The following is a 56,807-nucleotide window of genomic DNA, read 5'->3' as shown; positions in this document are numbered from 1 at the left end:
GTGCCCGTGCTCCATTGGGCAATGCTTTCGGTGTGCTTTACGGTTGCCGCGCCATGCGTCAGGTTCCACCAGAGATTGGGCGCAACGACGATGGCGCCAATGATGGCTGCGATGACGACGTCCCGCCAGGCGATCCGCGCCGAGCGCAGCGTCAGCATGGCAATGCCCACTCCCGGCAACAGGAAGAGCACGGAGTATTTCGTCATGAAGGCAAGGCCGAGGCTGATGCCGAGGATCAGCGCTTCGGAAATGGACGAGCGCCTGGTCAAGCCGATGAAGGCCCAGATGGCGATCGTGATAAACAGGATCTGGATCGTGTCGGTCGACACCAGCACGGCCGAAAGCGAGGCAGCCGGCAGGGTGATGAAGATCACGCCGGCCCAGGGAGCGATCTCGCGCCCTGTCTCGTCATCGAACAGCCGCCGTGTCGTGCAGATCAGCATAAGTGCCGTCGCGAGATGGAAAAGCGGTGCGGACAGGCGGATCCAGAAGGTCGAGTCCGATCCCGAGATCGTATTGAAGAAGCGGATGACCCAGGCGATCATCGGCGGCTTGGAATAATAGCCGAAATCCAGGTTCTGGCCCCAGAACCAGTATTGCGCCTCGTCGACGAAGAGGTCGGTCCTGTTGGCGAGCAGCATGAGCACACGCCAGAGCGTCACGCCGAAGATGATTGCAAGCGCCACTCCCAGCGAAAGTTTCTGGGTGTTTGTTGGGGATTGGGTCGTATCGGACATTAACGGATGGATCTCGGTGCCGGGTCTTGAGGCTTAATACGGAACTATTAAGCCCAATGCTAGCTACCGCCGGGCGAGAAAGATGGCGGGGTGCTGCCGTGCCCTGGCCTCGAAAAGCCTCGACATCCGTCCCGATTCGGGATGGTTAAAGGACGCGGGAAGCGGCGCTGCCGCGTGCCCCTTCGAGACGGGATAGAAGCATGAAGGCAGCAAGCGTCATGCCGGCCATCAGCGAAGCGGTCAAACCAAGAACAATCATTGCTCTCTCCGTATCGACATCGAAGGTGTCTATAGCCTTCAGCCGTAAGGTATGAAGCTTGCTTGTGACTTGCGCTCCGCGAGTTTTTCTTTCGGTAGAACAAGTATTAGGAGCAGCTCTAAATTAGAGATGTTCGAAACAACGCCATCGGCCTGCCGTCATTAACCTTCGGGCAAGGAATTAACCATAAACATTGAGCTTGAACGTCGGAATGGGAAAATTGTGACTCGTTCTCACCAGGCATGAAGCCGCCCCGCCGTACCGTATAGATCCGGTATCCATCTCATCAGACAGGTCCGCGAAAGACTTTGATGAACGAGCGAGCTTCAGCGCCACGGTCATGTGATCCGTAGCGACCTGTGCCTTTCCTCGCCTCCTCATAGCGCTTGGCGCGGATCATCGGCAGTTTCGCCTGCGCAGGCGCGCGGGCAGTTTGGCGGGGACAATTTTGGCGCAGGATTCGCCGTCAGATCAGGCAGGCAGGGCGCAGGCTGGCAGCCTTCGCGACCGCTTGCGTTTTGCTGGTCTCGATGCCGGACAATGCGAAACCTTGCGCCGCAACCGGCCAATGCTCGAAGCCCATCTCAAGGCCGGACTTCGCGATCTCTTCCATCGTTTCCAGGCATTCCCGGACGCCGCGCGCAATTTTTCCAGCGAAAGCCAGCTCGAGCGTCTCCAGGATCTGCAGTCCTCGCATTGGGACGTGCTGACGGATGCACGCTTCGACAGCCTCTATGCAGAGCGCGTCAAGGTTCTGTCCGATAGCGAAAGCAAGATGGGCCTCGATCCGCGCTGGCATGTTGCCGGCCACGGCGTGGTCCTGGAGCATATTCTTGCCGGCCTTCTCGACGAGATGGGCGGCCGCGCCATTCTGCCCGGAGCCAGGCGCCGCGCTCGTGAATTGAGCGAGCTGGTCACCTCGGTCGTTCGCCTCGTCATGGTTGATGTCGAAATTGCCGTGTCCCTGCGCTTCAACGAATTGCGCATCGGCCATCAGCGCGCGCTCGCCGAGCAGCGGACAGCCGATCGCGCCGAGGCTGCGGATCTTTTTGCCGAACTGGCCAATAGTCTTACCGACCGCGATCTGACGGCCCGTCTGCCTGCCGATTGTCCCGAAGCCTATGCGGACGTGGCCGAAGCGCTGAATGCCGCGCTGGCTGATATCCAGCAGCAGTTTGCAGCGCTTTCCAGCGGCGTGCAGGCAGCGGAGACGACAACGGAAGCCATCACCCGCGCCTCCAGATCGTTCGCCGAGGATTCGGCTGAACAGTCCCGAGGTCTCGCAACGTCCGCGCGGCAGCTCGCCGAGCTTGCCGATCAGGTGCGCGGCAACGCCGCCAATACACGCTCGGCAGAACGCACGGCCGCTTCCACGCGCTCGGCTGCGGAAGACAGCGGCCGGATCGTCGGGCAGGCAATATCCGCCATGGCCGATATCGAGACATCGGCCGAAAAGATCGGTCAGATCATTGGCGTCATCGACGAAATCGCCTTCCAGACCAATCTTCTCGCCCTGAATGCAGGGATCGAAGCCGCCCGCGCCGGCGATAGCGGCCGTGGGTTTGCCGTCGTCGCACAGGAGGTTCGTGCCCTTGCGCAGCGTTCCGCCGATGCGGCGCGAGAGATCAAGGTCCTGGTGACAGGCACCAAGGCGCAGGTCGATGCCGGCGTCCAGATGGTCGGCCGCACGCAGGATGCGATCGGCAGCATCGTCCGCCAGGTGACCGACATCAACGAAGCCATCACCGGGATCGCAGCCGCCAGCGACGTGCAGGTCGCCGGTCTTACGTCGCTCACGGCCGATATCGGCTGCTTCAGCGAACGTGCGGCGGCAGGTGAAGGCCTGGCGAACCGTTCGCAGGACGGTGCGGATCATCTGCAGACCGTGGTTGTCGAGCTTGGCCGGACCATTCGTGAGTTTCGCATCGAGCGCGAGCGGCGCCATGCGGCGCCTCCGGCTCCGGCGAAGGCCGTTCAGCAGCGGCAGCTTCCCGTTCGCGATGAGTTCGCCGCCGGGCGGGACGAGGATGAGATGGCCGATTTCGGCTTCCCGCTTCGCAGGGCCGCCAGGGGAGGCGAGCAGAATGCCTACTGAGTTTACTGTTTCATGTGCATGCGGGCCGGTGGGCCTGATTTCAGACAACAAGGAATGAAGCGATGCCGAGCAGGAAGGGCGAAAAGACAATCAGTCTGGCTGCGGTGCTGGACCTCAACGAGGCCTCGACGCTCCGTGGCAAGTTGATGGGGTTGCGCGGCAGCAACGTCGCGATCGATGCATCCGGCGTCGAAAGGATTGGGGCCTTGTGCGTGCAGGTCATCATGGCGGCCGCCAAGACTTGGGATGAGGACAAGCTGTCCTTCACCTTTTCCAAGGTGTCGGATGCATTTCAAAAAACGATGCAGGTGATCGGGGTCGATATCTCCCATCTGCTTGCCAAGGAGATCCGGCAATGAAGAAAAAAGTGCTGACCGTGGATGATTCACGGACCATTCGAAACATGCTTCTCGTCACGCTCAACAATGCCGGTTTCGAGACCATTCAGGCAGAAGACGGCGTCGAGGGCCTGGAAATTCTGGAAGAAGCCAACCCGGACGTCATCGTCACCGATATCAACATGCCGCGCCTCGATGGCTTCGGCTTCATCGAGGGCGTGCGCCGCAACGACAGGTACCGCGCCGTTCCGATCCTCGTGCTGACGACCGAGAGCGACGCTGAAAAGAAGAACCGTGCCCGCCAGGCCGGTGCGACCGGCTGGATCGTCAAGCCGTTCGACCCTGCCAAGCTGATCGATGCCATCGAGCGTGTAACCGCCTAACCAGGATCCGCCCCTCATGGATATGAACGAAATCAAAGAGATTTTCTTCCAGGAGTGCGAAGAGCAGCTCGCCGAACTGGAATCCGGTCTCCTGAAAATGAATGATGGCGACCGTGATCCGGAAACCGTCAATGCCGTCTTCCGCGCCGTTCATTCCATCAAGGGTGGGGCAGGGGCCTTCGGTCTGGATGACCTGGTCTCGTTTGCCCATGTCTTCGAGACCACGCTTGATTGCGTTCGATCCAACAAGCTGGAGCCGACCCAGGATGTCCTGAAGGTCATGCTCAAGGCCGCCGACGTTCTGGCCGACCTGACCAATGCCGCCCGTGACGGCGGCAGTGTCGATCAGGCTCGCAGCCGCGGGCTGGTGAAGGAGCTGGAAGCCCTGGCAAACGGGCTGCCGGCACCGTCAGCCGCCGTAGCAGTCGCAGTCGAGGCCGCTCCGAAGGCAGCCGCACCCGCGCCGACCGATGAAAGCGGTTTCCAGCCGATTCCCTTCAGCTTCGACGATGATTTCGGTCTGGATGAAGAGCCCGCCGCCGGAATGCCGGAATACGAGGTGAGCTTCAAGCCGCGTTCCGATCTCTACGCCAAGGGCAACGACGCCACGCTGCTGCTGCGCGATCTGGCGCGGCTGGGCGAGATGAGCGTCCATTGCGATGTGGATGCGCTGCCGGGTCTCACCGAACTCGATCCGGAGGGCGCCTATTTCAGCTGGACGATCTCGATCAAGACGGACAAAGGCGAAGACGCTATTCGCACCATCTTCGAATTCGCCGAATGGGATTGCGAGCTCGATGTGCGCCCGGTCGCAGCCGGTGGCAGCTCTTCCGACGACGAAGAACTGCCGATGGTTCCCGTGCCCTTTGATCTCTCCATTCTAGACGAAGAGAGCAGCGAGCCCGCGGCCGCAGCGATCGAGGAAGCCTCGCCAGGCAAGAGCGACACGGCCGCTGCCGTTGCCGCTGCTGAAACTGCGAGCAATGTCACCCAGCTTGCCGCCGTTGCCGCCCGTGTCGAAAAGAAGGAAGCAGCACTGGCCGCTTCCGCCGCCGCCAGTGCCGCTGCCGCGCAGAACAACGCCGCTGCTGCCGGCGTCGGCCAGACCATTCGCGTTGATCTCGACCGCGTCGACCGGCTGATCAATCTGGTCGGCGAACTCGTCATCAACCAGGCGATGCTGTCGCAGAGCGTCGTCGAGAACGACAATAATGGTGCGTCTTCGATCAACATGGGCCTCGAAGAGCTGCAACAGCTCACCCGCGAGATCCAGGACAGCGTCATGGCGATCCGCGCCCAGCCGGTAAAGCCGGTGTTCCAGCGCATGTCGCGTATCGTCCGCGAAATCGCCGATATGACCGGCAAGTCGATCCGCCTGATCACCGAGGGCGAAAATACCGAAGTCGACAAGACCGTCATCGACAAGCTTGCCGAACCGCTGACCCACATGATCCGCAATGCCGTCGACCACGGCATCGAGAGCCCGGAAAAGCGCGCGACGCTCGGCAAGAACCCGGAGGGCACCGTTCGCCTGACGGCCAAGCACCGTTCCGGCCGCATCCTGATCGAACTCGCAGACGACGGCGCCGGCATCAACCGCGAAAGGGTGCGCCAGAAGGCCATTGACAACGATCTGATTGCTGCGGACGCCAATCTTTCGGATGAGGAAATCGACAACCTGATCTTCCTGCCGGGCTTCTCGACCGCCGACAAGATTTCCGACATTTCCGGCCGCGGCGTTGGCATGGACGTGGTCAAGCGCTCGATCCAGGCCCTCGGCGGCCGCATCAACATCAGCTCCAAGCCGGGGCAGGGTTCGGTCTTCACCATGAGCCTGCCGCTAACGCTTGCCGTTCTCGACGGCATGGTGGTGACGGTTGCCGGCCAGACCCTGGTCGTGCCGCTGACGGCGATCGTCGAGACGCTGCAGCCGGAGGCCTCCGCCATCCATTCCTTCGGCGCGAACCATCGCCTGATCTCGATCCGCAACAGCTTCTGCCCGCTGGTCGATGTCGGCCGCATCCTGAACTTCCGCGCAACACAGGCCAATCCCGTTGAGGGCGTCGCGCTGCTGGTGGAATCGGAAGGGGGCGGTCAGCGCGCGCTGATGGTCGATGCCATCCAGGGCCAGCGCCAGGTCGTCATCAAGAGCCTCGAAGCGAACTATACACATGTGCCGGGCATTGCGGCCGCCACCATCCTCGGCGATGGCCGTGTCGCGCTCATCCTCGATGTGGATGCGGTGGTCGGTGCTTCCCGCGGTCAGTCGTTGAAGGCCGAAATGTCCTACGCGGCGGTGGGGTAAGCCATGTCCGTTGCCGTCAAGAACCTGACCCAGGAGGCACGCGAACTGATCGCCTTCCGAATCGGCGATCAGGAATTCTGCATCGACGTCATGTCGGTTCGCGAAATCCGTGGTTGGACGCCGGCAACCGCCATGCCGCATGCGCCGTCCTATATGCTCGGCGTCATCAATCTGCGTGGCGCCGTGCTGCCGATCATCGATCTCTCGGCGCGGCTCGGCATGAAGCGTGCGGAGCTGACGGCGCGGCATGTGATCATCGTCGCGCAGGTCAAGCGCAAGGTCGTCGGTCTTCTGGTCGACGCAGTATCGGACATATTGACGATCACGACCGACCATATCCAGCCGACGCCGGAAATCTCTTCCGACCATGAACGGCAGTTCGCGCGCGGCATCGTCGCGATCGACCGGCGCATGATCTGCCTGATCGAACTGGAAGCCCTGTTCCCTGAAAACGAAAGCGAAGCTGCATGACTGTGATGGGAGCGATAGATCTCAAGGCATCGCCGGACGAGGTCCTGGCCAGCGGCGAATATCCGCTGACCCGGCGCGATCTCGCCGAGATCGCTGCCATGATCTATGCGGATGCGGGCATTTCCCTCAATGAAAGCAAGGCGTCGCTGGTCTATTCGCGGCTGTCGAAGCATATCCGCGCGCTGGGCCTGCGCGGCTTCCGCGATTACTGCACGCTGGTGTCCTCTCCGGCTGGAAGTGCTGCACGACGTGAGATGCTGTCGCATCTGACGACCAATTTCACCCGCTTCTTCCGCGAGAACCATCATTTCGATCATCTGCGCGACGAGGTGCTGCCGGGCCTTCTGGCGCGCGCCAAGGCCGGTGGCCGGGTGCGTATCTGGTCGGCTGCCTGTTCCGATGGGCAAGAGCCCTATTCGATCGCGCTCACCGTACTGGCGCTGATGCCGAACGCGGCGGAGTTCGATTTCAGGATCCTGGCGACGGATATCGATCCGAAAATCCTCGGTCTTGCTCGCGCCGGCGCCTATGATGAGGCGGCACTCGAAACGATCTCGCCTGCCATGCGCAAGCAATGGTTCCAGGAGGTCGATGTTCAGGGGCGTCGCAAGTTCCAGATCGACGATCGCGTCAAGCGGCTGATCACCTTCAACGAATTGAACCTGCTGGCGCAATGGCCCTTCAAGGGCACGTTCGACGTCATCTTCTGCCGCAACGTAGTCATCTATTTCGACGAGCCGACGCAGACGAAGATTTGGGGGCGTTTTGCCGGCCAGCTCCAGGACCACGGCCACCTCTATATCGGCCACTCCGAGCGAGTTGCCGGCGACGCCAAGCACCTCTTCGACAATATAGGCATCACCACCTATCGCTATCTCGGCAAGAACGCGGGGAGGAAATCATGAGCGCTGCTGCCCGTGTTCTCGTGGTCGATGATTCCCCGACCATGCGTGGCCTGATCACAGCCGTATTGCGTTCGGATCCCGAGGTTGATGTCATTGGTCAGGCAGGCGACGCGCTTGAAGCGCGAGCCGCCATCAAGGCACTCAATCCAGATGTCGTTACCCTCGATATCGAGATGCCGAACATGAACGGCCTCGAGTTTCTGGAAAAGATCATGACGCTCAGGCCCATGCCGGTCATCATGGTCTCCACCATGACGCATCGCGGCGCCGATGCGACGCTCGCAGCCCTGGAAATCGGCGCCTTCGATTGTGTGGGGAAACCCTCTCCGGGCGAACCGCACCCATTCGGCGACCTGGCCGAGAAGGTCAAGGCGGCCGCCCGTTCGCAACGGCAATTCGTCAAGCCTGCCGCCCAGCGCGTACCGCCGCCCGCCGTCGCCGATTTCCGTGTCGGCCGCAAGATCGTCGCCATCGGCTCATCCACCGGCGGCGTCGAGGCCTTGATCACCGTATTGCAGAAGTTTCCCGCCAACTGCCCGCCCACGGTCATCACCCAGCATATGCCTCCGAGCTTTACCCGGAGTTTTGCCGAGCGGTTGAACCGCCTTTGTGCGCCTGTCGTCGAAGAGGCGACAGACGGGGCGCGGCTGGCAATCGGCAAGATCTACCTGGCGCCCGGTGGCGACAGGCACCTGCGGGTTGTCAACCCATCGGCGCCCCAGTGTCGTTTGGCGGATGGTGGGCCGGTGAACGGTCATCGGCCATCGGTTGACGTGCTTTTCGATTCGGTCGCCGAACTGGCTGGCCGCAACGCCGTCGGCGTGATCCTGACCGGCATGGGCCGCGATGGCGCCGCCGGTCTCCTCAAGATGCGCCACGCCGGTGCGCGCACCATCGGCCAGAACGAAAAGACCTGCGTGGTCTACGGCATGCCGAGGGTCGCCCATGAGCTTGGTGCCGTCGAACAACAGTTTCCGCTGAACGCCATTGGCGAGGAAATCTTGAAAATTACAGCCGCCCGAAAGGAAGGGAGCGAATAATGTCTCTAGCGGAGAAAATCAAAGTTCTGATCGTTGATGATCAGGTCACCAGCCGTCTCTTGTTGAGTGATGCGCTGACGCAGCTCGGCTTCAAGCAGATCACCTCCGCCGGCGACGGCGAGCAGGGCATGAAGATCATGCAGCAGCAGCCGCACCATCTGGTCATCTCGGATTTCAATATGCCGAAGATGGATGGGCTCGGACTGCTGCAGGCCGTCCGCACCAACCCGGCAACCAAGAAGGCGGCCTTCATCATCCTGACGGCACAGGGCGACCGTGCTCTTGTGCAGAAAGCGGCCCAGCTCGGCGCCAACAACGTCCTGGCCAAGCCATTCACCATGGAAAAGATGAAGGCAGCCATCGAGGCCGTGTTCGGAGCACTGAAATGATTGTCGAGGGTGCAGCCCGTCGCATGCACATCATTCAGGGCGAGTACAAGGTTGTCAGCGACCCGGACGTGGTGCTGGCAACTATTCTCGGCTCCTGCGTGGCGGCCTGCCTGCGCGATCCGATCGCCGGCGTCGGTGGCATGAACCATTTCCTCCTCCCGGGAATGGCAAGCTCGCCGATGAGCGGTGGTGATGCGACGCGCTACGGCGTGCACCTGATGGAGCTTCTGATCAACGGCCTTTTGAAGAAGGGCGCGCGGCGTGATCGGCTGGAGGCAAAGGTCTTCGGCGGCGCCAAGACGATTGCGACCTTCTCCAATGTCGGCGAGCAGAATGCCGCTTTCGCCATGCAGTTCCTCAGGGATGAAGGCATCCCGGTGGTCAGCTCGAGCACGGGCGGCGAACATGGGCGCAAGATTGAATATTGGCCGATCTCCGGACGCGCCAGGCAATATCCGCTCACCGGCGCGGAGACGCAGAAGACAGTGGCGCTCGAACAGCGTCCCGTCGTCGCTCCAAAGCCGGTCGACAACACGATCGAATTTTTCTGATCAGCGAGGCTACTGCATGACTGCCTTCCAGCGCGCCGAAATGAACGCCATTGAGGAAACCCTCCCGGCCATCCTTTTGCGTATCGTCTCCGAACTGCATGACGTCGCCTATCTGATCGAGCGCATCGAGCCGCAGCTCCTCGATGTCGGCGGTGCGCATGTGCTGGAATCGCCCGATGCGGTGAAAGTCATCCAGGGCATCGATCTTGCCGTCCAGAAGACGCGCGGCATTGCCGAATTCATCGATACCATTGCCGGCGCCATGCCGGACGGATGGACCGTCGATCTCGCGACCGCATTGAGCCTCGTCAAGCTGACGGAGATGCAAAAGGCACTCGGCGGAGGCACCTTGCATGCCCACTCACAGCCCATGGCGAAAGCCGCCGGCGATTTCGACTTCTTCTAGTCGAACGCTCAACATGTATATTGTTTTTCTTATATAATTTTCACCACTTCTCCCCGGCTTTTTCCCCTTTTCCTGGCCGGACGAAACGCTCGCACAAGTTTCGATTTCTATTTTCGCTGCAGGACACAAAGCCATCAGGTCTTTGACGAATCGTGCGAGAACAGAATGAATCTGTTAAATCAATTAGTTCCATTGTTCCGGAACATCCAGAATCTCGGGAGAACGCGGCTGCTGATCCTGGGTGGCGTGGGCGTTGTGTCCATGGTCCTGATCCTGTTTGCAGCCCTTTACGTCAATAAGCCTTCCCAGGAGACACTCTATGTCGGCCTGGATGCGACGGATCTCAACCAGATCAGCATCGCGCTCGCAGAAGCCAAGATCAATTTCCAGGTCGGCACGGATGGCACCAGCCTGACTGTTCCGGCAGGCATGACCGGCAAGGCTCGCGCACTGCTTGCCGAGCGTGGCCTGCCCAATAGCGGCAATGCCGGTTACGAGCTGTTCGACAATGTCGGTTCGCTCGGCCTCACCTCCTTCATGCAGGAAGTCACCCGCGTTCGCGCCCTTGAGGGCGAAATCGGCCGTACCATCACCTCCATCGCAGGCATCAGCGCCGCACGCGTCCATATCGTCATGCAGGATACCGGCAATTTCCGTAAGGCGGATCAGAAGCCGACGGCCTCGGTGATGATCCGTGCCAGTTCCGAGGCAGCCCGCAAATCGGCATCGGCGATCCGGCATCTCGTTGCCTCGGCCGTTCCGGGGCTCGAGGTCGACGACGTTACCATTCTCGACTCGACCGGCCAGCTGCTGGCATCGGGTGACGACCCCAGCAATGGCGTGCTCACCCGCAATCTCGGCATCGTCCAGAATGTACAGAGCGAAGTCGAATCCAACATCAACAAGGCTCTCGCCCCCTTCCTCGGCATGGACAATTTCCGCTCGAGCGTAACGGCGCAGCTCAACACCGACAGCCAGCAGGTGCAGGAAACTACCTACGATCCGGATTCGAAGGTCGAACGCTCGGTCCGCACGGTGAAGGAAGCGCAGAAGTCGCAGCAGAACCAGCCCGATACCGCGGCGACCGTGGAACAGAATATTCCGCAGGCCGCTCCGCAATCCGGCGGCAATACGCCGACGTCGAACGACCAGTCCGACAAGCGCGAAGAGCAGACCAACTACGAAATCAACAGCAAGACGACGGCCACGACGCGCAACAGCTACAAGATCGAAAAGCTCTCCGTCGCCGTGGTGGTCAACAAGGGCCGCGTCGCGCAGATGCTCGGCCAGGGTGCCGATCAGGCGAAGATCGACGCCTATATCGCCGAAATGCAGAAGATCGTGGCGACTGCTGCTGGCGTCGACCAGGGTCGTGGCGACATCGTCACCGTCAATGCGATGGACTTCCTCGACAACCAGCTGCTCGAAGATACGGCCTCCAGCTTCAGCATCACCGATATGCTGAGCCGCAACATGGCCGGTATCATCAACTCGCTGGCCTTCGTTGCCGTCGCCTTCCTCATCGTCTGGATGGGCTTCCGTCCGCTGATCCGCTCGCTAGGCGGCGGCGCAGCCGGTGGCACGGCATTGCCTGAGGCGGCCGGCCTGGAGCTGCCCGACTTCGCTCCCGCCGTCGGCGGCCCCGGCGCCGCGCTGATGGACGGCTTCGGCTCCGACTTCGGCTTCGACAGCACCGACGATCTGCTGACGATGGGCGACGATAGCGGCACCTTCAACCGTCGGGTCAAGGAAGGACCGGAGCGTCGCCTGTCGCGGATGGTGGAAATCAGCGAGGAACGCGCCGCAAAGATCCTCAGAAAATGGGCCGTCGACAAGGCAGCCTGATCAACAGGACCGGGAGAAATCCCGGTCTTTTTGCTTTATCCCGGTGGTTTCTGCCTGCAATATTGAGAAAACTGTGACCCGTTAGCCGCTGCCGGATAGTTTGACGTGTTCGTAAGATGGAATTTCGCTTGCAATTCCGTTGCTGGGCATAAAGAATCGACTTACTGGTAAAGTGCCTTTGCGTATCAGTTGTTCAGTTCGCGCGAACAGGCCTTCGATTTCAGCGTATCGCCGGTTCGAAGTGTTGCAGAGTCCGGAGCGCGGGAAAAATCAGTTCATGGTTCGCTGATTGTGTCCGCAACGCCTGTGCCGATCCGGTTGCCCACATGAAATTCAATGATGGGTGTATTTCATCCACCCGCTTTCACCGGGATGTGTTTGTATCGCGGTAGACAATGATTCGGTTCTGATGCCCTGCGGAAGGTCGATATCCGCTTTCCAGGGTGATGCACCGGGTTTCAACGGAATAGTGCTCTCGTTGACGAATGATCGTCCAACAGTGGCAGGAAATGCAAGAATGGACATGCAGATATCGCAGACGAGCAAAGGCGATTGGGATGCGCGGTCGGTCGCGTCCACAGGCGCCATGTCGCGCGAGCAGCTCATTCTGCAGCTGGGTACCGTTTCCGGCCCGGCCTATCTGCAAGCCGGCCTTCGCTCGTTGACGAGCTATGCGGGTGCCTACGGCTACCTCTTGGCGCGCTGCGATCTCATCCAGGAAAGCGGGCTGGACTTCGTCGTGTCGTCCGACTGGCCTTTCGATCTCGTGAGGCGGCTGGCATCGGAGTTGACGGGCGGCTATGGCCGTATCGGCGAGCTGGAAAAATGCATGTCGCTGTTCCAGCCGAGCCTGGCCTCCTTGCCGGACGACGTCGAGCTGCCTGATGGCATCAGCCGCCGATATTACGCTTTGACGTTCAATGTCGGTCGTACACGCTTCTCTCTGTTGCTGCTGGTCCGCGAATCCGAGACGCTCTTGCCGGAGCGGTTGCGCGATGTCGGCCTGCTGTCAGGCTATCTCGCCAGCTCGATCCGCTGCTTCGAAAGCAAGTCCGAGCGCGATTTCGATCTTACCGAACGTGAGCTGGAATGTTTGTTCTGGATCGCCGAAGGCAAGACAAGTGACGAGATTGCCATGATCCTCGGCATCTCGCGCAATACCATCAATAACTACATCACCAGCGTCATGCGCAAGACCGCCACCAAGACCCGGTCGGAGGCAATCGCCTTCGCCGTGCGAAACAATCTCGTTTGAAGGCTCACTGAATGCGCTATCAGCCAGACAGGACGACGGATATGCCGGCGGAACCGCGGCTAACCCGTTCGGGCCGGATTTCTGGCCGCTCCGATCTCTTCCCGAAGCTGGTGTCGATGCAGAAGCTGATCGATGCGCAGCATTTCGCAGTTTATCGCCTCCATGGCTCAGGCTTGCCGCACAAGCAGCGTCTCGTCAGCGAACTCGACAATTGGGGGTCGGCCAATTCCGTTATGGGCAAGGCTTTCGTTGAGGCTTACAGCGAAGCCATGATCGAGCACATCGACAAATCGCTGCTCCCGCTCATGTGGAACGGCAGGGATAGCGATAGCACCGCCGAGACACCGGACTTTGCCGCCTTTACCCAGCGCCTGAAACCGCATCTTCTGCCCTTTGCCGGCGTCGCCTTTCCCGTACGTCTGGGGGCGGTTGGCAACGGCTATGTGGTCTTCACCGCAAAATTCATGGATCTGGCGAGCGATATGATCGTCGAGCTGCATGGTCGCAGCTGCCAGATCATGATGGCGCTATTGTCGCTGGACGAGCGCCGCTCCCAGGACGCCGAAGCCCTCAGCGAGCGTGAAATCGCCTGCCTGCAGCTTGCCGGCGACGGGCGCATCAGTGAAGAAATCGCCGAGAAGCTGGGATTGTCGGTCCACACTGTGAACGCCTATCTCGGCTCTGCGACCATCAAGCTCGATAGCGTCAATCGCATCCAGGCGATCGCGAAAGCGATCCGCTTCGGCTACATTAGCTGATTTTCAGCGCCTCGGCGGATAGCTTTCGTAAATCTCTAGAGCATTTCCGCTTTTCTTCGAATCACGAAAACGCTCTATCTTTTTTGTTTCTTGACGCATTCCGGACGGAAAACCGCTACGCACTTTTCCTGGAAGTGCTCTGACGTCTTGAACGGCTTAGAACACCCGTGCTGTTTCGCCGCGCGTCACATAACGCGCGTCCCTCAGGCTACGCGCGAAAAGCGCCGTGTTCTCATCGGGATCGGTGGACGCCTTGTCGAAGGCGATATGGTTTATCTCGATGCCGGCATAATGCTCCGCCAGCGCCAGTTTGGCATAGACGGTCACGCCCGGCGGCTTGATTTCCAGGTCGATAGTCACTTCCGCAGGGCCGCCCCAATCGAGCTTGTAATCGCCACCGAGGCCGAAATTGACAGTACCGGGCAGGAAATAGAGTTCGGCCGCCGAGGCTACGAGGTCGGCGAGATTGCCGTATCGTTCGAAGCGGAGCAACGAGATCAGATCGGCGGCGTCGAGGAGGCGCAGCTCACTCGCGACGGGGCTGATGGCTTCCGCGAGGATTTTTTCACGTTCGGCAGAGTAGGGGCATTTTTTCATTTGGTTTATCGTACCCGTTTTCTATTCGACTGCGCGGCATAGATCCGATGGATGAGCTCGGCGACGGCCTTGTAAAATACTGACGGGATGACGCTATCAACCGAGACTTGCGCAAACATGGAGCGCGCGAGGGGCGGATCCTCGAAAACCGGAATATTGTTAGCCTCGGCTATCTCTCTGATCTTCAACGCAATCAGGTCCTGGCCCTTCGCAACGACGACGGGCGCGTCGCCTTCCTCACGCACATAGCGCAGCGCCACGGCAAAATGCGTCGGATTGGCGATAACGAGGGTGGCGCGCGGAACCTGTTTCATCATGCGCCGGCGGGCGCGGTCGCGTGCGATCGAGCGCTGGCGCGATTTGACGATCGGGTCGCCCTGTGACTGCTTGAGCTCGTCCTTGACCTCCTGCTTGGTCATCTTCAGCTCGTCGAACCAGTGATATCGGCTCCACAAAATGTCGGCGATGCCGACGACCGCGGTCGCCAGGAGCACGATGATCAGGATTCGCTGAACGATCGTCGACAGGCGCACGAAGATGGTCTGCGGGTCCGAAGCCATCGAATCGATCGAATGAAAGAACTGGCTGCGCAGCACGAAAAACATGACGATGCTGACGAGAACGATCTTCGCAAGCGACTTGCCGAACTCCACCAGGCCGGTCATGCTGAAAAGACGTTTCCAGCCGGATGCCGGTGAGATTCGCGAGAATTGCGGCCTGATTCGCTCCAGAACCGGTGTCGGCAGGTTCTGGAAAATCGAGGCGCCGATGCCGAAGGTGAAGAAGAGCACGACGGCGGGCATCACCAGGTTACCGGCTTCCCAGCCTATGCGGGTGAAAAGCGAAATCGCGTCGGGCCCGGTTTCGATCTGCCATTGATCCGGCTTTTCGAAGAGATCGCGCAGCACTTCTCCCATGCGGCCGATACGCTCCGGCAGGAAGAAGGTGACATAGATGACGGTCGCGAGCATGGAGGCAAAGATGGTTGCCTCCCTGGAGTGAGGCACATTGCCCTTCTCCATGGTGTCGCGGAGTTTTTTCTCCGTCGGCCTTTCTGTTCTACTGTCTTTGTCTTCGCCAGCCAAAGCAGTCGTCCTTCGCAAACGGAAAGGGGCCGCGCATCATACGCGGCCCTAAGCTAAGCACTCTAAGACGATTCAAGTGAGTCGCGGTGAGATCAAGCTGCTTCTTCCACAGGCGTATTTTCCTTGGGCTTGAGCTCGATCTGGCCGGAGTTGGCAAGACGGATGGCTTCCTGTGCGATGGCCCGCCGCGCGATGGCGATTTCGCGCGGATTTACGCCGGCATTGCCCATCTGCAGATCCGATTCGATCATGCGGCGCTGACGCGGGCTGATCGAGGACAGGACGATCTCGCGAATCTCGTTGCTTGAGCCGCGTAGCGCCATGGTCAGGATGTCCGAGGCGATATCGTTGAGCAACAGGACGCGGCTTGGCTGCGGCATGCGGATCAGATCGTCGAAGAGGAAGATCTTCGGACGGACCTTCTCGACCGATTCCTTGTTGATCGATTCGAGCGAGTTGAGCAGGGTGTCGACCACAGGCTTGTCGAGTTCGTTCATCAGGTCGGCGACCTTGGTCGAGCCGGAAGCGTTGCGCTCCGCATCGATTTCCGCCATCAGGCCGAGAACGCGGTTCTCGATGATCTGCGCTGCCTTCGGGCTGACGTCCTTCAGGTTGACCGTGCGGTTCATGATGTCGGGACGCTGCGCTTCGGGAAGCTGCAGCAAAACTTTCGCTCCGAAGGCGGAAGGCATCATCGACAGCACATAGGCGATGGTCTGCGGATGCTCGCGCAGGAGGAACTTGGCCACGAAGACCGGGTCGGCCTCGCCCAGGCGATCCCAGATGGAGGTCTCGTAAGCCTGGAAGGCGGTGCGGCGGCCGAGCAGGCTGTCCACTTCGTCCGGTGTCAGGCCTTCCTCGAGAATGCTCTCGATGGCCTTCGCATTGTCCATCAGGCCTGCGCCTTCGGTGAACAGATCCTCGAATTCCGCGACGAGTTGCGCCAGTTCGTCCGGCGGAATGAGCCTCAGCGACTGCGCCGAGGCGATGATCATCTGCAATTCATTCTGGGTAAAATATTTGAGCAGCCGTCCTGCTACCTGCTTTCCCATGGCGAGAAGGACGGCGGCCGCTTTTTCAGTCTGCGATAACGGTTTCTCGGCGAGTGCGCCGCTGAAATCGTCAAAGTCCATCATGGTCTTCGTCTCCATCCCTCACCGGGATTGGGCTCATCATGAGCCGGGTTCAGCTTTTCTTCGTGTTGTATATTTCTGTGAGCTTGATACCGAACCTGGTGTCGTCATGTTCCAGAACGGTAATTTCGCCCCGGCCGATCTTGCGGCCGTTTACTGTGATTTCGACCGGTTCGCCGATCTTCTTGTCGAGCGCTATGATTGCGCCTTCGGTCAGGTTCATCAGGCCGGAGACCTGCATGCGGCTGGTGCCGAGCACGATCTGGACGTCGATCGGGATATCCATGATCATGTCGAGATTGGCGGCCAGCGCGCTGCCAAGAGCGGCGGGCGCCGAAGAGGCTTCGCCGAAATCGCTGTCCGCGAAGGCTGGGCCGGAATCCTCGTCGCCGAAATCGCCGAAGGTGGAGAGGTCGGTGCTGGGCTCCGCGCCAAACTGGTCAGCTGCGAAATCCGGCATGCCGCCGTCGCTATCCTTCTTCAGGACGCCGCGCAGACCATCGATGGCGTCGTCCAATGCGGCGTCGCTGTTTGGAAATTCCAGCGATTCCTCGTTGCTTTGCTGTGTCGTCTTCGTAGCCATGAAATCACTATTCCAGTTGAAACTTGCCTCAAGCTGCCGTGGGTGGGAGCCACCCGCCGGCTGGTCAATTCATCAGGTGCCGCAGAAGCTCGTCGTCGGAATTCACATTGTCCTTGACGCGCACCGTGTAATTTTCGCCAGAGCGGCCAAACTCGCAGATGTAGAGGTCCTTGCTGTTGGCGCTGACCTCGACCCGCACGTCGCCGCTATTGTCCATGAAGGGAATGGTATCGCCGACCGCGAGCTTGGAAATCGTGTCGAGCGTCAGGGATTGCAGGCGGATGCGCGCCTCGAGCGTCACTTGCGAGCGGCGAACCTGCTCGTTGAGCTGGTCCGACCATGCCTGCGAGGCGGCCGTCGGATTCTTCGCTCGCGGCGCGCTGACGACGGTGCGCAGCAGGTCGCGCTGCGGCACGATGATGACGATCTGGGAAATGGACTTGCCGAGCGAAACCGTCATCGTGATCGCGGCGGCGAAATCGTCATTCTCATCGGTGATCTGCGCCATTGCCTCTTCGACATTGTAGGGCGGATCGAGATAGGGCTCGAAGCCGCCCTGAGCATTGACCGCCGAGCGGAGCACATTGGCGATCTTTTCGAACACCATGACGGAAAGATCGAGTTCGATCACCGAAAGCGGCCGGGCAATGGCCGCTTCCATGTCTTCGGCGCGTCCCCCCAGCATATGCTCCATCAGCGTCATGATGAAACCGGAGCCGCAGCCGAGCACGAATTTGGATGACCAATTGCGCAGCGAGGCGTTGACCAGGGCGTGGTTGCCGCCAAGACCGGCGATCAGGTCTTTCATGAGGCCGGACTGGCAGCCGCCATAGGCGATACCGCTGTCGAGACCGGTCTCGTTCTTGATCATATCCGGCAGGAATTCGGCATAGACCTGGGAGAAGGCCGTGCCGATCTTGGCAAGCAGCGCCTGATCGCCAAGATTGCCTGTGAGCTTGGCGAAGAGGGTGCGGTCCATCGTCTGTGCCTTGGATGCGGATTGCTGGCTCATGGTTTTCAGGCTGCCTTGCTTTCACCGCCGGGGTTCATCATTTCCTGCTCGACGGCGTCAATGGACGGACGCTCGTAGGAGGAGATGGTCTTGCGACCGTATTCGAGCGCCACCTGCGGCACGGAGCCGTTCATATAGGCCAGCAGCGTCTGCTTCACGATGACGTAGAGACGATGCTGCTTGTTGCGCACGATCTTGATCTGCGACACCAGCGGCGCACAGACGGAATAGGACAGGATGATGCCGAGGAAGGTGCCGACCAGTGCCGATCCGATGAGGTGACCGAGCACTTCGGGTGATTCGTTGATGTGGCTCATGGCCTTGATGACGCCGAGAACGGCGGCGACGATACCGATGGCCGGGAAGGAATCGCCCATGATCGTGATCGCGTGATAGGGCTTCATCTTGTCGTGCTGCATGGTGTTGAGCTCTTCATCCATCAGCGCCTCGATCTCGTGCGAGCGGGCATTGCCGATGATGATGAGGCGCACGTAGTCGCAGATGAAAGCCGTCAGATCCTTGTTCTTCAGCACCGTCGGAGCGGCCTTGAAGATCACCGATTCATCGGGATTGTCGATATGGGCTTCGATTTCGTTGCGCGACTTGGTGCGCAGATCGCGCATCAGGGCGTAGAGTACGCCGAGCGTATCGAGATATTCGCGCTCCTTCGGAACCGCGTGACGGAAGGCCTCGAGCAGTGCCTTGCCTGAGTCCTTCACGATCTTCATCGGATTGGCCATGATGAAGCCGCCGAGACCGGCGCCTGCGATAATGACAAATTCGAAGGGCTGGAACAGAGCGCCTACGTCTCCGCCCATGGCCATGAAGCTGCCTATGATGCAGCCGCAGGTCACTACAAATCCGATAATAATGTTCATCGTCGGTCCACACCTGAACGTTGCTTCCTAAGATGAACTAGGGGAGCTGCCTTGCGTGAGGCTGTTCGATGCGGTCGTTCGGCCACCTTTTGCCTTGTCAGCTTCGCACAAGCCAATGCCGGCAGGATAGCGGGTAAGGGCATCCATGCCCCGCTAACGAAATGTAGGAGCGCTCCGGCGTTTCCTTTCCCGTTATTCTCCAATGTCCGGAGGGCGTTGAAAATGCAGTCTGGTATCTATGTGGCGCTATCGTCCCAGATGGCGCTCGAGCGGCGTCTGACGACAATCGCCGACAATTTGGCCAACGTGAACACCACGGGCTTCCGTGGCACCGAGGTCAAGTTCGACCAAGTCCTCAGCAATACCGAAAACAAGCTCAACGCCAAGGTGGCCTTCGTTTCGCAGGGCAACGACTATCTGTCGACCGACAATGGCGAATTGCAGAACACCGGCAATCTCTTCGATTTCGCCGTCAAGGGCGACGCCTGGTTCGGCCTCAACACGCCGGCTGGCCTGGTGGTGACGCGCGACGGCCGTTTCACCATGACAGACAATGGTGCGCTGGTCTCTGTGCGCGGCTTCCCGGTGCTTGATCCCGGTGGCGCTCCGATCCAGCTTGATCCGCGCGGCGGCGCGCCGACGGTTTCCTCGGACGGCACCATCTCGCAAGGTGGCAAGCGCATGGGCCAGATCGGCCTTTACAGTTCAGACGTCAGCAAGGGCTTCCTGCGCTACGAAAACAGCAGCATCCTGCCGACGGATACGCCGCAGCCGGTCATCGATCGCTCGAATATCGGCGTCGCTCAGGGCTACCTCGAAAACTCCAATGTCAACGGCATGCGGGAAATGACCAATCTGATCGAGGTCAGCCGCGCCTTCGACAATATCAGCACGCTCACCAGCAGCAGCGAGGGCACCCTCACCGACGCGATCAAGACCCTCGGCGGCAGCCAGTAACGAGGGCGGATCATGATCGAGGATCAGTTGCCGGAGGCTGCATTGTCGCCGAAGCTTTCACATATGGCCGTGCTTGCGGCGCAATATGCGACGGCGGAGAACTCCGTGGCCCATGGCGGCCATGTGCGCACCATTGCAGCGGGACATTATACCGTCGCCGGCCTTTCCAGGCAGGTCCGTCTCGGCGATTTCGTGGCGCATCGCTCCTCGACCGGCGTGCATCTCGGCGAGGTCGTCCGGGTCGAGCCCGATCTGACCTATGTCTGTCCGATCGAGCCGGGTGAGCCGATCGGTATCCAGGACACCGTCATCCGCAGGGGGGCGTTTCGCATTTCTCCCGATAACAGCTGGTGCGGCCGCACGATCAATTCGCTTGGCGAGCCGATCGACGGGCTGGGCCCCCTGACGAAGGGGCTCGATGCGCGCTCGATCTCCAATACCGCTCCGCCTTCGATGACGCGCAAGCGCGTCGAAACCGGCTTCAAGACCGGCGTTCGCGCCATAGACATCTTTTCGCCGCTCTGCCTCGGCCAGCGCCTCGGCATCTTTGCCGGCTCCGGCGTCGGCAAGTCGACGCTCCTGTCGATGCTGGCCAGAGCCGATGCCTTCGACAAGGTCGTCATCGCGCTCGTCGGCGAACGCGGCCGCGAAGTGCGCGAATTCATCGAGGATACGCTCGGCAGTCATCTGCAGAAATCGGTCGCCGTTGTCGCGACCAGCGACGAAAGCCCGATGCTGCGCAAGATGGCACCTCTCTCCGCGATCACCATTGCCGAACATTTTCGCGATCAGGGCGAGAATGTGCTGCTGATCGTCGACAGTGTTACCCGCTTTGCCCATGCCATCCGCGAGGTCGCTACCGCCTCCGGTGAGCCGCCGATCGCCCGTGGATATCCGGCCTCTGTCTTCACCGAATTGCCGCGCCTGCTCGAGCGCGCCGGACCGGGACCGGAAGGTACCGGCACGATTACCGCCATCATCTCCATTCTGGTCGATGGCGACAACCATAACGATCCGATCGCCGATTCCACGCGCGGCATTCTCGACGGGCACATCGTCCTGCAACGCAGTCTTGCCGAGGAAGGCCGCTATCCGCCGATCGACCCGCTGGCCTCGGTCTCGCGTCTGGCTCGCAAGGCATGGACGCCCGATCAGGAGAAGTTGGCATCGCGGCTGAAAGCGCTGGTGCATCGCTACGAGGAAACACGCGATCTGCGCCTGATCGGCGGCTATCGCCAGGGCAGCGACCCGGATCTCGATATCGCCGTCCGCCAGGTGCCGATCATCTACGACATCCTCAAGCAGACCCCCGGCGAACTGCCATCCGAAGACGCCTTCACCGACCTTGCGACGGCCCTGAAGAATGGTTCAGCGGCAGCCGTGCCGGTCCGGGGACGGTGAGGATCGCATGAGACACCACCCCGATTATCCATTGTTCGCAGCTAGCCGAAATTTCCGAATTTAGTGCCGAAAGAGGGGCCAGACGTGACAGAAACCGACACAGACGAATCGGTCAATCCGCCGAAGGCGGCAAAGAGGCGGACGATTACGGACAGGGCACTCGTCTGCACGGGACTGGTGCTTGCCGGCGCCTCGGCCTTCTTTCCCTGGTACGTTTTCCTCAACCCGGACAAGTTCGGCATCCATGTGGCTGAAGGCGATCGCACGCGCGATCTGCCGAATTGGCCCGGCCGCGAAGTCGTGAGCGTATCGCCGCTGGCCATGGTCAACAAGAATCCCAGCGAGCCCCGGGATCTCATTCCCGATCCCTTGACGACCGCGACGGTCAGCAATGCCGGCCGCGAGGATGACAAGGGGCCGCCGGCCGAACAGCAGCCACTTCCCGGCAAGCTCCCGTTCCACCTCCTGCACGTCGTCAATGGCCGCGCGCTGATCGAGGACGACACGGGCATGTATGTCGTGCGCGTCGGCTCGGTTCTACCCGACAACAGCCGCCTCGCATCGATTGAACAGCGTGAGGGAAAATGGGTCATCGTCACATCCGCGGGCGATGTCTACTGACGCAATTGAAAAACGCGGAGATGCCTGAGTTTCAGGCACTTTGAAGAGTTTACAGGAACGCATTTCTCGCAAGTCCCACGCAAGATTATCCCGCTAGGTTCCTAGTGTAAGAACGGAGAGAAGCCCATGCAACCGATTCAGCTCTTTGACCTGGCCTCGCGGCAAGCCGAGTGGCTTCAGGCGCGCCAGGAGGTCGTTGCCGGCAATATCGCCAATGCCAATACCCCGAAGTACCGTGCCAAGGACGTGACGCCATTTCAGGCCGTTCTGGATAACCAGAACATCAGCATGGCGAAAACCAATCCCGCGCATATTTCGGGTAACGAATTCAGCTCGAGCGGCAACATTAACGTCGAAGAGGCGCCGCTCAGCCAGGAAATAGGTGTCCAGGAGTCGGGTAACACCGTCGGCCTGGAGGACGAACTCGCCAAATCCGGTGAGATCAAGCGCCAGTACAGCTTGAACACCGCACTCGTGAGTTCCTTTCATCGCATGATGTTGATGACCGTAAAACAATAGATGAAGTGAAGATGTCATGGACCCCTTATCAGCCGCATTGAAAATTGCAGGCTCCGGCCTGGAGGCTCAATCGACTCGTCTGCGTATCGTCTCCGAAAATATCGCCAACGCCCGCTCGACGGGTGACACCCCCGGTGCCGATCCCTATCGGCGCAAGACCGTGACCTTCGGCGCAGAAATGGATCGCGCCAACGGCCTGACGACGGTCGGTGTGAAGAAGCTGGGCGAGGACACGGGCAAGTTCGTCGAAGAGTATGATCCGGATAACCCCGCCGCCGACCCGAAGGGCTACGTCAAGATGCCCAACGTCAACATCCTCGTCGAAATGGCCGACATGCGTGAAGCCAATCGTTCCTACGAGGCCAACCTGCAGACGGTCAGGCAGGCTCGCGATCTCATCTCTTCCACCATTGACCTGTTGAAGAACTCATAATGATCGATTCCATCAAGAATGTAGCCTCCCTCTCGGCGACCCGCGGCCTCGGCAGCATCACCACGGATCTGACATCCGCTGCTTCCAGCGCGCTCAACGCCTCTCCGGCCGTTGCCATGGGAGCGGACGCCGGAATGAGCTTTGCCTCCGTCATGTCGAACGTGGCGAAGGACTCCATCAACACGCTGAAGGAAGCTGAAAATGCCTCCTTCGCCGGCATCAAGGGCACGATGAGCACCCGCGAAGTCGTTGACAAGGTCATGCAGGCCGACCAGACGCTGCAAACCGCGGTCGCGCTGCGCGACAAGGTCGTCTCCGCGTTTCTCGATATTACCAAGATGCAGATCTAGGGCGGGATTTCTCGCTCTAATTACTTGATTTGGCGTGAATAATTCGCGGGCCGCTCTCGGTTTCGAAGATCACGCCCCAGCTCGAAGGACGAAAGCATGAGAGCGCTCGCAATTGCCGCAACGGGCATGGACGCCCAGCAGACCAATCTTGAAGTCATCGCGAACAATATCGCGAACATCAACACGACGGGCTACAAGCGTTCGCGCGCAGAATTCTCCGACCTTCTCTACCAGACCGAGCGCGCCAAGGGCATCTCCAACCGGCCGAACCAGGCGGTGGTGCCGGAAGGCGCCAACATCGGTCTCGGCGTGCAGACCGTGGCCGTGCGCAACATCCAGGTCCAGGGCGAGTTGTCGCAGACCCAGAACGAGCTCGACGTTGCGCTTGTCGGCCGTGGATGGTTCCAGATCCAGATGCCCGACGGCACGACCGCCTATACACGCGCCGGCTCTTTCAACAAGAGCGATACCGGCCAGATCGTCACGCCGGATGGCAATGTGCTGCAGCCGGGCATCACGATCCCGAACAATGCCACCAGCCTCGCCATCAACCAGTCCGGCCAGGTTTCGGCGATCATCGGCACGGCGACCACGCCGACCGTGCTCGGCCAGGTGCAGATCGCCAACTTCGTCAACGAAGCCGGCCTGCAGCCGATGGGCAGCAACCTCTTCACGCAGACGCCGGCTTCCGGCGACCCGGTTATCTCCGATCCGAACCAGAACGGCTTCGCCTACATGAAGCAGTATTACCTGGAATCGTCGAACGTCGATCCGGTCAAGGAAATCACCGATCTGATCACGGCGCAGCGCGCATACGAGATGAATTCGAAGGTCATCACGACCGCCGACGACATGGCGCAGATCGTCAGCAAGAACCTGAAGTAGCGGGAAGGACGGGCCGAACATGAGGTTTCGCCGGATGAAAAGCTTAGCAATGGCCTGGTTCGCCGCGGCGAGCCTTTCCGTCGTGTTCGCATCGGTCGCGCCCGCAGGTGCAGCAAGAGCCGATGAGGGCAGCATGGGGACCGCCGTGGTCCCGACGGAGACGATCTACCCCGGCGACATTATCAGCGGCGGCCAGCTCGAGGAGGTTGAAGTCACCAACCCCAATCTGACGGGCGATTACGCCAAGCGGATCCGGCAGGTCACCGGCCTCGTATCCAAGCGGACGCTTCTGCCCGGCCGAACCATCTCCATCTCCTCGCTGCGCCAGCCCTATGCCGTCACGCGTGGCTCCAATGTCCGCCTGGTCATGAGCATGGGCAGCATGACGATCACGGCGGCGGGCACGCCGCTGGATGATGGCGCTGTCGGCGATAGCGTGCGGGCCCGCAACATGGACTCGGGCATCATCGTCAACGGCACGGTTCTCGAAAACGGCACGATCCGCGTGGTCGCAAAATGAAACGGCTTCGTCAATTTCTCGCAGTTCTCTTCGCATTGCCCAGCCTGATCATTGCCGATCCGGCTGCAGCGATGCAATCGCGCATCAAGGACATCGCGTCGCTGCAATCCGGCCGCGACAACCAGCTCATCGGCTACGGCCTGATCGTCGGTCTCCAGGGGACGGGCGATGGCCTGCGTTCCTCGCCCTTCACCGAGCAATCCATGCGCGCGATGCTGCAAAACCTCGGCATCTCGACGCAGGGCGGCCAATCCGCCGCGAAAAACACCGCTGCCGTCATGGTGACGGCGAACCTGCCGCCATTCGCCAGCCCCGGTAGCCGCATCGACGTCACGGTCAGCTCGCTGGGCGATGCGACGTCGCTTCGCGGCGGGACGCTCATCATGACCTCGCTCAGCGGCGCCGACGGGCAGATCTACGCCGTGGCCCAGGGTTCGGTCATCGTTTCGGGCTTCCAGGCCCAGGGCGCTGCGGCAACCGTCACGGAAGGTGTTACCACTGCCGGCCGCGTGCCCGGCGGCGCGATCATCGAACGCGAATTGCCTTCGCGCTTCAAGGATTCGGTCAATCTGGTCCTGCAGCTGCGCAATCCGGATTTCTCCACCTCGATCCGTATTGCCGACACCGTCAACGCCTGGGCGAGCTCGCGTTTCGGCGGGCCGATCGCCGAGGCGAAGGATTCGCAGGAAGTCACGCTCAACAAGCCGAAAATGGCCGATCTGACCCGACTGATGGCCGACATTGAAAATCTCAATGTCCAGACAGATACGCCGGCCAAGGTCGTCATCAACGAGCGCACGGGAACCATCGTCATCGGCGCCGACGTTCGCGTTTCCCCCGTTGCGGTCAGCTACGGAACGCTGACGGTGCAGGTGAGCGAGAACCCGCAGGTGATCCAGCCCGAGCCCTTCTCGAACGGTGAGACGGCCATACAGGACCAGACCGACATTACCGCCACCAAGAGCGGTGGCCGCGTCGCGGTGCTGGAAGGGCCTGACCTGAAGACGTTGGTTGCCGGTCTCAACAATATCGGCGTCAAGCCGGACGGCATCATCGCCATCCTGCAAGGCATCAAATCGGCCGGCGCCCTGCAAGCGGAGCTCGTGTTGCAATGATATCGATCGTCACCGCCAGAAGAATACTGGTCTCTTGCGGCCTTTCGGCAGCGGCAGCAATGCTGCTGTCGCTCGGCGTTGCAGTCGCGCAGCAAGCCCCGAAGCCCGTTGTCGATCCGGCCTCCAGCCAGGATGAGATCCGGCAGTTCTGCACCAATATCGCTGATCCGGCCCGCGACCAGCGCTATCTGCTGCAGAAGCAGGAGCTGGAAAAGCTGCAGGCCGACGTCGATCAGCGCATCGCCACCATGGACAAACGCAAGGCCGAATACGAGGACTGGCTGAAACGCCGGGATGATTTCCTCAAGACAGCGGATCTGGGCCTGGTCGATATCTACAAGAACATGAAGCCGGATGCGGCGGCGGCCAGCCTCAATGATGTCAGGACCGTAATAGCGGCCGCGATCATCATGAAGCTTTCGGCTCGCCAGTCGAGCCTCATTCTCGCGGAAATGGATGCGAAGAAGGCGGCGGCTATTACCAACATTATGGCCAGCGCATCCGATCCGAATACATCGAAGTCGAAGGACCCCTCATGAACATGCGTCTTACGGCCACCTGCGCAATCGTCGTCTTTCTTGCCGGCTGCCAGTCGCAGGCCCTCAGGGAAATCGGCAGGGCGCCTGCCATGAGTCCGATCGGCAGTGGCCTGCAATATGCTCAGACACCACAGATGTCGCAGTACCCGAAGCGGCCGCACCAGATCGCGCAGGGATATTCGCTCTGGAACGATTCTCAGGCAGCGCTCTTCAAGGACTCGCGCGCCCTCAATGTCGGCGACATCCTGACCGTCACGATCCAGATCAACGACAAGGCGAACTGGGACAACGAGACAAACCGCAATCGCACGAACAAGAGCGATATGAACTGGGATATTTCCGCCAAGATCTTCGGCTGGAAGCCCGCGACCAACGCCGACGCGACCTCCGGCTCGGATACCAGCACCGATGCCAAGGGCAAGATGCAGCGCTCCGAGCAGATCAACCTGCTGGTCGCGGCGGTCGTCACCGGTATTCTCGAAAACGGCAACCTGATGATCAGCGGCTCGCAGGAAGTCCGCATGAACCAGGAAATCCGCATTCTCAACGTCGCCGGCATCGTGCGGCCGCAGGATGTCACCGCCGACAACACCATCTCCTACGACAAGATCGCCGAGGCACGCATCTCCTATGGCGGACGCGGTCGTCTGACGGAAATACAGCAGCCGCCGAGAGGACAACAGGCCGTCGACCTGCTGTCGCCGCTCTGATCTGATGGCATCGGCCAGTTTGACAACGAACGGATAGGGACATGGCAGCAGCCGCAGACGAACCGGCAAAAGGCAAGGGATCGCCGCTGATCCTGACGATCGTCGGACTATTGGTGCTGACTGTCCTTGGCGGCGGCGGCGGCTGGTTGCTCGGCACCGTGGTCGCGCCTAGGATCAAGGCAGCCACGGCCGCCATACAGGCCACGACGACAGCCGCCGGCGACAGCAAGCAGGCGGCCGCAGCGGCGCAGGCCAACGGGATCATCGCACTTGACCCGATCACCACCAATCTCGCCTATCCCTCGCAGAGCTGGATAAGGCTGGAGCTTGCACTGGTATTCAAGGGCCCGGCGGACGTCCAGCTTGCCCAGGCGATCCATCAGGACATACTGAGCTACGTGCGCACGGTGTCCCTGCAGCAGATCGAAGGCGCGCGGGGCCTGCAATATCTTCGGGATGACATTCAAGAGCGTGTTGACCTGCGCTCGGAAGGACGCGTATCGAAAGTTATGTTCAGAACTTTCGTGATCGAATGATTCGACCAATACTTATTTTGTCTATATTAGTTGTCGCTGCATTGTCGCCTGAGCTGGCGATGGCGCAGCAATTGCCGTCGCAACTTCCCACCGATCTTCTGAATGCCCCGGTGAACGGCTCCGTTGCCGCCTGGATCATCCGCACCTTCGGACTCTTGACGATCCTGTCGATCGCTCCGGGCATCCTGATCATGGTGACGAGCTTCCCGCGCTTCATCATTGCCTTCTCGATCCTGCGCACCGGCATGGGGCTCGCGACGACGCCGTCGAACATGATCCTGCTGAGCCTGGCGCTGTTCATGACCTTCTACGTCATGTCGCCCACCTTCGATCAGGCCTGGAAGGATGGCGTGCAGCCGCTGCTCGCCAATCAGATCTCGGAAGCCGACGCCGTGCAGCGCATCGCCGAACCCTTCCGGACTTTCATGTCCAACAATACCCGCGACAAGGATCTGAAGCTCTTCGTCGATCTGGCGAAGGAGCGCGGCCAGACGACCGTGGTCGACAACAAGATCGACTACCGCGTGCTGATCCCGGCTTTCATGATCTCGGAAATCCGTCGCGGCTTCGAAATCGGCTTTCTGGTTGTCCTGCCGTTTCTCGTCATCGACTTGATCGTATCGACCATCGTCATGGCTATGGGCATGATGATGTTGCCGCCGACATCGATCTCGCTGCCGTTCAAGATTCTCTTTTTCGTGCTGATCGATGGCTGGAACCTTCTGGTCGGCAGCCTCGTCCGCTCTTTCCACTGAGCAATAATTATGTGATCGGTACCGGAAGGTCGGTCGCCGGAATTTTCATCCCGGCGATCTCCAGGCCTATTCGGCGGCGATTGCCGCCGCATTCCCGTCTTCCGCCATGAAGGGTTCCGTGCGGCTCGGTAGCGCAGGCACGTCCATATGATCGGGTGCCAGACCTTGTTTTGCGCGTTCCACCATCATTTCGAAGGCCGTCTCCAGATGCTGGGTAATGCGTTCGGCATCGAAGAGGGGCTTGATGTAACGATTGGCGAAAAGAGCCTCCTTGAACTGGGCGACGCGCGCCGGTTCATTGGAGAGCTCCACGGCCATGTCCTCATAGGCCTGGACGTCTTCGGCAATCAGTTCCGGCACGCCGATCGCATTCAGCAGGCTTTCGCTGACGCGGGAGGCGAAGTTGGTGCCCTTCATGGTAAGGACTGGCAGACCGCCCCAAAGCTGTTCCGAAGTGGTGGTATGGCCGTTGACCGGGAAGGTGTCGAGGCCGAGATCGGCAAGCTGCTGGCGATCGATGTGATCTTCGTAGCGAATACGCGTGGTGAAGATGACGCGCTTGCGGTTGATGCCGCGTGCCTCCATGCGTGACCAGAGGCTGGCCTCGGAACGGGGGTGGTTGCACAGCAGCCAGAGCACGCTGTTCTTGCTCCGCTTGAGAATATTGCACCACACGTCGATCATCTGCGGAGTGACTTTGCGGTTGCCGTTGAACGAGGCAAAGACAAAGGCGTCTTCGGGCAGCCCATGCTGCGCGCGCGTGACCGGCCGCGGCTTTGGACGATGCAATGGATCGTTCGGCTGATAGCATTCCGGCAGGCGGCAGAATTTCTCGTGAAAATGCGGCTTCGAATGCTCCGGCAGCACGTAGTGATCGCCGATGATGTAGTCGAGGTCGATATTGACGGTCGTGCCGGGAAAGCCGAGCCAGGCAACCTGGATCGGGGCGGCCATGTGATTGAGGATGCGAGCGCGGCTTTCCTTCGTATGGCCCTTGAGGTCAACGAGGATGTCGATGCCGCGGGCGCGGATCGCCTCTGCCGCAGCCTGATCAGACAGGCTGCGGACGTCGACCATCGTTCCCCATTTCTGATGGTCGAACGGCTGCTCGTTCTGGGAAACGAGATCGGTATGGTCGAAGAGAAAGATCTCAAATCGATCCCGGTCATGCAGTTCCAGTGTCCGCTGCAGCAGCTTCATCGTTGCATGCTCCGGCCAGAAATCGGACGAGAGATAGCCGATGCGGATCTTGCTGCCCCAGGCGTGCGGAATCCTGCGGCGGGCCTCGGCATGGCCGACGGGGAGTGCCGAGGTGTCATGGATCGCATATTTGTTGATAGCTTCGTCGCCGCACCAGTGCAGATGGAAGAAGGGGTTGTCCGGGATCACATAGTCGAGATTGCCCTCAGCCATCGCTGCCGTGATCGGGGCCATGTGCTTTTCAACAGCGGCGAGATCGGACAGTTCACGAGCGAAGATCAGATAGAGCGTCCGGAAGATGATGTTGTCCGGATGATTCTTGAACAGCGTCGCGACGATGTGCCGGTTACCCTCGTCATAGAGGTCATCCGTCAGGAGCTTTGCTGCCAGCAGCCGATGTCTGAGTTCGGGCCCTTCGACCAGCACGGTCTTGAAGCCGGAGAGGAGTTCTCTTTGCTGACGGCTGAGGAAGATGCGGGTGAGAATGAAGGCAAGTTCCGGGTCCTTGAACGCCAGGGGCAGGATCAGGCTTCCGACCGCGAGCGCCTGATCGTCGTTGCCGCATTCGCCATGGAGCAACAGCGCCTCGCGAAGATAGTCGTCGCGACGAGGCGGCTGTCTGCCGGCCAGCTCATAGGCGCTGGCCGCATCAGACTTGAAGCCGAGTTTCAGCAGGGTTTTTGCAAGAAGGGCGTAGGTCTTGGGAGACGTGTCGACGTTCAACAACTCGTTCAGCGTTTCGAGCGCGCGCGTATATTGTCCCTTCTGATAGAAGCCGGACGCAGTCACAAAGGCGTTTTTGATATTCACGAGCGAGAACTCCGAGCGGAATGTTGAACTGGCTCTCGTCGAAGGCCGAGTGCCGGCATCATGGATTCGCCGATCATCGCGCACGTAGCTTGCCTGAAACCGAAGCAACGGTCGAAAAGGCCTTTACGCATTCTTAGCCACGTTCCGGACAAGCCTTTCCGGGCCGCCCGCGTTTAAGGAATTCGCAAGCAATGGATGCGACTTTCACTGCGACATGACGGGTTTGGTCCTCTAGGAAAACGGATCGAGGGGCATGAAGCTGCTCCGTCATCGCCGGTATTTACAGTCCGGTATGTCCTCCTTTTGTATCCAGTTTCCAGGGGACACTCCTATGACCAGCATTCTCACTAACAATTCCGCAATGGCTGCCCTCCAGACGCTGCGTGGCATCAGCAGCAACCTGCAGGACACCCAGGCTGCCGTTTCTTCCGGCTTGCGCATCTCCAAGGCCTCCGACAACGCTGCCTACTGGTCGATCGCCACGAGCATGAAGTCCGACAATGGCGCCATCGGCGCAGTATCCGATGCTCTCGGCCTCGGCGCCGCCAAGGTTGACACCGCATCGACGGCTGTTTCCAGCGCCATCGACATCGTCGGCCAGATCAAGAACAAGCTTGCGACCGCCATGGAAGGCTCCGTCGACAAGGGTTCTGTTCAGGAAGAAATCGGCCAGCTGCAGCAGCAGCTGCAGAGCGTTGCCCAGTCGGCTTCGTTCAACGGCGAAAACTGGGTCATGGCCAAGGGCGGCGACTCCGCTTCGGTTGTTTCCTCGTTCATCCGCGGCACCAACGGCACCGTTTCGGTCAGCACGACCTCCTACAAGTTCGACTCCGGCGCAACCGGCAACGTTCTGTTCGGTGCTTCGGCAGCCGGCACGATCCAGACGAGCTCTGGTATTCTCGGCACCAAGACCGGCAGCTACTCGGTCTTCAGCCTTGACATCAGCAAGATGACCAGCGGCCAGATCTCCAGCGCGCTCAACATGGTTCAGACCGCTCTGAACGCCATGACCAGCATGGGTTCGAAGCTCGGCTCGATCTCCAGCCGTATCGACCTGCAGACGAGCTTTGCTTCCTCGCTCTCCGACTCGATCCAGTCGGGCGTTGGCAAGCTTGTAGACGCTGACATGGAACAGGAATCGAGCAAGCTCTCTGCTCTGCAGACGCAGCAGCAGCTGGCCATCCAGTCGCTCTCGATCGCCAACTCTTCGAACCAGTCGATCCTGTCGCTCTTCCGCTAAGCGGATAGACCGGCGCAAAGCGCTGATCGAATTCCTAAACAAGAAGTTAACCGCGCCCATCTAAGGCGCGGTTTTTTTTATGTTTTCTGGGTAAGAGCGGTTCAGGTTTTCTTAACTATATTGCTGTTTCTTAGGACCATCGAAACGGCGAGTTAACCTTAACGAACTGGGTTAACAGGCATGATGCTGAATGCCGTTACCGGTTTTAGGTCCGGAATGTCCCTTATTTAACCAATGCCAAAGGGGCAAATATTATGACGAGCATTCTTACCAACAACGCCGCAATGGCTGCTCTCCAGACGCTGCGCACCATCGGCAGCAACCTGCAGGACACCCAGGCTGCCGTTTCTTCCGGCCTGCGCATCTCCAAGGCTTCCGACAACGCTGCCTACTGGTCGATCGCTACGAGCATGAAGTCCGACAATGGCGCCATCGGCGCAGTATCCGACGCTCTCGGCCTCGGCGCCGCCAAGGTTGACACCGCAACCACCGCCGTCACCAGCGCCATCGACATCGTCGGCCAGATCAAGAACAAGCTTGCGACCGCCATGGAGCCTTCGGTCGACAAGAAGTCGGTTCAGGAAGAAATCAGCCAGCTGCAGCAGCAGCTGCAGAGCGTTGCCCAGTCGGCTTCGTTCAACGGCGAAAACTGGGTCATGGCCAAGGGCGGCGACTCCGCTTCGGTTGTTTCCTCGTTCATCCGTGGCACCAACGGCACCGTTTCGGTCAGCTCGACCTCCTACAAGTTCGACTCCAGCGCAACCGGCAACGTTCTGTTCGGCACGACGGCAGCTGGCACGATCCAGACGAGCTCTGGTATTCTCGGCACCAAGACCGGCAGCTACTCGGTCTTCAGCCTTGACATCAGCAAGATGACGAGCGGCCAGATCTCCAGCGCGCTGAACATGGTTCAGACCGCCCTGAACTCCATGACCAGCATGGGTTCGAAGCTCGGCTCGATCTCCAGCCGTATCGACCTGCAGTCGAGCTTTGCTTCCTCGCTCTCCGACTCGATCCAGTCGGGCGTTGGCAAGCTCGTAGACGCTGATATGGAACAGGAATCGAGCAAGCTCTCTGCTCTGCAGACGCAGCAGCAGCTGGCCGTCCAGTCGCTCTCGATCGCCAACTCTTCGAACCAGCAGATCCTGACGCTCTTCCGTTAATAGGAAGCGCTGGCGCCCAGGCGTCGGCAGAGCATTCAGGACAGGGACTTCACCGCGCCTTCTCACGAAGGCGCGGTTTTCATTTGAAGTGGCCGCGCCGCTCCGGCTTTCAGAGGGCTGTCAGCGATATGGCGCCAGGCTTCCGGCGAACAGCGTCAATGAAGCCGTCGAACAGCTTGCGCATGGCGATCTGCTTGTAGGGATAGACGACGGGATCATCCATGTTGTGGACGACCATCGCGACATCGAGCTCGAACACCAGCAGGCGACCATCGGGTAGTTCGGCGCAGTCTATGCCGAAATAGTCGAGCCCGATGTGGCGGTAGAGTGCGGCAAAGCTATCCTTGTGCCGAACCGCGAAATCGGCGTCGAAATTCTCCATCCAGGCCTGCTCGACCGCGCGCTTTTCCGGGCTCTGCCCCATGCCGGCGCTCAGATAATGCACGATCCAGTGATCGGAGAGCGCCATGTGGCTCGCGAAAGCCTTGCCATCGATGAAGACGACACGCTGCTTGTTGTAAAAGCCATCGGCGCCGCGGAAGTCGATGAAAGGCGCGACATACAGTTCCTGAGCCGGCTGTATCCCCAGCCAGTCGGACAGCCCCGAAAGATCTGTGATGCGCTCCATTCCGTGGCCCGCATGTGTGCTGATGGGTCTGATGACGAGCGGAAAGGCGAGGCCCGAGATACAATCTTCCAGGCGTTTTGTCCCGGCGCCCACCGCGACGAGATCCGCGCGCGAAACCCGATAGGTGCGCGGGGACAGGATGGACGGCTCGCCGGCGAGCATTTCACTGACGCCGTCCCGCGTCAGCCTGCTGATCAATTCGGGATTGCTGTTCATGACCGGACCATTGAAGCCCGCAAGCAGCTTTTGCATGTGGGCGAGAAGGGGAGCGTTCTCGGTCGATTCTCCGATCGCCATGAAAGCCACGTCATAGTCCGGCAGATCGGTGAGGGCTCGCGTTTCGAGATCGACATAGTGCAGCCAAAGCACGCAGTTGCTGCCCGCCAGCAGGAAGTCCAGCGGCGTGTTGGCCATGAAGTCGCCCACGGTGACGAAGGCGAGGAGGTGCGGTCCACTCCCATCGCCGTGAACCACGCAGAAGTCGCGGCGGAGCGCGACGGCGGATGTCAGCAGCTGGCGGGCTTCGTCGGCGCGGCCAAGCGTGTGCAAGATCGTCGCCATGTCGAGAAGCGTGGCCGCGTCGGTCTGGTCGGCCGTTGCCCGCTGCATGAGATCGTTCCAAAGCGGCGTGACGTCATGGCCGGCATAGATCAGCGACACGATGCTCTGCATGCCCAGGATTCGGGCGCGATCCGGTTTTTCTGAGGAAACCGGTGAGGCAGGATGGGCTTTGGTCATCAGCATTGGGCAAGTTCCTGTCGTGAGCCAAGTGTCAAAACGCCGTGCACGAGTGCGTCCATATCCGCTTGCTGCGTGCGATGATTGACGATCGCGGCGCGTATTGCCGGCTGTCCGTTGAGTATGGTCACGGACGGAGCAACACGGCCTTCGGCGTGAAGGTGTTCGACGATGTGAGAATTGATGGCTGGTGCCGCCTTGCCGTCGATACCGGCATAGGCAAAGCAGACGATGTTGAGTTTGACCGGCGCCAGCAGCCTCAAGGCAGGCTCCCGCTCGATCCTTTGCGCGAGGCCGCGTGCCAGCTGGCAATTGGCGCTCATGGCATCTCCCAATGCCTTGATGCCATAGGTTTTCAGGGTGAACCACGTCTTCAAGGCCCGGAAGCCGCGTGAAAGATCCGGCCCGTAGTCGCAAGGCCACCAGTCTCCTCCGGCAAGACCGGTGCTGGCGCGGCTGAGATAGGCGGCATCAGAGGCGAAGGTCTGCCGTTGCCAGGCGCTGTCGCGAACCAGCAGAAAGCCGGCATCGTAAGGCACCTGGCCCCATTTGTGAAAGTCGAAGGCCAGCGAATCGCAGGTCTCGATACCTGCAAACAAAGGCGCGAGATCCGGGCTCAGAACGCCGAGCGCGCCGAGCGCACCATCGACGTGAAAATGAAGATCGTAAGTGTCTGCGATCCGGCGCAGCGCAAGGAGATCGTCGACCGCGCCGGTGTTCACCGTCCCCGCGCTTCCGACAATCAGGAAGGGCCTGTGACCCTCCTGCCTGTCGCGCAGAATGGCCTGCTCCAGCGCCTCGATATTGATCTGCCCGGCGCTATCGACCGGGATGCGCCGCAGCTGGTTGCTGCCGATGCCGGACATTTCAAAGGCTCGGGGAACGCAGCCATGCACCTCGCTCGAGGCGTAAGCGACCAGCCGTGCTTCCTCTGGCAAGCCGGTTGCCCGAACGTCAACGCCGAGTTTGCGGCATCTCGCTATCTGCAGCGCAACGAAGTTGGCTTGCGACGCGCCGGTCAGGAATATGCCGCCGGCCGTATCCGGAAACGAAAATATCTGACGTGTCCAGCGGATGATCTGGCGTTCGACCTCGATGGGCATGTGATCGCGTCCGCCGAGATTGGCGTTCAGTCCGCCGGCCAGCATCTCGGCGAGCATGCCGGTAACGGTACCGCCGCCCTGGACCCAGCCCATGAAGCCAGGATGAATGTTGCCGCTGCCATAGGGCAGGATGTCATCGCGGAAAATGGCATGAACGTCGGCCAGGTCGCTGGGCTCGAAGGGCAATGGCGCATCGAAGGAGGCGCGCGCCGAGGAAGGAGGCTGTTGCCAAACCGGCTTCGTGCCGAGCGTCTGCAGATGGTCGAGCATGTCGTCCAGCATCTGATGACCCTGCTTCCGCAAAGCCTGCCAGTCGTCCGGGTCGAGGCTCGTTCGTTGGTGGCGATCGACCGCCGCCCGACCGGCATCCTGCAAGCTGAACATCATAACCTCTTATATGGCCGGACGCGCCGACGTTGCCGTCGGTGTGCCGCGAAAAGCGCCTGGCCGCGCCTCACCGACATTGGCGTATCCTGACTATGCTACGCCTGCGAAGATGGCGCGAAGCTGACTTGCGTGCTCCCGGAGGCGCCGGACACCTGTGTTCCACGGAAATCCGCAGGCTTCCCACACGCTTCACGGAAGTCATTCGGTCGGCTTCAATGAAAGGTGGTGGAGAGGATGTCGTCAGCTGGAATCGGTCGAATGGCGGGGCCGAATGATTCCGTTAACTTTTGCCGACGGCGTTAACCTTTTATTAACCCTATTCCTGTCAGTTGCAGCTAACGCAACGGTTGGTTAACCTCTCCTAAGAGCCGGTTAACAAGCATGAGGCTGATTGCCGTTCCCGGCCGCAGACCGGATGTCCCTTTCTATTTCAGCCACAAGGGGCACCTCGATGACCAGCATCCTCACCAACGACGCGGCTATGTCCGCACTTCAGACCCTGCGCGGGATCAATACCAACCTGCAGGATACGCAAAGCCGCGTTTCGTCCGGCTATCGCGTCGCCAAGGCGGCTGACAATGCCGCCTATTGGTCGATCGCGACGACCATGCGCTCTGACAATAGCGCGCTTTCCGCCGTATCCGACGCATTGGGGCTGGGCGCAGCCAAGGTCGACACGGCCTATACGGCAATGGACAATGCCATTACCGTTGTGCAGCAGATCAAGGACAAGCTCGTCGCCGCGACCGAAAACAGCGTCTCCAAATCGGACGTGCAGGAAGAAGTGACCCAGCTTCAGCAGCAGCTGGAGAGCATCGCGCAATCTGCGTCCTTCTCCGGCCAGAACTGGATGTTTGCGGCCAACGGCGCTTCCGCTTCCGTAGTCTCCTCCTTCGTGCGCAACAACAACGGCACGGTCGCCGTCAACAGCACGAGCTATAGCTTCAATACCAGCTCGCAAGGCAACGTCCTGTTCGGCGCCAAGGCCAGCGGCGCAATCGACACCAGCTCGGGCATCCTTGGAACCAAGCAGAACATCAACGGCACTGCCTATTCGGTCTTCAGTCTTGATATCACCAATATGACGAGTGGCGGCATCGGCAAGGCGATGAATCTCGTGCAGGGAGCCCTCAACGCCCTGACGAGCGCATCCTCGCAGCTCGGTTCGCTCTCGACCCGCATCGATCTGCAGACCAGTTTCGTCTCCACGCTGCGTGATACCATCGACTCCGGCGTCGGCAAGCTCGTCGATGCGGACATGGAAGAAGAGTCGAGCAGACTGTCGGCCCTGCAGACCCAGCAGCAGCTGGCGATCCAGTCGCTGCAGATCGCCAACACCAGCGCCCAGAACGTTCTCGCTCTCTTCAAGTGAGCCTTGAGTGGAGCTTGCGCCGAGATCGCGCGGCGGCATTTCTCTCTTGTCGCCGCGTATAAGCTTTTGTTAACGTTGCCGCCAATTGATTTGCAGTCTTTGCGCGGAAGCTGGCTCCGGCCTTCTTCAAAGCGATTGAAGCATCTTGTTTTAGCGACGGGCCGCGCTGGGATCTTTCCCGCTGGTGGGCATGAGGCCAATCGTTGCTGCCGGATCGGCCCGGTTTGCCAGTCCCAATGATTTACGGATTTTCAGATGAGCAATGTGACGGCAAATGGAGCCACGTCCGCGGCACTGACGGTGTTGCGCGGAATCAATAAAGATCTCGGTGTCGTGCAGGAGCAGGTCTCCTCCGGCTATGCCATCCAGAATGCAAGCGACAATCCTACCTATTGGTCGATGGCAAACACCATGCGCTCCGACCAGAGCAGCCTGTCCACGATCACGGATGCGCTCGGCCTCGGCGCTTCAAAGGTCGATACCGCATCGACCGCCATGGACACGGTCGTCAGCCTGCTGACACAGATCCAGACCAAGCTGGTTTCGGCAAAAGAGGCGGGTACGGACAAGAACGCCATCAACTCCGATATTCAGCAGCTCAAGAATCAGCTGCAATCAGTCACGCAGTCGGCATCCTTCTCCGGCGAGAACTGGCTTTATAACAACAGCGAGAATGCCAGCACGCAGCAGTCGGTGATCAGCAATTTCACCCGTGGCGCAGGCGGCCAGGTAAGCCTCACCACGATCGGCTACGACAGCTCTCAAACCCTGATGATCGATACCACCGATGCCAGCAAGGGGTTGCTGACCAAGAACGTTGATGCAAGCACGCTCGGCACATCGAGCGGTGGCAGCATGCCGGCTCGCAACTACTATCTTCTGGCCGCCGATTCAGGCACACCGCCGGCCGGCGGCACCGAAATCGCCATTTCGAGCACCACGACGGATGATGAGCTGACCGATATGATCAATGTCACTAATTCACTCCTGAAGTCGGCAACCTCGGCCGATTCGACGCTCGGCCTGATGAAGTCGAATATCGACGATCAGTCGGACTATATTGCCAAACTCAGCGATGCCATCAAGGTCAGTGTCGGCGATCTCGTCGATACGAAGATGGAAGAGGCGTCGGTGCGTCAGAGTGCATTGCAGACGGCGCAGCAGATGGGCATCCAGTCTCTGTCGATCGCCAATAGCATGGCGAGCAAGGTGTTGATTCTCCTTCAGTCGAAATGAGGCGGCGCGCGGCGCGGCAAGATTGCCAATGCCGCTCCGCATTCATCCTCGCACAAGTTTGACTGCCTACGGTTCGGCGCAGTGGCATGGTTGCGCAGCTTGTCGGAGATATCAGTCATCTCCGGCGCGCGCCGCCAGAGGACGGAAACCGGAAGCGTGATGATCGACGTTTTGAGAATGGGAAATGATCGGCCCTCTTGTGGCTTCGACTTGCAGCGTCTTGCCGACGCGAGTGGGGAGATGCGCGCGTGAGTTTGACACTGTCCCGGTATCTCAAGGATTTCAGTGCCGAACAGGCTCCGCCCGCAGGCATTGCCGATATGGTTTTCGCGGAACCGATGGAGTTTGCGGAAACCGCAGTCGAGCCGCCGGTCGATGTCGAGGCCGAACGCCGCGCCGCCTATGCGGAGGGCCATGACGCCGCGACGCAGGATCTGTCTCAAAAGCATCGGGCCGAACTCGATGCGATGAGCGAAACCTTTCGCGCCGAGGCCGATGCCCTGCGAGCGCGGTACGAAGAGCAGGCGGCGGAAAGAATAGCTGCCGACATGACCCGCATCGCCACCATGCTAGGGCAGGCAATCAGTGCGGAAGCGGCCGCAGTCCTCGCGCCGATCATGACGGAAACGCTGACGACCAGGGCCGTTGCCGATCTTGCGGATTTGGTCAGGTCGGCAATTCTCGACGGTAGTGTCGGCCCGATCTCCGTGAGCGGTCCCGGTTATCTCTTCGAGGCGCTCCAGGCCAAACTCGGTGAAGAGGCTGCTCTCCTGCGCCATATCGAGGCGCAGGATGTCGATCTCACTGTCACCATCGGCGAGAGCGTTCTCGTGACCCGCATGTCTGCCTGGGCCGCCAGCCTGAAAGAGATTCTGAAATGAGTGACGGCGATCAAAATCACGGCAAGCATGAGATCATCATCGTCAAGCGTCATGGCGGTGGCGATCACGAAGGCGGTCATGGCGGCGCGTGGAAGATCGCCTATGCCGACTTCATGACGGCGATGATGGCCTTCTTCCTGGTGATGTGGCTGGTGAACGCCGCCAACGAGGAGACGAAGGCTTCGGTTGCCTCCTATTTCAACCCGATCAAGCTTGCCGACGAAAAGCCGACGGAAAAGGGCCTCAAGAAGCCCGTCGACCAGGCTGACGGCGAGAAGAACCAGCAAAAATCGAACAAGCCGCAAGACAATCCGAACGACGGCAAATCCGCCAAGACGGGCGAAGACCTGACGTCTACTTCCGGCGACCAGACGAACTATTCCGAAGCCGATTTCTTCGAGAATCCCTATTCGGTTCTGGCCGAAATCGCCCAGGAAGTCGGCCAGCAGGCCAATGTCAGCGCCAAGGGCGAGGGCGGTGCGGCTCAATCCGGTCCGGCCACGGGCGCCGATGGCGGCCAGGCCTATCGCGATCCATTCGACCCGGATTTCTGGACCAAGCAGGTTCAGGTTTCGAGCGCCTCGAAGAAGGCGAACGAGGAACAGTCCGCCAAATCGGATCAATCGCCGAAGGGAGAGGTGGTGGCCTTGTCCAAGGCGACGGCTGCCGACAGCGGTCAACCGGCCAGCCAGACGGAAACGCCGGAGCAACAGCCGACACAGAGCGAACAGCAGGCAGCTGCCAAGCAGCAGGACAAGCCGGCACAGCAACAGCTCGCCAGCAAGACGGAGCAAAGCAACGCCTCGACATTCGAGGATAATGCCGCTGTCGCCCAGAATAAGGACGTCACGCCGACGAAAGCCCAGCAGCAGGAAGCCAAGCAACTGCAGCAGGAAATTCAGTCGCAGATCGGCGGCGTCGCCGGCCAGCTGGCGGAGGGTCTGGAAGTCACCGCGGCTGAAGGCGGTGTGCTCGTGACGATCTCCGACCAGAGCAACGATCCGATGTTCAATATCGGCTCAACCGTGCCGCGCCGGGAAATGGTGCTGGCGATGGAAAAGATCGGCAAGGTCCTGTCCGAACGCAAGGGCTCGATCCTGGTTCGCGGCCACACAGACGGGCGCCCCTATATGGTCGGCGGCCGCAACGACAACTGGCGCCTGTCGCTCGATCGCGCCCAGAGCGCCTATTACATGCTGACGAGCGGCGGCCTGGATGAGAAGCGGATCGTGCAGGTTTCAGGTTTCGCTGACCGCCGGCTGAAGCTGCCCGACGATCCCTTCAATGATGCCAATCGCCGCATCGAGATCCTGATTGCCGCCCCGACGAGCCAGGCTGCACAGGACCCTGCCGCACCGGACACCCAGAACCCTGCAAAGCCTGCCTCGGGCAAAGGCAAGCCAGGACAAGGCAAGCAGGGATAGGTCATGGCGCGCAAACAGCATCGTCGTCGCCTAGCACTCGCGCTGACCTTCGGCATGCTCGCGCCAGCGGGCGCTCGTGCCGAGGGGCAGGACAGCTTGCCGCTCTACAAGATGCTGCGCTCGCTCGAATTCGTCCAGGATTCCGTGGTTGCGGGCGATAGTTCGGCCGGCGAGATGCAACGCTTTCTGCTGGCCACCATCGACGAGCGCCTGCGCAATGCCGACAAATCCGTCTTTGAAGACAGCCGCAATGCCGATGCGGCGCTGATCTACGCCATGAGCGGCGGCAATCCGGAAACGCTCGAATATCTGATGTCGCGCGACATCAACGGCAATTTCGACAACCGCGTTGCCGACGTGCTCAGGAAATATCTGAACGGCAAGGGGCTGCTGGTCGTCAACACGCTCGCCGACATTGCCAGGGAATATCGCGACAAGCCTATCGGCCCCTATCTTTCGCTCGTCGCCGGCAATGTCATGTCTGGCAAGAATGCCGCCGCGGCATTGAAGCTCTATGACTGGGCGCGGGTAATGGCGCCAGGGACGATCGTCGAGGAATCGGCGCTGCGCCGCTCGCTTGCTCTGTGCGCCGATTCCGGCCTGGTGCCGCTGGGGCTCGAATATGCCCAACGTTATACGAGGCGCTTTCTGCATTCGCCCTATGCCAGCCAGTTTGCCGATCTCTTCGTGCAGCTGGTGGTGGATCATGATTCCGACGTCAAGCAGCAGGATATCATCGATATCCTTTCCTTCATGGATCCTCCCCGGCAAAGGGAGATCTATCTGCGCATGGCGCGACGCGCGGCGATTGCCGGCAAGTCCGACCTTGCAGCCCTGGCAGCGGGCCGTGCCCAGGCCATAACGAACGACGGCAGCGATGCCTTCAGCGCTCTGGCGGGCTTCTATGGCGGCGTGGCGGGTGTGTCCACACCGGGCCTGGAGGCGGCGATCAGCAATCTCAACCAGATGCCTGCCGGAGAATTGAATGCACAGGATCGCGCCTTGCGCGACGCTGCAAAGGCGGTGGCGCAGGAGATCCTGCGTACGCCTGATCCTGCAAGCCTCGGGCAAGGCAATGTTTCTAACCTGCCCAATCAACAGACTACTGAACACGATGCTGCTGTGACGAATCAGGCGGGAGGCCAATCTCCCGGCACGGCGGGTGTTGAGCAGGGAGCGGCTACAAACGCAGCTCCCGCCCCGGAAGGAGGGCGGCAGGAGGCCGACTCTTCGTTCAACGCATTCGTCACGACGAGCCGCTCGAAGCTTGATGCCATCGACGGCCTGTTGAAGCAGGAAAGTCATTGATCATGAACGACATCGGTGTATCCGGCGCCTCCTCCGGGGCGGATATCCTTGCTGCCGCGAAAGGTGCCCGCTCCGGGAAGCAGGACAGCGGCAAGGGCTTTCTTGACGCCCTGTCGAGCTCGCTTGGCAATGGGTCCAAGTCATCCGGCACGAAGGGCAATACCAGTGCGGGAGCGAATGCCGCTACCACCAGCACCGATCCGGATGAAGATGCAGGCGCGACAAAGACGGCGGCGGGCAATACCGCGGCGCTTGCACTTGCCATTGATGAAAGCGCCAATGCCGGAGCGGCGATGATCGACACATCCGCAGCCAATCTCGCCAATCCCGCCGGGCTGGCCAAGGGAGCGAAATCTCCGCAAGGAGCGGCGGCTCTCTCGCTGACGAAATCGCTGATCGAACTGCAGAAGGCAGCTTCGGCGACAACCGAAACCGATCCGGCTTCCGCACAAACCGACCCTGCCGCTATTTCGACGGATCCGGCCGCACCGACCACCAACGCGACTACGATGCCGGCACAGATCGATGCATCGGCTCAGCTTGCCGACATCGCGCAGCAATTGGCCGAGGCAGTGGCGGCCGGTGGACAGCCCGCTACTGCTGATGGCAATGGCAAGGCACCGGCCGTGAAAGATGCGAAGGATGCGGCCAACACCGACGATAGTAAGGCAACACCGACGCAAGGCCCCCAAGCGGCCACCACCATCTCCGACGCGCTGTCGCTCCTGAATGTCCCGCAAGCCGCTGTTGCAGCTCAAAGCGTGATGACGACGACCGGGCAGCCGGCGGGCGACACCAAGATTCAGGGCGTGCCGCTCTCCAGTGCGACGCTTAAGGAGACTACGGCAGACGCCATGCCGTCCGAAGATGGCACAGCAACGGATTCGTCGCAGACCTTTCGGTTGACGCGTGCTGACGGGCGAAGCGGCGCGCTCGATCTGTCCATCTCCAAGAAGGGTGACGATGCAGCCGAGGTCAAGGTAGACGCTCCTGCGAGCGGCGACCTGCCGGCCGTCACCGTCCTTGATTCTCGACGTTACCTCGGGCTTGCCGCCAACTCGGCGCTGGTTGCCGGTTCGCTGGCTGGTGACCGCGAATGGTCGGCAGCGATGCAGCCGGGTTCGGCGCTTTCGAATGCCGCGAATTTGTCCAGCACGGGCAAGGTCGTCAACACGCTCAAGATCCAGCTCAATCCCGACAACCTTGGCAATGTTACCGCGACGATGCGGCTTTCGGGCGATCAGTTGAGCGTCGATCTGAAGGTGCAGACCGGCGAAGCCTACAGGCAGCTGCATGCGGATCAGAGCCATATGGTCGATGCGCTGCGGGCTCAGGGCTACCAGGTCGATAGCATCACCGTCACTATGGCCTCGAATGCGGATCAACAGTCGGATAGCGGCCGGCAGTCCGGATCGAATCAGTCGCAGCAGCAATCCCTGTTGAACCAGGGGCAGGGCGGCGACGCACGTCCGAAAGGCCAGAACTATTCGGGGCAGCAGGCAAATGGAAACAATGGCAATCGCAGCTCGGCGGAACGTGGCGCGGAAGACGGCGCTGCTGGCAACACTCAGCGTTCTCGCTCTGGGGCAGTTTACCTCTGATGCCTTCGCATCGGGAAACGCAACGCCACCCGACAATGGTGCAGCCGGCCTCTGCGAACGCGAAATCCAGTCAGCCGCTGCAAAATACGGCATACCGGAAGGGATTCTCTACTCGGTCGGTTTGACGGAAACCGGGCGCAAGGGATCGCTTTATCCCTATGCGCTCAACGTCGAGGGCAAGCCGATTTTTCCGCCGTCAGAGAATGCCGCCCTGCAGGTTTTTGCTGCCGCGCGGCAGAACGGAGCGAAGCTTATCGACGTCGGATGCATGCAGATCAACCAGTATTTTCACGGTGAAAATTTCACCTCCGTGACTGCCATGTTCGACCCGCGCAGTAATGTCGAGTATGCCGCCAAGTTTCTCCGCAATCTACATGACAGGCATGAGACCTGGACGATGGCGGTAGCAAGATACCACGCTGGCCCGAACAACGACCCCGCCCAGAAGGTCTATGTTTGTCGCGTCATCGCCAATCTGGTGGCAACAGGCTATGGCAAATGGACGCCAAACGCGGCAACGTTCTGCCAGAATTAGGACGCTCATAGGTTGTATTGTCTATCCGGTTAGCAGGCACTAACCCTTATGGCGAGGTTGACTGCCATCTCTTTGCCTGAAATGCGCATATTAACGATAAGCTAACTAACAACTTTTTTATCGGTGTAAAACGTAAAGCACCCACTATATGTAGTGCAAATCGCACCTCTAAAGTTAATCAATTATTAATTTCCGTCACTCATTTCCGACAGTTGTTCGTGATTCGCCCGATTCGTACCCATAGTCCATCGAAACACCACACTGATTCGGAGGCGGACGAATGATCGTAGTGGTTGATGAGCGAGAGCTTGTTAAGGACGGATATACATCACTGTTTGGGCGGGAGGGCATCCCGTCCACGGGATTTGACCCTCGCGAATTTGGGGAATGGGTCACGACGGCGGCAGAGGGCGATATTGCTGCTGTTGAAGCGTTTTTGATCGGGCAAGGGCAGCACGTGCACGAGCTCCCAAGAGCGATTCGTGACCGTACGACTGCGCCGGTGATCGCTGTCAGCGATCAACCTTCGCTGGAATCGACGCTTGCACTCTTCGATTGCGGTGTCGACGATGTCGTGCGCAAGCCGGTACATCCCAGAGAGATTCTGGCACGAGCCGCGGCGATCCGCCGGAGGCTCAAGGCCATCAGCAACTATACCGATGTCGGACCGGTTCGCATCTTTGCGGACGGGCGCGATCCGGAGATCAACGGCGACGTTTTTGCGTTGCCGCGGCGCGAGCGGCGCATCCTGGAATACTTGATCGCCAATCGCGGTCGCCGGGTGACGAAGACGCAGATCTTCAACGCGATCTACGGCATCTTCGACGAGGAAGTCGAAGAGAACGTCGTGGAAAGCCACATTTCGAAGCTGCGCAAGAAACTGCGCAAGAAGCTCGGTTTTGACCCCGTCGATTCCAAGCGCTTCCTTGGTTATTGCATCGACTGGAGCTGAGGCTTCGATCGGCTGCTAACCTCTCAAGTTTGGCCAAGGGCCCGGGAATCCAGTGATTCCCGGGCCTTTGCTTTGCCGGCGCGCCTGGCCATCGCCCGGATCCTATGGTGCGTTGTTTCTTACATTTCTCCGCCATCTCGCGGCGTACGCGGGCATGGCTCAGCTTCCCGCTGCGTCATTTTGCGATGATCGTTTTTTCGTCTTCTCAGACAGCTTCACGCAAGGCCCGCCACCTACTCTTGGTCGCATCAAGGATAACGAGGATTCCAGATGAGGAATTTCGACAGCATGAGGACCGCGAGTGCGGAGCGGAATGTACAGACGGTTCGTCTGGGCACCGCTTTCGGCATCGGCGCCAGTGCGATGTCGCCTCATGATGGCTTCGTCGTATCTCAGAACGCTTACAGACGGTCGTTCGCGGTCATTTCGGAGACCTTCTCACGGGATACAAACGACAATCTGGAGTCCGCCGGCCTCATTCTGATGGGCTATCCCGACACATCCGGCGCGCCATCGGCCAATCTGCGGCGCTAAAACGAATAGGGTATCGAGTCAGTCATGTCGCTCACAACAGCTCTCAATAACGCGCAGGCAATATTCAACAATACCGGCACGCAGAGCAGTGTCGTGTCGAACAATATCGCCAATGCGAGCAACACGGATTATTCGCGTCGGCAGGCTGTGCTGACGACAAACGGCGCCGGCGCACAGGTCGTCAAGATTGCCCGCAGCGACGAGCCGGCGCTGCAGAAGGCATATCTTGCCAACGCGTCTTCGGATGCCGCGCAGCAGCTGCTCCTGAATGCCTACAGCAACCTTCAATCGACGACGCTCGGCGGCAACGACAATGAGATCGCGCCCTCGACCTATCTTTCGGCTTTCCAGACCGCGATGCAGACCTATTCGGGGTCGCCATCCAGCACGACTGCGGCGCAATCCGCCATCAATGCGGCCCAGAGCCTTGCCACGTCACTCAACAATGCCACGACCGCCGTACAGAACGCCCGGTCCGACGCCGACAAGCAGATCAGCTCCGACGTCGATACGCTGAACGGCCTGCTGAAGCAGTTCCAGGACGCGAACGATGCGGTGAAGTCCGCGAGCACGGCCGCCGGTCCCACGTCGAATGCGCTTGCCGATGCGATGGATCAGCGCGATTCGATCCTGAAGCAGATTTCGCAGATCGTCGGCGTTACGCCTGTGACGCGCGGCAATAACGACATGGCGCTTTACACGTCGAGCGGCACGACTCTGTTCGAGACCATTCCGCGCACCGTGACCTTTACGCCGACGAATTCCTATACGGCCGGCACCACCGGCAACAGCGTCTATATCGACGGTGTTGCGCTCACCCCCGGCCAGGGCGCGACCACGACCGCACAGGGCACGCTTCAGGCGGCGCTTCAGGTTCGCGACGATGTCGCCCCGACCTATCAGAAGCAGCTCGATGAAATTGCGCGCGGCCTGGTGACGACCTTCGCGGAGACGAACAGCGATCCGACAAAGCCGACACTTCCTGGTCTCTTCACCTGGAGCGGCGGCACCGTTCCGACCGGCGCTACCGCCGTTGCGGGCCTCGCTGGCTCGATAACCGTTAATTCGAAATTAGTCACGTCTCAAGGTGGCAATCCGTCATTGCTGCGTGATGGTGGTATTAACAACACCTCGACGGAAACCGGCTACACCAAGAATACCAGCGGTGACAGCGGCTATTCTACACAGCTTGATGCCTACATCACTGGCATGAATACGAAGATGAACTTCGACCCGAAAGCTGGCTCCGACAGCAAAGCCAGCCTCATGGACTATGCATCCAGCTCTATCGGCTGGCTTGAGGGACAGCGCAGCTCGGCGACGACAGCGGCCGAAAATACCTCTGCGGCCGTATCGCGTTCCTCGACTGCCTATTCGAATGCGACCGGCGTCAACCTCGACGAAGAACTGACGCTGATGATGGATATCGAGCAGTCCTACAAGGCTGGAACCAAGATATTGAACGCAGTCAACGAGATGCTTCAATCGGTACTGGATATTGCGAGCTAAGCCATGAAACTCTCATTCATTTCAAGCCAAGCCATTCAGAACGCCATGCGCCAGACGATCCGTCAGGCGCAGAATGAAATGACCAGTGCGTCGACCGAGGCAACCACGGGCGTTTATGCCGACATCGGCGTCGCGTTGGGTAGCAATACCGCGCTCAGCGTCAACCTTACGAGGGATGTGTCGCGCATTGATTCCATTCTCGGCAGCAATTCGATTGCAAACCAGCGGATGACATCGTCGCAGACTGCCCTGACCGGCATGGGCACGCAGGCGCAGAAGCTGATGGATCAGCTGGTGGCTTTGCGCGGAAATACCGACAGCACGAGCATAGCGCTGACCCAGCAGGTCGCGACCTCGGCACTGTCGAGCGTCATCGCGTCGGGCAATACCATGGTCAACGGCGAATATCTCTTCGCCGGCACCAATACCGACGTGCAGCCGATGACGGATAAATCCGCGTCGACGAATGCAGCGATCCAGACGGCACTGTCCGCTTATGCGACAGCCAATGGCACGACGATAGACAAGCTCACCGGCGCTCAGATGAAGGATTTCATCACGACCAAGGTCGAGCCGATGTTCACATCCGATAGCGGCTGGGCGAGCTGGTCCAGCGCCTCGGATCAGAACATGACGAGCCGGATCAGCAATTCGGAAGTCATCGAAACCTCGACGAATTCCAACTCGGCGGGCATGCGCTACATGGCGCTTGCAAGCACGGTCGCCAATGCATTGACGGGCACGACGCCGGCGCTCAACCAGGATGCGCAGAACGCCGTTACCGATCAGGCCATCAGCTACGCGCGCCAGGCGATCGATGGCTTGAACAGCCAGGCAAGCCAGCTCGGCCTCTCGCAATCGCGCCTGACGGATGCGAACACGACGCTGAATGCGCAGAAGACCATTCTGAATACCAACATAGGCGACCTGACGGGCGTGGATCCCTATGAGGCCTCGACCAAGGTCAATAGCCTCCAGACCCAGCTTGAGACCGCCTACACCATTGTCTCGAAGATCCAGCAGCTAAGTCTTGTAAATTACCTTTGATGATCAAAGGGAAGGAATGACCAGGAAGGATGCATGAATGTATCAGTTCTCATATGCGGAAGTCCTGCAGGATGCAGTGGCCGACGCCAAGGAAAGAGAACGGCAAGTTCTGGACCGGTCGGTAGCTCTTCTCTCTGCGGCCCGTGATGCGGGGAAATACGGCCGCGAGGCGATTGAGGCTCTCTACTATACGCGGCGCGTATGGGTCAGCTTTGTCGAGGACCTTAAAAGTCCGGAGAACCAGCTCAACGTCGAACTACGGGCCAACCTAATATCGATCGCCATCTGGATTTTGAAGGAATGCGATCGAATCCGGCGGCGCCAGTCGGAAAACTATCAAGGCATCATCGATGTCACCACCATCATCAGGGATGGACTTAAATGAAAAGTACGCTTCGTATATCGCTTAAAGCCGGGGAAAAGATTTTTATCAACGGAGCCGTCCTGCGCGTCGATCGCAAGGTTGCTCTGGAATTCCTGAATGATGTGACATTCCTGCTTGAAAACCACGTGCTTCAGCCCGAGGAAGCCAAGACGCCGCTGCGCCAGCTCTATTTCATCGCGCAGATGATCCTCATCAATCCCGAGGGCAAGGAGCAATCGACGGCGATGTTCCGCAAGTCGATCGTCATGCTGCTGTCGTGCTTCCACAATGAGGAAGTGCTGGCCGAGCTGAAGCGTATCGACGGCCTCGTCGCCACCGGTCGCGCCTTCGACGCCTTGAAGGCGATCCGGGGGCTCTACCCGGTCGAGGACAGCATTCTGAACAATCAGGAAATGCCGGCGGCTACGATCGAGCATATCCGCCGGGAGATTGCTCCATGGCAGCGGTAGACGCCGTTAACAATAACAGTTCTTCGAGCAATTCAGCGCAGAATGCCGCTACGGCGGGTGCCAGCGCTACCCTGAACTACAATAACTTCCTGCAGCTCCTCATCGCACAGATGAAGAACCAGGATCCGACCGCGCCGATGGATGCCACCCAGCAGATTTCCCAGCTGGCAAGCTTCTCCCAGGTCGAACAGCAGATCCAGACGAACTCGCACCTGGAAACGGTGTTGCAGAACCAATGGATCTCGCAGGCCTCCGATTATATCGGCAAGCAGATCATGAGCGCCGACGGCAAGACCACGGGCACGATCAAGGAAGTGACCGTCTATACGGACGGTATCATTGCCCAGACCAGTGCCGGCGACAAGATTCTCATTCAGGCCGGCGTAACGATCGCTCCGGCCGGTACTGTCATTGATACGCCGTCGTCGTCGAGCGATAGTAGCACCGATGATTCGTCGGATTCGTCCGGCAGCTAATGAGTAGCTGCTGAACTAGGGGTGAAGATGCCATGAATGAAGCCGATGCATTGGATATCTTCCAGGCAGCGATCTGGACGGTGCTTGTGGCTTCAGGCCCGGCGGTTCTAGCCGCCATGGTCGTCGGCCTCGTGATCGCCTTGATTCAGGCTCTGACCCAGGTGCAGGAAGCGACGTTGACCTTCGTGCCGAAGATCGTTGCCGTGATGGTGACGATCGGCATTACCGCACCTTTCGTCGGCTCGCAGATTTCGATCTTCACCAATCTCGTCTTCTCCCGCATCCAGTCCGGCTTCTAGAGATCGGGTCCGAGGGTCGAAACGACCTTTCGGATCATGTGTTGTGCTGGCTATAAGCCATTCTCGCGCAAGCTTCGCCTTCTAAAGATCGGTCCGAATGGGCAAATGGGTCAACCGTTTGCCCCCTCTCATGAAGAGATGGAAACGGTCGATGGCACAACCACCCGCATTAGCACTTCCCAAAGCCAATCCCAGCGTTCGTGATATCGGGTTCGCCCTCGGTATCATGGTCATCCTTTGCGTGCTGTTTCTGCCGATTCCGCCGTTTCTGATCGACCTTGGTCTCGCCTTTTCGATCGCGCTTTCAGTGCTGATTCTCATGGTGGCCTTGTGGATCAAGAAGCCGCTGGAGTTCTCGTCCTTCCCGACGATTCTTCTGATCGCGACGATGACGCGCCTGGCGCTGAACATTGCGACGACACGCGTCATTCTCTCGCATGGCTACGAAGGACACGATGCCGCCGGCGGTGTCATTGCAGGCTTTGCCAGCCTGGTCATGTCGGGTGACTTCGTCATCGGTCTGATCGTCTTCATGATCCTGATCACGATCAACTTCATCGTCATCACCAAGGGCGCGACGCGTATCGCCGAAGTCGGCGCCCGTTTCACCTTGGATGCGATCCCCGGCAAGCAGATGGCCATCGACGCCGATCTCTCGGCCGGCCTGATCGATGAGAAGGAAGCACAGCGGCGGCGGCGCGAGCTGGAGGAGGAGAGCTCCTTCTTCGGCGCCATGGACGGTGCCTCGAAGTTCGTGCGCGGCGATGCCGTCGCCGGTCTTCTGATCACCTGCATCAATATCTTCGGCGGCATCATCATCGGTTATTTCCGCCACGGCATGCCGATTGGCCAGGCCGCAGACGTCTTCGTCAAGCTTTCGGTCGGCGACGGTCTGGTTTCGCAGATGCCGGCACTTATCGTGTCTTTGGCAGCCGGCCTTCTCGTTTCGCGCGGCGGTACGGCCGGCTCGACCGATCAGGCGGTTCTGAACCAGCTGAGCGGCTATCCACGTGCGCTCGCCGTGTCGGCGGTGCTGATGGGCATTCTGGCCGTCATGCCCGGCATGCCGTTCCTGCCTTTTGTATTCCTTGGTGGCCTGCTGGCTGCCGGCGCCTGGTTCATTCCGCGCCAGATCGAAGCCGAGAACAAGCTTCGCCGCGATGCCGAAGAGCAGAAGGTGATGCAGACGAAGGAGATGGAAAAGGACTCGGTCAAGTCGGTGCTGAAGACCGCCGAGATCGAACTGGCGCTCGGCAAGATCGTCTCCACCCGTCTGCTCGGCGCGCATCAGGAACTGGCCTTCCGCGTCGGCAAGATGCGCAAGAAGTTTGCGACCCAATACGGCTTCGTCGTGCCGGAGATCAAGGTGATCGACGACATGGGCATCGCCGACAAGTCGTATCAGATCCGCATTCACGGCACGACGATCGCTTCCAATATGCTGCGTGTCGGCGAAGTGCTCGTCGTCACCGGTTCGGGCCGCAAGCCGACCGTTCCCGGCGACGAGATTCGCGAACCAGCCTTCGGCATGCCCGCGGTCTCCGTGCTCGAGGCCTTCGTCGACGACCTGAAGCGTGAGGGCTTCCAGCCGATAGACAATGTCTCCGTGGTGCTCACCCACATGAGCGAGGTCATCCGCAACAACCTGCCGGCGCTGCTCTCCTACAAGGACGTGAAGATCCTCATCGAGCGGCTTGACCCGGAATACAAGAAGCTCGCCGACGAAATCTGCTCGTCGCACATGTCCTATTCCGGCCTGCAGGCAGTGCTCAAGCTCCTGCTTGCCGAGCGCGTCTCCATCCGCAACTTGCACCTCATTCTCGAAGCGGTTGCCGAACTGGCGCCGCACGTGCGCAAGACCGAGCAGATCGTCGAGCATGTGCGCGTCCGCATGGCGCAGCAGCTCTGCGGCGACCTGGCGGACAATGGCGTTCTGCGCGTCCTGCGCCTCGGCAGCAAATGGGACCTGATCTTCCATCAGGCGCTGAAGCGCGACCAGAAGGGCGAAATCGTCGAATTCGACATCGATCCGCGCAGCCTGGAAGAGTTCAGCGAGCAGGCGGGCAAAGTTATCCGTGAATACATGGACCGGGGCATGCCCTTCGTTCTTGTCACGTCGCCGGAAACACGCTCCTATGTGCGCATGATCATCGAACGCCTGTTCGCGACCCTTCCGGTTCTGTCGCATGTCGAATTGGCCAAGGGGATCGAGATCAAGATTCTGGGTTCGATTTCATGATACCTGACCCTCAGGGGACCATTCTGGCGGTGTTCGTCGCCTTCTGCCGCATCGGCGGCTGCATAATGGTGCTCCCTGGTTTTTCGTCCGGTCGCATACCGATGCAGATCCGGCTGCTGCTTTCCGTGGCTCTGTCCATGGCCATTTTGCCGCTGCTCTGGAACACGATCTATCCGGCAGTGGCAAATAGCGGTGCAAGCTATATCCGCCTGATCTTCACCGAGACGATCATCGGCGTGATGTATGGCATGATGGCCCGGATTTATACGCTGGGCCTGCAGTTCGCGGGCACGGTCATATCGATGTTGATCGGCTTCAACGCGCCGGCCGGGGCGGACATCATCGAAGATTCAAGCGAGACGTCGCTGACCGGCCTCATCAGCTTTTGCGGGCTGATGATTCTCTTCATTCTGGATTTTCACCATTACGTCCTGCAGGCGCTGGTCGATTCCTATTCCGTCATTCCGTTCGGCGGCCAGATCGAGCCGCGCGCCGCGCTCATTTCCATCACCGATACGCTGGAAACTACCTTCTTCATCATGCTGCGCTTGTCGAGCCCGTTTCTGCTCTATGGCCTGATGTTCCAGATTTCGATCGGCTTCATCAACAAGCTGGCGCCGCAAATTCCGATCTACTTCATTTCCACGCCCTATCTGCTGATGGGCGGCCTTTTCATGCTCTATCTCAGTATCGCGGCGATGATCAGTCAATTCTCCAATGCATTCCTCACCGTCTTCAACGGGCACTAGCCCATGAACAGGAAAGCCATGAAGCATAGTCCCGAGACGGTCGCGGTGATTCGAATGGCGGGCGAGTAGGCCATGGTGGAAAGAAGCCGTTCCGAGAAATTGAAGCGCCTGGTCGCGATGCAGCGACATCTGGAGCGCATCGCCGAGAACGAGCTTGGCGAGACGACCCGTCAGCGCTCCGATGTTACGGCGTCGATGGAAAGGGTCATGGATGCGATCGGCTCGGCCGATCCCGTGCACATGGCGTTCTCCATTCATTACGCCGAACGCTACGGCCGGCTGATGGTCAGGGATCAGCAGCTGGAAGGCATCCAGACGATGATTCAGATGAAGGTCCAGCAGGAACGCACCAAAGCCGACCGGCTGGAAGAGCATATGAAGGACGCCCGCGAGCTCGAAATGCGCGAAGCGGACGATAATGCGGTCTACGATATCATCGATCAGCGCTTTGCCGGCGCAACGCCAGCCTCCAGCAAGGTTCAAAAATCATAATCGTCACGATCATGGAGCAGCAGGTGCATCGTTGGGTTGCCTGCCCGCTCCGACCGTTTGATTCGACATGCCCCGGCGCGAGCGTTGCATCGCGTATTTTCGGGGGAATGCGATAGCAGAAGGAGACGTGACGTGGCTATTTCGCCTCCGAGTGATTTGGTGCTTGATGTGGTCAAGGCCGCCAACCCGGCCGATGTCGAGGTGGCTCAGGCCAAGCTTGCCGCCAACAAGGCTGCTTTCGCCGCCACCAGCCTTGCCGAAAACGGCAGCGGCTTCGGGGCCGCCTTCAGTGCGCTGAACAGCGCCGCGACCCAGGCCGGCCTTGCCAATGCGAACACCCATAGCAGTCCGACGAAAGTGCCGCAGGTCTATCGCAAGTTCGAAGCCATGATGATGCAGAACTTCGTGAAGAACATGCTGCCGAGCAGCGAAACGCTCTATGGCAAGGGTTCGGCAGGCGAGATCTGGAAAGGCATGATGGCCGAGCAGCTCGGCAACACGATCGCCAAGAATGGCGGCGTCGGCATCGCCGAGAAGATGTATCAGGAACAGGTCACCAAGATGCGCAATACCGGCGCCATCAACTCGGCGACCAATGAGAACGACAAGAAGATGGCGTTGAGCGCCGTCACGGATTTTCAGCGCAAGACGCTTGCCGCGACTGACGCCAGCGATGGCGACACGAGCATTACCAATCAGAATACGCTGACGTCCCAGAAAGCATAAGCGAGGTAGCACCATGGAAGTGATGTCACAGGACTATCGGATCAAGTCTGTCCTTGGCCGTCTGGAGATGATTATCGACAACGAGAACAATCGGATCGGCAGCGACCCGGAATTCGATCTGAAGGTCTCGAACGCGCACAAGAGCCGCTGCCTCTACGAATTGTCGATGCTGTTTCGCGATACCGATCCCGCGGATCTCGCCGTCGCCCACATCGAGCAGCTTCACGGGCTGAAGAAGAAACTGGTGCTCAATGCGCGTCGCGTCGAAGCGCATCTTGAGGCGGTTCGCGCCGTCGCCGACATTCTGAAGAATGCGGTGCAGAATGCCGATGCGGACGGCACCTATTCGCAGGAGCAATTCCGCGTCCGTGAGGCCGGATGATCAAGCTCGTCCTCACCGGCCTGTGGGTCTGCGCCGTAACATTGGCTTCGGTCTATTTTTCGGTGCAGACGGCGACGGCGCCCGCGGTCAGTCCTGATGACGCTAAGAAGGCGCAGCAGGAACTGGTCAAGGGCGAATCGATCAATGTTCCCGTGATCGCCAACGGCCAGGTGACCGGCTATTTCCTGACGCGCATCTCCTTCATGATGGAGAAGGGCAAAGCCAATGCGCTTCAGATCCCATTGCCCGAGCTGACGACCGACGAGCTCTTCTCACTGCTCATCGGCAACAAGGCGATCGATATCGCCCATACGCAAAGTTTCGACGTCGCCGCTTTTCGCAGCGATCTGAAAAAGCGGATGAACGAACGGCTTGGCGGCGACTATGTTGCCGACGTGCTGATCCAGCAGCTGGACTATCTCTCCAAGGAAGAGACGCACGGCGGAGAAACCGTCGGCAAGAAAACGGTCAAGCCGGTCAAGATCGTGCAGGATTCGGCCACGGACAAGGTTCCCGCGGAGTAGATGCTCCGGCGACGGCATATTTAACAAATCCTTGATGAACTCACGCAATTGCGGCGATTTATCCTAACGGAAGGTTGGGATTGCTTTGCTATAAACACCTCCCAGCGATGCTTTTATCATTGCCGCAGCACGAGCGATGAATAGGCAAAGCCTAGAACGTCGGCCTCAGTCATCTTGGCGAGGCCGGCAGGAGGTTGTTGGATTGAACCAGGTTGCTGATTTTGCTGTCGTAGCGTCACGCCGTATGATCTTCGATCTTCCGGTCTGCGATCTCGATTGGGAGGATGCGCTGACCTTCGTCAACGAGCTTGCATCCTTGCCGGTCGGACAGACATCGATCTCCTTCGTCAATGCGCACAACATGTTGATGATGTTGCGCGACGAGAGCTACCGTGAGGTTCTGGAGCGCAACCTCGTCCTGCCCGATGGGGTCGGTCTCGATATTGCGTCGCGCGTCGCTCACGGAGAATCCTTTCCCGCCAATTTGAACGGTACGGATTTCGTCCCGGCGCTGCTCACCTTCATGGAACGGCCGAAACGCATTGGCCTTTTGGGTGGCCGTCGCTCCGTTGTGGAGAAGGCTGCGGAAAAGCTTCGACAGCACACGCCGTGGCATGAATTCGTCGTTGTCTCCGACGGCTTTTTCAATCCGGCTCGCAGCAATGCGATAACAGCCGAGATCAGCCGGCAGAAGATAGACGTGCTGATCGTCGGCATGGGCACGCCGTTGCAGGAAAAATGGGTTGCTGAACATGTCGGCCCCCAGCATGCACGGCTGGTCCTGACGGTGGGTGCCCTGTTCGATTTCATCTCGGGCACTGTACCGCGCGCTCCGGCACTGGTGCGCGCAATGCGCAGCGAGTGGCTGTTCCGCCTGGTCCTGGAGCCGGGCAGGTTGTGGCGGCGTTATATGTTGGGCGTGCCGATCTTCCTTTACCAGGTTATCAGGCATCAGTTCGGCCGCAAGCAGCGGATCGGTCGGGTGGAGACACAGCACACGCGGCCTCGGCTCATGCCGCCGGATAAATTAGCAAGTTGATAATTGCGGGCATGGCGTTAACTCTTTCTTTGGCATGAAAGTTTAGAGTGGGTTAACTATTTGCACTGGTCTTGCGACCATGCGTCCGAGATGACCCGCCATGTACGAAAGCAAAGCCAGGACCGGATTCTACCCTGACGATGCAGAAGCCCAGCAGGCTTCGCATGGGCCAGGCCGACATAATTCCGCTCATCTCGAAGACGATAGCTTTCGCAGCCGCACTGATCTGCGCGCTGCCAATTCCGACGATCCGCGTGATGCGCAGTTGCGGGCGCTCCTGCGCAGAAGGCTGGATGGCGATCCCTATCCGGTGTCGGGTGGAAGAGCGCCCGCGCCGGAAGAAGCACCGCCGGCCCAGCCATTGGCCGAGCATGTCGGCAGCATCCTCAGCCGCCGCTACGCCGAGCATGAGCCGGCTGGCAAGCAGCCCTTGGAGCCTGTCTCCGATCTGCTGGAGTTTGTGCCCGATCTGCTTGATGGTGGAGCCGAGCCTTTCGAGTACATCGCCGAACCGGCCTTGCCCGAGCCTTCATCCCGATCCCGTAATTGGTCTTTGAGTCTCCGTTCCCTCGGCTTTGTCATCGCGACGGCACTGGTGGGAGCGGCCATCCCGACAATGCTTGCCTCGCCGCCGCTTTACATGTCGCAGGCTTTCCTTCATGCCGAAGGCGAGGGCGGGGCGCGCCAGGCGGTGCTGGATGTCGCGGCAAAGCGTGTGGTCGCCCCGGCCACGCTCTCGGATGTCGTCGCCAGGTTGAAGCTGGATCGAAACCCGGAATTCAGCGGGAGCCGTGCCGGCGCCCTTGGTGTTGCCATCGAGCTTCTGTCCGGCAGCGGCAATGCCTCGGACGCGCCTTCGCGGGCGCAGGCGGCTCTTCGCAAAGGCGTAGCCGTCGGTATTGACGATGCGACCGGCCTCTTGCGGCTGTCCGTCACGTCGGGTGATCCGCTTCTATCCGCTGAAGTCGCCAATCGTCTGGCCGTCGCCGCCATCTATGATGCGGCGGTCGTGC

Annotated in this window: 61 protein-coding genes (2 of these 61 only partly in view); 51 read left to right on the top strand and 10 right to left on the bottom strand. The window is 59.8% G+C overall.

Annotated features, from left to right (window positions below):
- On the bottom strand, positions 1-737 hold the 5' end (the start) of the coding sequence (locus A6U86_RS26195; protein WP_068397252.1) for a glycosyltransferase family 39 protein. Its footprint begins 760 nt before the window's first position; only the first 737 of its 1,497 coding nucleotides appear in the window; it begins with the start codon at positions 735-737; the stop codon falls past the left edge of the window.
- A gap of 707 nt (positions 738-1,444) precedes the next feature.
- Here A6U86_RS26195 and A6U86_RS26190 point away from each other — a divergent pair.
- The 13 genes from A6U86_RS26190 (at position 1,445) to A6U86_RS26130 (ending at position 13,737) form a co-directional block, all read left to right on the top strand.
- Positions 1,445-3,091 (top strand): globin-coupled sensor protein, encoded by a 1,647-nt coding sequence (locus A6U86_RS26190; RefSeq protein ID WP_068397251.1) that lies wholly within the window; start codon positions 1,445-1,447, stop codon positions 3,089-3,091.
- A gap of 62 nt (positions 3,092-3,153) precedes the next feature.
- Positions 3,154-3,450 carry an STAS domain-containing protein gene (locus A6U86_RS26185; RefSeq protein ID WP_068397249.1) on the top strand — a complete coding sequence of 99 codons (297 nt, stop codon included), beginning with the start codon at positions 3,154-3,156 and terminating at the stop codon, positions 3,448-3,450.
- Complete coding sequence (gene cheY1 / locus A6U86_RS26180) at positions 3,447-3,812, top strand: chemotaxis response regulator CheY1 (RefSeq protein WP_004128526.1); 366 nt, start codon at positions 3,447-3,449, stop codon at positions 3,810-3,812. The genes A6U86_RS26185 and cheY1 overlap by 4 nt, the downstream gene beginning before the upstream one ends.
- Positions 3,813-3,828: 16 nt before the next feature.
- The gene (locus A6U86_RS26175) at positions 3,829-6,117 is read left to right on the top strand and encodes a chemotaxis protein CheA (protein WP_068397248.1); all 2,289 of its coding nucleotides are present in this window, start codon (positions 3,829-3,831) and stop codon (positions 6,115-6,117) included.
- A 3-nt stretch (positions 6,118-6,120) separates the two neighbouring features.
- Positions 6,121-6,588 (top strand): chemotaxis protein CheW, encoded by a 468-nt coding sequence (locus A6U86_RS26170; protein ID WP_068397245.1) that lies wholly within the window; start codon positions 6,121-6,123, stop codon positions 6,586-6,588.
- The gene (locus tag A6U86_RS26165; protein ID WP_068397242.1) at positions 6,585-7,493 is read left to right on the top strand and encodes a protein-glutamate O-methyltransferase; all 909 of its coding nucleotides are present in this window, start codon (positions 6,585-6,587) and stop codon (positions 7,491-7,493) included. The genes A6U86_RS26170 and A6U86_RS26165 overlap by 4 nt, the downstream gene beginning before the upstream one ends.
- A complete protein-coding gene (gene cheB / locus A6U86_RS26160; protein ID WP_068397239.1) occupies positions 7,490-8,533 on the top strand; it encodes a protein-glutamate O-methylesterase CheB in 1,044 nt (347 codons plus the stop codon). Before A6U86_RS26165 ends, cheB begins: the two co-directional genes overlap by 4 nt.
- Entirely contained in the window at positions 8,533-8,922 is a 390-nt protein-coding gene (locus A6U86_RS26155; protein ID WP_034488643.1) for a response regulator, read from the top strand. Before cheB ends, A6U86_RS26155 begins: the two co-directional genes overlap by 1 nt.
- The gene (cheD, locus tag A6U86_RS26150) at positions 8,919-9,473 is read left to right on the top strand and encodes a chemoreceptor glutamine deamidase CheD (RefSeq protein ID WP_068397236.1); all 555 of its coding nucleotides are present in this window, start codon (positions 8,919-8,921) and stop codon (positions 9,471-9,473) included. Before A6U86_RS26155 ends, cheD begins: the two co-directional genes overlap by 4 nt.
- A 16-nt stretch (positions 9,474-9,489) precedes the next feature.
- A complete protein-coding gene (locus tag A6U86_RS26145; protein WP_068397234.1) occupies positions 9,490-9,879 on the top strand; it encodes a hypothetical protein in 390 nt (129 codons plus the stop codon).
- 165 nt (positions 9,880-10,044) lie between these two features.
- Positions 10,045-11,724: a flagellar basal-body MS-ring/collar protein FliF gene (gene fliF / locus A6U86_RS26140; protein ID WP_068397231.1), complete on the top strand. Its 1,680-nt coding sequence runs from the start codon at positions 10,045-10,047 to the stop codon at positions 11,722-11,724.
- Positions 11,725-12,241: 517 nt separating this feature from the next.
- Positions 12,242-12,979, top strand: coding sequence for a transcriptional regulator VisN (locus tag A6U86_RS26135; RefSeq protein WP_068397228.1), 738 nt, complete (start codon positions 12,242-12,244; stop codon positions 12,977-12,979).
- 41 nt (positions 12,980-13,020) lie between these two features.
- On the top strand, positions 13,021-13,737 hold the full coding sequence (locus A6U86_RS26130) for a transcriptional regulator VisR (protein ID WP_136686803.1): 717 nt from the start codon (positions 13,021-13,023) through the stop codon (positions 13,735-13,737).
- Positions 13,738-13,893: 156 nt separating this feature from the next.
- Here A6U86_RS26130 and A6U86_RS26125 read toward each other — a convergent pair whose 3' ends face one another.
- The 6 genes from A6U86_RS26125 to motA all read right to left on the bottom strand — a co-directional run bounded on the left by A6U86_RS26125 (position 13,894) and on the right by motA (position 19,025).
- Positions 13,894-14,334 (bottom strand): hypothetical protein, encoded by a 441-nt coding sequence (locus A6U86_RS26125; protein ID WP_068397223.1) that lies wholly within the window; start codon positions 14,332-14,334, stop codon positions 13,894-13,896.
- 5 nt (positions 14,335-14,339) lie between these two features.
- Entirely contained in the window at positions 14,340-15,419 is a 1,080-nt protein-coding gene (flhB, locus tag A6U86_RS26120) for a flagellar biosynthesis protein FlhB (RefSeq protein ID WP_068397215.1), read from the bottom strand.
- A gap of 92 nt (positions 15,420-15,511) precedes the next feature.
- A complete protein-coding gene (gene fliG / locus A6U86_RS26115; RefSeq protein WP_068397901.1) occupies positions 15,512-16,555 on the bottom strand; it encodes a flagellar motor switch protein FliG in 1,044 nt (347 codons plus the stop codon).
- Positions 16,556-16,604: 49 nt separating this feature from the next.
- A complete protein-coding gene (gene fliN / locus A6U86_RS26110; RefSeq protein WP_068397212.1) occupies positions 16,605-17,135 on the bottom strand; it encodes a flagellar motor switch protein FliN in 531 nt (176 codons plus the stop codon).
- A 64-nt stretch (positions 17,136-17,199) separates the two neighbouring features.
- On the bottom strand, positions 17,200-18,147 hold the full coding sequence (locus tag A6U86_RS26105) for a FliM/FliN family flagellar motor switch protein (protein ID WP_068397209.1): 948 nt from the start codon (positions 18,145-18,147) through the stop codon (positions 17,200-17,202).
- A gap of 5 nt (positions 18,148-18,152) precedes the next feature.
- On the bottom strand, positions 18,153-19,025 hold the full coding sequence (gene motA / locus A6U86_RS26100; RefSeq protein ID WP_068397207.1) for a flagellar motor stator protein MotA: 873 nt from the start codon (positions 19,023-19,025) through the stop codon (positions 18,153-18,155).
- Positions 19,026-19,247: 222 nt separating this feature from the next.
- Between motA and flgF the strand changes: the two genes are divergently transcribed.
- From flgF to fliP, 13 genes are all read left to right on the top strand, one after another.
- Complete coding sequence (gene flgF, locus A6U86_RS26095; RefSeq protein ID WP_068397204.1) at positions 19,248-19,982, top strand: flagellar basal-body rod protein FlgF; 735 nt, start codon at positions 19,248-19,250, stop codon at positions 19,980-19,982.
- A gap of 12 nt (positions 19,983-19,994) precedes the next feature.
- Entirely contained in the window at positions 19,995-21,383 is a 1,389-nt protein-coding gene (gene fliI, locus A6U86_RS26090) for a flagellar protein export ATPase FliI (RefSeq protein ID WP_068397202.1), read from the top strand.
- Positions 21,384-21,467: 84 nt separating this feature from the next.
- A complete protein-coding gene (locus tag A6U86_RS26085) occupies positions 21,468-22,004 on the top strand; it encodes a flagellar protein (protein WP_068397199.1) in 537 nt (178 codons plus the stop codon).
- Positions 22,005-22,130: 126 nt separating this feature from the next.
- Positions 22,131-22,523, top strand: coding sequence for a flagellar basal body rod protein FlgB (gene flgB, locus A6U86_RS26080; protein ID WP_068397196.1), 393 nt, complete (start codon positions 22,131-22,133; stop codon positions 22,521-22,523).
- A gap of 16 nt (positions 22,524-22,539) precedes the next feature.
- Positions 22,540-22,956, top strand: coding sequence for a flagellar basal body rod protein FlgC (flgC, locus tag A6U86_RS26075; protein ID WP_068397193.1), 417 nt, complete (start codon positions 22,540-22,542; stop codon positions 22,954-22,956).
- Entirely contained in the window at positions 22,956-23,306 is a 351-nt protein-coding gene (locus A6U86_RS26070; protein WP_068397190.1) for a flagellar hook-basal body complex protein FliE, read from the top strand. The genes flgC and A6U86_RS26070 overlap by 1 nt, the downstream gene beginning before the upstream one ends.
- Positions 23,307-23,402: 96 nt before the next feature.
- Complete coding sequence (gene flgG, locus A6U86_RS26065; protein ID WP_068397188.1) at positions 23,403-24,191, top strand: flagellar basal-body rod protein FlgG; 789 nt, start codon at positions 23,403-23,405, stop codon at positions 24,189-24,191.
- 19 nt (positions 24,192-24,210) lie between these two features.
- Positions 24,211-24,711 (top strand): flagellar basal body P-ring formation chaperone FlgA, encoded by a 501-nt coding sequence (flgA, locus tag A6U86_RS26060; protein WP_068397185.1) that lies wholly within the window; start codon positions 24,211-24,213, stop codon positions 24,709-24,711.
- Positions 24,708-25,826: a flagellar basal body P-ring protein FlgI gene (locus tag A6U86_RS26055; RefSeq protein WP_068397180.1), complete on the top strand. Its 1,119-nt coding sequence runs from the start codon at positions 24,708-24,710 to the stop codon at positions 25,824-25,826. The genes flgA and A6U86_RS26055 overlap by 4 nt, the downstream gene beginning before the upstream one ends.
- Positions 25,823-26,365: a MotE family protein gene (locus tag A6U86_RS26050; protein WP_068397177.1), complete on the top strand. Its 543-nt coding sequence runs from the start codon at positions 25,823-25,825 to the stop codon at positions 26,363-26,365. The genes A6U86_RS26055 and A6U86_RS26050 overlap by 4 nt, the downstream gene beginning before the upstream one ends.
- The gene (gene flgH, locus A6U86_RS26045; RefSeq protein ID WP_068397176.1) at positions 26,362-27,075 is read left to right on the top strand and encodes a flagellar basal body L-ring protein FlgH; all 714 of its coding nucleotides are present in this window, start codon (positions 26,362-26,364) and stop codon (positions 27,073-27,075) included. The genes A6U86_RS26050 and flgH overlap by 4 nt, the downstream gene beginning before the upstream one ends.
- A gap of 41 nt (positions 27,076-27,116) precedes the next feature.
- The gene (locus A6U86_RS26040) at positions 27,117-27,611 is read left to right on the top strand and encodes a flagellar basal body-associated FliL family protein (protein WP_068397175.1); all 495 of its coding nucleotides are present in this window, start codon (positions 27,117-27,119) and stop codon (positions 27,609-27,611) included.
- The gene (gene fliP, locus A6U86_RS26035; protein WP_068397172.1) at positions 27,608-28,366 is read left to right on the top strand and encodes a flagellar type III secretion system pore protein FliP; all 759 of its coding nucleotides are present in this window, start codon (positions 27,608-27,610) and stop codon (positions 28,364-28,366) included. The genes A6U86_RS26040 and fliP overlap by 4 nt, the downstream gene beginning before the upstream one ends.
- Positions 28,367-28,432: 66 nt before the next feature.
- On the opposite strand, the gene A6U86_RS26030 is transcribed toward fliP, so the two are convergent.
- On the bottom strand, positions 28,433-30,376 hold the full coding sequence (locus A6U86_RS26030) for a glycosyl transferase (RefSeq protein WP_068397166.1): 1,944 nt from the start codon (positions 30,374-30,376) through the stop codon (positions 28,433-28,435).
- A 331-nt stretch (positions 30,377-30,707) separates the two neighbouring features.
- On the opposite strand from A6U86_RS26030, the gene A6U86_RS26025 reads away from it, so the two are divergent.
- Both A6U86_RS26025 and A6U86_RS26020 read left to right on the top strand, forming a co-directional pair.
- The gene (locus A6U86_RS26025; protein ID WP_068397164.1) at positions 30,708-31,616 is read left to right on the top strand and encodes a flagellin; all 909 of its coding nucleotides are present in this window, start codon (positions 30,708-30,710) and stop codon (positions 31,614-31,616) included.
- 254 nt (positions 31,617-31,870) lie between these two features.
- Entirely contained in the window at positions 31,871-32,779 is a 909-nt protein-coding gene (locus A6U86_RS26020; RefSeq protein ID WP_068397162.1) for a flagellin, read from the top strand.
- Positions 32,780-32,888: 109 nt separating this feature from the next.
- Here the strand turns inward: A6U86_RS26020 and A6U86_RS26015 are convergent, their stop codons facing one another.
- Positions 32,889-34,151 carry a RimK family alpha-L-glutamate ligase gene (locus A6U86_RS26015; RefSeq protein ID WP_068397159.1) on the bottom strand — a complete coding sequence of 421 codons (1,263 nt, stop codon included), beginning with the start codon at positions 34,149-34,151 and terminating at the stop codon, positions 32,889-32,891.
- Positions 34,145-35,632 carry a pyridoxal-dependent decarboxylase gene (locus A6U86_RS26010; RefSeq protein WP_068397157.1) on the bottom strand — a complete coding sequence of 496 codons (1,488 nt, stop codon included), beginning with the start codon at positions 35,630-35,632 and terminating at the stop codon, positions 34,145-34,147. The genes A6U86_RS26015 and A6U86_RS26010 overlap by 7 nt, the downstream gene beginning before the upstream one ends.
- A gap of 454 nt (positions 35,633-36,086) precedes the next feature.
- Between A6U86_RS26010 and A6U86_RS26005 the strand changes: the two genes are divergently transcribed.
- The 23 genes from A6U86_RS26005 to A6U86_RS25895 form a co-directional block, all read left to right on the top strand.
- Entirely contained in the window at positions 36,087-37,007 is a 921-nt protein-coding gene (locus tag A6U86_RS26005; RefSeq protein WP_068397154.1) for a flagellin, read from the top strand.
- Positions 37,008-37,262: 255 nt separating this feature from the next.
- Complete coding sequence (locus tag A6U86_RS26000) at positions 37,263-38,243, top strand: flagellin (protein WP_068397151.1); 981 nt, start codon at positions 37,263-37,265, stop codon at positions 38,241-38,243.
- A gap of 248 nt (positions 38,244-38,491) precedes the next feature.
- Complete coding sequence (locus tag A6U86_RS25995; protein WP_068397148.1) at positions 38,492-39,124, top strand: hypothetical protein; 633 nt, start codon at positions 38,492-38,494, stop codon at positions 39,122-39,124.
- Positions 39,121-40,548, top strand: coding sequence for a MotB family protein (locus tag A6U86_RS25990; RefSeq protein ID WP_068397145.1), 1,428 nt, complete (start codon positions 39,121-39,123; stop codon positions 40,546-40,548). Before A6U86_RS25995 ends, A6U86_RS25990 begins: the two co-directional genes overlap by 4 nt.
- A 3-nt stretch (positions 40,549-40,551) precedes the next feature.
- Positions 40,552-41,856 (top strand): chemotaxis protein MotC, encoded by a 1,305-nt coding sequence (gene motC, locus A6U86_RS25985; protein WP_068397140.1) that lies wholly within the window; start codon positions 40,552-40,554, stop codon positions 41,854-41,856.
- Positions 41,857-41,858: 2 nt separating this feature from the next.
- Positions 41,859-43,457, top strand: a complete 1,599-nt coding sequence (locus tag A6U86_RS25980) for a flagellar hook-length control protein FliK (protein WP_068397138.1) — start codon at positions 41,859-41,861, stop codon at positions 43,455-43,457.
- Positions 43,411-43,992, top strand: a complete 582-nt coding sequence (locus A6U86_RS25975; RefSeq protein WP_244510108.1) for a lytic transglycosylase domain-containing protein — start codon at positions 43,411-43,413, stop codon at positions 43,990-43,992. Before A6U86_RS25980 ends, A6U86_RS25975 begins: the two co-directional genes overlap by 47 nt.
- Before the next feature lie 280 nt (positions 43,993-44,272).
- Positions 44,273-44,944, top strand: coding sequence for a transcriptional activator Rem (locus A6U86_RS25970; protein ID WP_068397132.1), 672 nt, complete (start codon positions 44,273-44,275; stop codon positions 44,942-44,944).
- A gap of 288 nt (positions 44,945-45,232) precedes the next feature.
- On the top strand, positions 45,233-45,478 hold the full coding sequence (locus A6U86_RS25965) for a hypothetical protein (RefSeq protein ID WP_141683817.1): 246 nt from the start codon (positions 45,233-45,235) through the stop codon (positions 45,476-45,478).
- Positions 45,479-45,502: 24 nt separating this feature from the next.
- On the top strand, positions 45,503-46,987 hold the full coding sequence (flgK, locus tag A6U86_RS25960) for a flagellar hook-associated protein FlgK (protein ID WP_068397127.1): 1,485 nt from the start codon (positions 45,503-45,505) through the stop codon (positions 46,985-46,987).
- Positions 46,988-46,990: 3 nt separating this feature from the next.
- Positions 46,991-48,034: a flagellar hook-associated family protein gene (locus tag A6U86_RS25955; protein ID WP_068397124.1), complete on the top strand. Its 1,044-nt coding sequence runs from the start codon at positions 46,991-46,993 to the stop codon at positions 48,032-48,034.
- A 37-nt stretch (positions 48,035-48,071) separates the two neighbouring features.
- Entirely contained in the window at positions 48,072-48,419 is a 348-nt protein-coding gene (gene flaF, locus A6U86_RS25950) for a flagellar biosynthesis regulator FlaF (RefSeq protein ID WP_068397121.1), read from the top strand.
- Positions 48,416-48,868 (top strand): flagellar biosynthesis repressor FlbT, encoded by a 453-nt coding sequence (gene flbT / locus A6U86_RS25945; RefSeq protein ID WP_068397118.1) that lies wholly within the window; start codon positions 48,416-48,418, stop codon positions 48,866-48,868. The genes flaF and flbT overlap by 4 nt, the downstream gene beginning before the upstream one ends.
- Entirely contained in the window at positions 48,856-49,344 is a 489-nt protein-coding gene (flgD, locus tag A6U86_RS25940; RefSeq protein ID WP_068397115.1) for a flagellar hook assembly protein FlgD, read from the top strand. The genes flbT and flgD overlap by 13 nt, the downstream gene beginning before the upstream one ends.
- Positions 49,345-49,376: 32 nt before the next feature.
- Positions 49,377-49,643 carry a flagellar biosynthesis protein FliQ gene (fliQ, locus tag A6U86_RS25935; RefSeq protein WP_068397112.1) on the top strand — a complete coding sequence of 89 codons (267 nt, stop codon included), beginning with the start codon at positions 49,377-49,379 and terminating at the stop codon, positions 49,641-49,643.
- Between the two features lie 151 nt (positions 49,644-49,794).
- Positions 49,795-51,882 carry a flagellar biosynthesis protein FlhA gene (flhA, locus tag A6U86_RS25930; protein ID WP_068397108.1) on the top strand — a complete coding sequence of 696 codons (2,088 nt, stop codon included), beginning with the start codon at positions 49,795-49,797 and terminating at the stop codon, positions 51,880-51,882.
- On the top strand, positions 51,879-52,631 hold the full coding sequence (gene fliR / locus A6U86_RS25925; RefSeq protein WP_068397105.1) for a flagellar biosynthetic protein FliR: 753 nt from the start codon (positions 51,879-51,881) through the stop codon (positions 52,629-52,631). Before flhA ends, fliR begins: the two co-directional genes overlap by 4 nt.
- A 72-nt stretch (positions 52,632-52,703) precedes the next feature.
- Positions 52,704-53,123: a hypothetical protein gene (locus A6U86_RS25920; protein WP_068397102.1), complete on the top strand. Its 420-nt coding sequence runs from the start codon at positions 52,704-52,706 to the stop codon at positions 53,121-53,123.
- A 132-nt stretch (positions 53,124-53,255) separates the two neighbouring features.
- Positions 53,256-53,849, top strand: a complete 594-nt coding sequence (locus A6U86_RS25915; protein WP_068397099.1) for a rod-binding protein — start codon at positions 53,256-53,258, stop codon at positions 53,847-53,849.
- 13 nt (positions 53,850-53,862) lie between these two features.
- Positions 53,863-54,231, top strand: coding sequence for a hypothetical protein (locus A6U86_RS25910; RefSeq protein WP_068397097.1), 369 nt, complete (start codon positions 53,863-53,865; stop codon positions 54,229-54,231).
- The gene (locus A6U86_RS25905) at positions 54,228-54,755 is read left to right on the top strand and encodes a hypothetical protein (protein ID WP_068397095.1); all 528 of its coding nucleotides are present in this window, start codon (positions 54,228-54,230) and stop codon (positions 54,753-54,755) included. The genes A6U86_RS25910 and A6U86_RS25905 overlap by 4 nt, the downstream gene beginning before the upstream one ends.
- A gap of 202 nt (positions 54,756-54,957) precedes the next feature.
- Positions 54,958-55,794, top strand: a complete 837-nt coding sequence (locus A6U86_RS25900) for a WecB/TagA/CpsF family glycosyltransferase (protein ID WP_068397092.1) — start codon at positions 54,958-54,960, stop codon at positions 55,792-55,794.
- Between the two features lie 100 nt (positions 55,795-55,894).
- Positions 55,895-56,807, top strand: partial view of a succinoglycan biosynthesis transport protein gene (locus A6U86_RS25895; protein ID WP_068397089.1) — the beginning only. The gene runs 1,016 nt beyond the window's last position; 913 of the gene's 1,929 nt are visible here — the first part of the coding sequence; it begins with the start codon at positions 55,895-55,897; its stop codon lies off the right edge, out of view.

Origin of the sequence: Rhizobium sp. AC27/96, from assembly GCF_001692325.1 — a bacterium.
Taxonomy (GTDB): domain Bacteria; phylum Pseudomonadota; class Alphaproteobacteria; order Rhizobiales; family Rhizobiaceae; genus Rhizobium.
The sequence above is the reverse complement of the archived record's forward strand: the minus strand, read 5'-3'. Positions and strand labels throughout refer to the sequence as shown.

Coding starts and splice junctions, on each gene's coding strand:
- A6U86_RS26040 (WP_068397175.1), top strand. CDS start 27,117: ATGGCAGCAGCCGCAGACGAACCGGCAAAAGGCAAGGGATCGCCGCTG.
- A6U86_RS26020 (WP_068397162.1), top strand. CDS start 31,871: ATGACGAGCATTCTTACCAACAACGCCGCAATGGCTGCTCTCCAGACG.
- A6U86_RS25910 (WP_068397097.1), top strand. CDS start 53,863: ATGGAAGTGATGTCACAGGACTATCGGATCAAGTCTGTCCTTGGCCGT.
- A6U86_RS26070 (WP_068397190.1), top strand. CDS start 22,956: ATGATCGATTCCATCAAGAATGTAGCCTCCCTCTCGGCGACCCGCGGC.
- A6U86_RS26175 (WP_068397248.1), top strand. CDS start 3,829: ATGGATATGAACGAAATCAAAGAGATTTTCTTCCAGGAGTGCGAAGAG.
- flbT (WP_068397118.1), top strand. CDS start 48,416: ATGAAAAGTACGCTTCGTATATCGCTTAAAGCCGGGGAAAAGATTTTT.
- A6U86_RS25920 (WP_068397102.1), top strand. CDS start 52,704: ATGGTGGAAAGAAGCCGTTCCGAGAAATTGAAGCGCCTGGTCGCGATG.
- fliQ (WP_068397112.1), top strand. CDS start 49,377: ATGAATGAAGCCGATGCATTGGATATCTTCCAGGCAGCGATCTGGACG.
- cheD (WP_068397236.1), top strand. CDS start 8,919: ATGATTGTCGAGGGTGCAGCCCGTCGCATGCACATCATTCAGGGCGAG.
- fliG (WP_068397901.1), bottom strand. CDS start 16,555: ATGATGGACTTTGACGATTTCAGCGGCGCACTCGCCGAGAAACCGTTA.
- fliF (WP_068397231.1), top strand. CDS start 10,045: ATGAATCTGTTAAATCAATTAGTTCCATTGTTCCGGAACATCCAGAAT.
- flgK (WP_068397127.1), top strand. CDS start 45,503: ATGTCGCTCACAACAGCTCTCAATAACGCGCAGGCAATATTCAACAAT.
- cheY1 (WP_004128526.1), top strand. CDS start 3,447: ATGAAGAAAAAAGTGCTGACCGTGGATGATTCACGGACCATTCGAAAC.
- A6U86_RS26010 (WP_068397157.1), bottom strand. CDS start 35,632: ATGTTCAGCTTGCAGGATGCCGGTCGGGCGGCGGTCGATCGCCACCAA.
- flgG (WP_068397188.1), top strand. CDS start 23,403: ATGAGAGCGCTCGCAATTGCCGCAACGGGCATGGACGCCCAGCAGACC.
- fliI (WP_068397202.1), top strand. CDS start 19,995: ATGATCGAGGATCAGTTGCCGGAGGCTGCATTGTCGCCGAAGCTTTCA.
- motC (WP_068397140.1), top strand. CDS start 40,552: ATGGCGCGCAAACAGCATCGTCGTCGCCTAGCACTCGCGCTGACCTTC.
- cheB (WP_068397239.1), top strand. CDS start 7,490: ATGAGCGCTGCTGCCCGTGTTCTCGTGGTCGATGATTCCCCGACCATG.
- A6U86_RS26155 (WP_034488643.1), top strand. CDS start 8,533: ATGTCTCTAGCGGAGAAAATCAAAGTTCTGATCGTTGATGATCAGGTC.
- flgB (WP_068397196.1), top strand. CDS start 22,131: ATGCAACCGATTCAGCTCTTTGACCTGGCCTCGCGGCAAGCCGAGTGG.
- flaF (WP_068397121.1), top strand. CDS start 48,072: ATGTATCAGTTCTCATATGCGGAAGTCCTGCAGGATGCAGTGGCCGAC.
- flgA (WP_068397185.1), top strand. CDS start 24,211: ATGAGGTTTCGCCGGATGAAAAGCTTAGCAATGGCCTGGTTCGCCGCG.
- A6U86_RS26165 (WP_068397242.1), top strand. CDS start 6,585: ATGACTGTGATGGGAGCGATAGATCTCAAGGCATCGCCGGACGAGGTC.
- flgC (WP_068397193.1), top strand. CDS start 22,540: ATGGACCCCTTATCAGCCGCATTGAAAATTGCAGGCTCCGGCCTGGAG.
- A6U86_RS25955 (WP_068397124.1), top strand. CDS start 46,991: ATGAAACTCTCATTCATTTCAAGCCAAGCCATTCAGAACGCCATGCGC.
- A6U86_RS26145 (WP_068397234.1), top strand. CDS start 9,490: ATGACTGCCTTCCAGCGCGCCGAAATGAACGCCATTGAGGAAACCCTC.
- A6U86_RS25980 (WP_068397138.1), top strand. CDS start 41,859: ATGAACGACATCGGTGTATCCGGCGCCTCCTCCGGGGCGGATATCCTT.
- flgH (WP_068397176.1), top strand. CDS start 26,362: ATGAACATGCGTCTTACGGCCACCTGCGCAATCGTCGTCTTTCTTGCC.
- A6U86_RS25905 (WP_068397095.1), top strand. CDS start 54,228: ATGATCAAGCTCGTCCTCACCGGCCTGTGGGTCTGCGCCGTAACATTG.
- A6U86_RS26005 (WP_068397154.1), top strand. CDS start 36,087: ATGACCAGCATCCTCACCAACGACGCGGCTATGTCCGCACTTCAGACC.
- flhA (WP_068397108.1), top strand. CDS start 49,795: ATGGCACAACCACCCGCATTAGCACTTCCCAAAGCCAATCCCAGCGTT.
- fliP (WP_068397172.1), top strand. CDS start 27,608: ATGATTCGACCAATACTTATTTTGTCTATATTAGTTGTCGCTGCATTG.
- flgD (WP_068397115.1), top strand. CDS start 48,856: ATGGCAGCGGTAGACGCCGTTAACAATAACAGTTCTTCGAGCAATTCA.
- flgF (WP_068397204.1), top strand. CDS start 19,248: ATGCAGTCTGGTATCTATGTGGCGCTATCGTCCCAGATGGCGCTCGAG.
- A6U86_RS26170 (WP_068397245.1), top strand. CDS start 6,121: ATGTCCGTTGCCGTCAAGAACCTGACCCAGGAGGCACGCGAACTGATC.
- A6U86_RS26025 (WP_068397164.1), top strand. CDS start 30,708: ATGACCAGCATTCTCACTAACAATTCCGCAATGGCTGCCCTCCAGACG.
- A6U86_RS26135 (WP_068397228.1), top strand. CDS start 12,242: ATGGACATGCAGATATCGCAGACGAGCAAAGGCGATTGGGATGCGCGG.
- A6U86_RS25965 (WP_141683817.1), top strand. CDS start 45,233: ATGAGGACCGCGAGTGCGGAGCGGAATGTACAGACGGTTCGTCTGGGC.
- fliN (WP_068397212.1), bottom strand. CDS start 17,135: ATGGCTACGAAGACGACACAGCAAAGCAACGAGGAATCGCTGGAATTT.
- motA (WP_068397207.1), bottom strand. CDS start 19,025: ATGAACATTATTATCGGATTTGTAGTGACCTGCGGCTGCATCATAGGC.
- A6U86_RS26105 (WP_068397209.1), bottom strand. CDS start 18,147: ATGAGCCAGCAATCCGCATCCAAGGCACAGACGATGGACCGCACCCTC.
- A6U86_RS26050 (WP_068397177.1), top strand. CDS start 25,823: ATGATATCGATCGTCACCGCCAGAAGAATACTGGTCTCTTGCGGCCTT.
- A6U86_RS26125 (WP_068397223.1), bottom strand. CDS start 14,334: ATGAAAAAATGCCCCTACTCTGCCGAACGTGAAAAAATCCTCGCGGAA.
- A6U86_RS25970 (WP_068397132.1), top strand. CDS start 44,273: ATGATCGTAGTGGTTGATGAGCGAGAGCTTGTTAAGGACGGATATACA.
- A6U86_RS25990 (WP_068397145.1), top strand. CDS start 39,121: ATGAGTGACGGCGATCAAAATCACGGCAAGCATGAGATCATCATCGTC.
- fliR (WP_068397105.1), top strand. CDS start 51,879: ATGATACCTGACCCTCAGGGGACCATTCTGGCGGTGTTCGTCGCCTTC.
- A6U86_RS26055 (WP_068397180.1), top strand. CDS start 24,708: ATGAAACGGCTTCGTCAATTTCTCGCAGTTCTCTTCGCATTGCCCAGC.
- A6U86_RS26000 (WP_068397151.1), top strand. CDS start 37,263: ATGAGCAATGTGACGGCAAATGGAGCCACGTCCGCGGCACTGACGGTG.
- A6U86_RS26185 (WP_068397249.1), top strand. CDS start 3,154: ATGCCGAGCAGGAAGGGCGAAAAGACAATCAGTCTGGCTGCGGTGCTG.
- A6U86_RS26015 (WP_068397159.1), bottom strand. CDS start 34,151: ATGCTGATGACCAAAGCCCATCCTGCCTCACCGGTTTCCTCAGAAAAA.
- A6U86_RS26130 (WP_136686803.1), top strand. CDS start 13,021: ATGCCGGCGGAACCGCGGCTAACCCGTTCGGGCCGGATTTCTGGCCGC.